The organism is Pseudomonas sp. UW4 (genome assembly GCF_000316175.1).
Classification (GTDB): Bacteria; Pseudomonadota; Gammaproteobacteria; order Pseudomonadales; family Pseudomonadaceae; genus Aquipseudomonas; species Aquipseudomonas laurylsulfatiphila.
The window spans coordinates 2,229,386-2,284,817 of the sequence record NC_019670.1 but is presented as its reverse complement, the minus strand read 5'-3'; the positions used below and the strand labels follow the sequence as shown (position 1 = coordinate 2,284,817).

The 55,432-nt window shown below is 62.0% G+C and carries 54 protein-coding genes and 3 pseudogenes (2 of these 57 cut by a window edge); 25 read left to right on the top strand and 32 right to left on the bottom strand.

The genetic code is table 11. The features are described from left to right. Positions 1-271, bottom strand: the 5' end (the start) of a protein-coding gene (locus PPUTUW4_RS09975; protein ID WP_015094516.1) for a DUF1302 domain-containing protein. The gene continues 1,556 nt to the left of window position 1, outside the view; only the first 271 of its 1,827 coding nucleotides appear in the window; the start codon lies at positions 269-271; the stop codon falls past the left edge of the window. A gap of 222 nt (positions 272-493) precedes the next feature. On the opposite strand from PPUTUW4_RS09975, the pseudogene PPUTUW4_RS30175 reads away from it, so the two are divergent. Then, positions 494-574: pseudogene (locus tag PPUTUW4_RS30175) on the top strand (outer membrane lipoprotein carrier protein LolA); the annotation flags it as partial. 54 nt (positions 575-628) lie between these two features. Here PPUTUW4_RS30175 and PPUTUW4_RS09970 read toward each other — a convergent pair. Together PPUTUW4_RS09970 and PPUTUW4_RS09965 are read right to left on the bottom strand one after the other, a co-directional pair. Next, a pseudogene (locus PPUTUW4_RS09970) lies at positions 629-2,031 on the bottom strand (FAD/NAD(P)-binding protein). 14 nt (positions 2,032-2,045) lie between these two features. Beyond that, entirely contained in the window at positions 2,046-2,609 is a 564-nt protein-coding gene (locus tag PPUTUW4_RS09965) for an XRE family transcriptional regulator (protein WP_015094515.1), read from the bottom strand. Between the two features lie 15 nt (positions 2,610-2,624). Between PPUTUW4_RS09965 and PPUTUW4_RS09960 the strand changes: the two genes are divergently transcribed. The 7 genes from PPUTUW4_RS09960 (at position 2,625) to PPUTUW4_RS09930 (ending at position 9,956) form a co-directional block, all read left to right on the top strand. Next, positions 2,625-3,626 (top strand): DMT family transporter, encoded by a 1,002-nt coding sequence (locus PPUTUW4_RS09960; protein WP_083884545.1) that lies wholly within the window; start codon positions 2,625-2,627, stop codon positions 3,624-3,626. Positions 3,627-3,892: 266 nt separating this feature from the next. Continuing rightward, positions 3,893-6,811 (top strand): monovalent cation/H+ antiporter subunit A, encoded by a 2,919-nt coding sequence (locus PPUTUW4_RS09955; RefSeq protein WP_015094513.1) that lies wholly within the window; start codon positions 3,893-3,895, stop codon positions 6,809-6,811. Beyond that, the gene (locus tag PPUTUW4_RS09950; RefSeq protein ID WP_007973781.1) at positions 6,811-7,155 is read left to right on the top strand and encodes a Na+/H+ antiporter subunit C; all 345 of its coding nucleotides are present in this window, start codon (positions 6,811-6,813) and stop codon (positions 7,153-7,155) included. Before PPUTUW4_RS09955 ends, PPUTUW4_RS09950 begins: the two co-directional genes overlap by 1 nt. Then, positions 7,152-8,837 (top strand): monovalent cation/H+ antiporter subunit D, encoded by a 1,686-nt coding sequence (locus tag PPUTUW4_RS09945; protein ID WP_015094512.1) that lies wholly within the window; start codon positions 7,152-7,154, stop codon positions 8,835-8,837. The genes PPUTUW4_RS09950 and PPUTUW4_RS09945 overlap by 4 nt, the downstream gene beginning before the upstream one ends. Continuing rightward, positions 8,834-9,322 carry a Na+/H+ antiporter subunit E gene (locus tag PPUTUW4_RS09940; protein WP_015094511.1) on the top strand — a complete coding sequence of 163 codons (489 nt, stop codon included), beginning with the start codon at positions 8,834-8,836 and terminating at the stop codon, positions 9,320-9,322. The genes PPUTUW4_RS09945 and PPUTUW4_RS09940 overlap by 4 nt, the downstream gene beginning before the upstream one ends. After that, positions 9,319-9,597 carry a K+/H+ antiporter subunit F gene (locus PPUTUW4_RS09935; RefSeq protein WP_015094510.1) on the top strand — a complete coding sequence of 93 codons (279 nt, stop codon included), beginning with the start codon at positions 9,319-9,321 and terminating at the stop codon, positions 9,595-9,597. Before PPUTUW4_RS09940 ends, PPUTUW4_RS09935 begins: the two co-directional genes overlap by 4 nt. Continuing rightward, on the top strand, positions 9,594-9,956 hold the full coding sequence (locus PPUTUW4_RS09930) for a Na+/H+ antiporter subunit G (protein ID WP_007995227.1): 363 nt from the start codon (positions 9,594-9,596) through the stop codon (positions 9,954-9,956). The genes PPUTUW4_RS09935 and PPUTUW4_RS09930 overlap by 4 nt, the downstream gene beginning before the upstream one ends. 157 nt (positions 9,957-10,113) lie before the next feature. On the opposite strand, the gene PPUTUW4_RS09925 is transcribed toward PPUTUW4_RS09930, so the two are convergent. From PPUTUW4_RS09925 to PPUTUW4_RS09910, 4 genes are all read right to left on the bottom strand, one after another. Continuing rightward, the gene (locus PPUTUW4_RS09925; protein WP_015094509.1) at positions 10,114-10,551 is read right to left on the bottom strand and encodes a DUF3995 domain-containing protein; all 438 of its coding nucleotides are present in this window, start codon (positions 10,549-10,551) and stop codon (positions 10,114-10,116) included. Between the two features lie 118 nt (positions 10,552-10,669). Then, positions 10,670-11,683, bottom strand: coding sequence for an ABC transporter substrate-binding protein (locus PPUTUW4_RS09920; protein WP_015094508.1), 1,014 nt, complete (start codon positions 11,681-11,683; stop codon positions 10,670-10,672). A 118-nt stretch (positions 11,684-11,801) separates the two neighbouring features. Continuing rightward, on the bottom strand, positions 11,802-12,005 hold the full coding sequence (locus PPUTUW4_RS09915; RefSeq protein ID WP_015094507.1) for a hypothetical protein: 204 nt from the start codon (positions 12,003-12,005) through the stop codon (positions 11,802-11,804). Next, positions 12,005-12,454, bottom strand: coding sequence for a hypothetical protein (locus PPUTUW4_RS09910; RefSeq protein WP_177325113.1), 450 nt, complete (start codon positions 12,452-12,454; stop codon positions 12,005-12,007). Before PPUTUW4_RS09910 ends, PPUTUW4_RS09915 begins: the two co-directional genes overlap by 1 nt. A 433-nt stretch (positions 12,455-12,887) precedes the next feature. Here PPUTUW4_RS09910 and PPUTUW4_RS30170 point away from each other — a divergent pair, with 433 nt between their 5' ends. The 3 genes from PPUTUW4_RS30170 to PPUTUW4_RS09900 all read left to right on the top strand — a co-directional run bounded on the left by PPUTUW4_RS30170 (position 12,888) and on the right by PPUTUW4_RS09900 (position 13,897). Next, on the top strand, positions 12,888-13,136 hold the full coding sequence (locus tag PPUTUW4_RS30170; RefSeq protein ID WP_015094505.1) for a hypothetical protein: 249 nt from the start codon (positions 12,888-12,890) through the stop codon (positions 13,134-13,136). 161 nt (positions 13,137-13,297) lie between these two features. Further along, entirely contained in the window at positions 13,298-13,528 is a 231-nt protein-coding gene (locus tag PPUTUW4_RS09905; RefSeq protein WP_007973761.1) for a hypothetical protein, read from the top strand. A 132-nt stretch (positions 13,529-13,660) separates the two neighbouring features. Further along, positions 13,661-13,897 carry a DUF2789 domain-containing protein gene (locus PPUTUW4_RS09900; RefSeq protein ID WP_015094504.1) on the top strand — a complete coding sequence of 79 codons (237 nt, stop codon included), beginning with the start codon at positions 13,661-13,663 and terminating at the stop codon, positions 13,895-13,897. A 5-nt stretch (positions 13,898-13,902) separates the two neighbouring features. Here PPUTUW4_RS09900 and PPUTUW4_RS09895 read toward each other — a convergent pair whose 3' ends face one another. The 3 genes from PPUTUW4_RS09895 to PPUTUW4_RS09885 form a co-directional block, all read right to left on the bottom strand. Then, positions 13,903-14,106 carry a hypothetical protein gene (locus tag PPUTUW4_RS09895; protein WP_015094503.1) on the bottom strand — a complete coding sequence of 68 codons (204 nt, stop codon included), beginning with the start codon at positions 14,104-14,106 and terminating at the stop codon, positions 13,903-13,905. 283 nt (positions 14,107-14,389) lie between these two features. Then, entirely contained in the window at positions 14,390-15,994 is a 1,605-nt protein-coding gene (locus PPUTUW4_RS09890; RefSeq protein ID WP_015094502.1) for a methyl-accepting chemotaxis protein, read from the bottom strand. Positions 15,995-16,232: 238 nt separating this feature from the next. Further along, complete coding sequence (locus tag PPUTUW4_RS09885; protein ID WP_007935965.1) at positions 16,233-16,637, bottom strand: TraR/DksA C4-type zinc finger protein; 405 nt, start codon at positions 16,635-16,637, stop codon at positions 16,233-16,235. 369 nt (positions 16,638-17,006) lie between these two features. Between PPUTUW4_RS09885 and PPUTUW4_RS09880 the strand changes: the two genes are divergently transcribed. Beyond that, complete coding sequence (locus PPUTUW4_RS09880) at positions 17,007-17,612, top strand: glutathione S-transferase (RefSeq protein ID WP_015094501.1); 606 nt, start codon at positions 17,007-17,009, stop codon at positions 17,610-17,612. A 204-nt stretch (positions 17,613-17,816) separates the two neighbouring features. On the opposite strand, the gene PPUTUW4_RS09875 is transcribed toward PPUTUW4_RS09880, so the two are convergent. Next, a complete protein-coding gene (locus tag PPUTUW4_RS09875; RefSeq protein ID WP_015094500.1) occupies positions 17,817-18,758 on the bottom strand; it encodes a hypothetical protein in 942 nt (313 codons plus the stop codon). Between the two features lie 495 nt (positions 18,759-19,253). Between PPUTUW4_RS09875 and PPUTUW4_RS09870 the strand changes: the two genes are divergently transcribed. Beyond that, positions 19,254-19,937: a response regulator transcription factor gene (locus PPUTUW4_RS09870; protein ID WP_015094499.1), complete on the top strand. Its 684-nt coding sequence runs from the start codon at positions 19,254-19,256 to the stop codon at positions 19,935-19,937. Then, positions 19,915-21,318 carry a HAMP domain-containing sensor histidine kinase gene (locus PPUTUW4_RS09865; protein ID WP_015094498.1) on the top strand — a complete coding sequence of 468 codons (1,404 nt, stop codon included), beginning with the start codon at positions 19,915-19,917 and terminating at the stop codon, positions 21,316-21,318. The genes PPUTUW4_RS09870 and PPUTUW4_RS09865 overlap by 23 nt, the downstream gene beginning before the upstream one ends. A 147-nt stretch (positions 21,319-21,465) precedes the next feature. Here the strand turns inward: PPUTUW4_RS09865 and PPUTUW4_RS09860 are convergent, their stop codons facing one another. The 3 genes from PPUTUW4_RS09860 to PPUTUW4_RS09850 are packed head-to-tail and all read right to left on the bottom strand — an operon-like array spanning position 21,466 to position 23,719. Then, a complete protein-coding gene (locus PPUTUW4_RS09860) occupies positions 21,466-21,876 on the bottom strand; it encodes an SRPBCC family protein (protein ID WP_015094497.1) in 411 nt (136 codons plus the stop codon). Positions 21,877-21,902: 26 nt separating this feature from the next. Then, a complete protein-coding gene (locus tag PPUTUW4_RS09855; RefSeq protein ID WP_015094496.1) occupies positions 21,903-22,700 on the bottom strand; it encodes an SDR family oxidoreductase in 798 nt (265 codons plus the stop codon). A gap of 2 nt (positions 22,701-22,702) precedes the next feature. Beyond that, a complete protein-coding gene (locus tag PPUTUW4_RS09850; RefSeq protein ID WP_015094495.1) occupies positions 22,703-23,719 on the bottom strand; it encodes an aldo/keto reductase in 1,017 nt (338 codons plus the stop codon). A gap of 116 nt (positions 23,720-23,835) precedes the next feature. On the opposite strand from PPUTUW4_RS09850, the gene PPUTUW4_RS09845 reads away from it, so the two are divergent. Then, entirely contained in the window at positions 23,836-24,732 is an 897-nt protein-coding gene (locus tag PPUTUW4_RS09845; protein WP_015094494.1) for a LysR substrate-binding domain-containing protein, read from the top strand. 265 nt (positions 24,733-24,997) lie between these two features. On the opposite strand, the gene PPUTUW4_RS09840 is transcribed toward PPUTUW4_RS09845, so the two are convergent. Further along, positions 24,998-27,778, bottom strand: a complete 2,781-nt coding sequence (locus tag PPUTUW4_RS09840) for a C2H2-type zinc finger protein (protein WP_015094493.1) — start codon at positions 27,776-27,778, stop codon at positions 24,998-25,000. Between the two features lie 238 nt (positions 27,779-28,016). Between PPUTUW4_RS09840 and PPUTUW4_RS09835 the strand changes: the two genes are divergently transcribed. Continuing rightward, positions 28,017-28,937 (top strand): LysR family transcriptional regulator, encoded by a 921-nt coding sequence (locus PPUTUW4_RS09835; protein ID WP_015094492.1) that lies wholly within the window; start codon positions 28,017-28,019, stop codon positions 28,935-28,937. On the opposite strand, the gene PPUTUW4_RS09830 is transcribed toward PPUTUW4_RS09835, so the two are convergent. Both PPUTUW4_RS09830 and PPUTUW4_RS09825 read right to left on the bottom strand, forming a co-directional pair. Then, positions 28,858-29,454, bottom strand: coding sequence for a DinB family protein (locus tag PPUTUW4_RS09830; protein ID WP_015094491.1), 597 nt, complete (start codon positions 29,452-29,454; stop codon positions 28,858-28,860). The genes PPUTUW4_RS09835 and PPUTUW4_RS09830 overlap by 80 nt on opposite strands. A gap of 72 nt (positions 29,455-29,526) precedes the next feature. Next, positions 29,527-30,636, bottom strand: coding sequence for an NAD(P)/FAD-dependent oxidoreductase (locus tag PPUTUW4_RS09825; RefSeq protein WP_015094490.1), 1,110 nt, complete (start codon positions 30,634-30,636; stop codon positions 29,527-29,529). 131 nt (positions 30,637-30,767) lie between these two features. Between PPUTUW4_RS09825 and PPUTUW4_RS09820 the strand changes: the two genes are divergently transcribed. Further along, the gene (locus tag PPUTUW4_RS09820; protein ID WP_015094489.1) at positions 30,768-31,088 is read left to right on the top strand and encodes a DUF2388 domain-containing protein; all 321 of its coding nucleotides are present in this window, start codon (positions 30,768-30,770) and stop codon (positions 31,086-31,088) included. Here PPUTUW4_RS09820 and PPUTUW4_RS09815 read toward each other — a convergent pair. Then, positions 31,082-32,074, bottom strand: coding sequence for a pyridoxal-phosphate dependent enzyme (locus PPUTUW4_RS09815; protein ID WP_015094488.1), 993 nt, complete (start codon positions 32,072-32,074; stop codon positions 31,082-31,084). The two genes, PPUTUW4_RS09820 and PPUTUW4_RS09815, sit on opposite strands and share 7 nt — an antisense overlap. Before the next feature lie 101 nt (positions 32,075-32,175). Next, complete coding sequence (locus PPUTUW4_RS09810) at positions 32,176-32,967, bottom strand: SDR family oxidoreductase (protein WP_015094487.1); 792 nt, start codon at positions 32,965-32,967, stop codon at positions 32,176-32,178. Between the two features lie 124 nt (positions 32,968-33,091). On the opposite strand from PPUTUW4_RS09810, the gene PPUTUW4_RS09805 reads away from it, so the two are divergent. Together PPUTUW4_RS09805 and PPUTUW4_RS09800 are read left to right on the top strand one after the other, a co-directional pair. Further along, positions 33,092-34,036 carry a GlxA family transcriptional regulator gene (locus PPUTUW4_RS09805; RefSeq protein ID WP_015094486.1) on the top strand — a complete coding sequence of 315 codons (945 nt, stop codon included), beginning with the start codon at positions 33,092-33,094 and terminating at the stop codon, positions 34,034-34,036. Positions 34,037-34,106: 70 nt separating this feature from the next. Then, positions 34,107-34,766 carry an isoprenylcysteine carboxylmethyltransferase family protein gene (locus PPUTUW4_RS09800; protein WP_015094485.1) on the top strand — a complete coding sequence of 220 codons (660 nt, stop codon included), beginning with the start codon at positions 34,107-34,109 and terminating at the stop codon, positions 34,764-34,766. A 106-nt stretch (positions 34,767-34,872) separates the two neighbouring features. Here PPUTUW4_RS09800 and PPUTUW4_RS09795 read toward each other — a convergent pair whose 3' ends face one another. The 5 genes and pseudogenes from PPUTUW4_RS09795 to PPUTUW4_RS09775 form a co-directional block, all read right to left on the bottom strand. Then, complete coding sequence (locus PPUTUW4_RS09795; RefSeq protein ID WP_015094484.1) at positions 34,873-35,535, bottom strand: HAD-IA family hydrolase; 663 nt, start codon at positions 35,533-35,535, stop codon at positions 34,873-34,875. 60 nt (positions 35,536-35,595) lie between these two features. Next, the gene (locus PPUTUW4_RS09790; protein WP_015094483.1) at positions 35,596-36,003 is read right to left on the bottom strand and encodes a response regulator; all 408 of its coding nucleotides are present in this window, start codon (positions 36,001-36,003) and stop codon (positions 35,596-35,598) included. A gap of 297 nt (positions 36,004-36,300) precedes the next feature. Beyond that, positions 36,301-36,543, bottom strand: a pseudogene (locus PPUTUW4_RS09785) (pentapeptide MXKDX repeat protein); the annotation flags it as partial. Positions 36,544-36,596: 53 nt separating this feature from the next. Further along, on the bottom strand, positions 36,597-37,382 hold the full coding sequence (locus PPUTUW4_RS09780; protein WP_015094481.1) for a molybdopterin-dependent oxidoreductase: 786 nt from the start codon (positions 37,380-37,382) through the stop codon (positions 36,597-36,599). After that, complete coding sequence (locus tag PPUTUW4_RS09775) at positions 37,379-37,996, bottom strand: cytochrome b/b6 domain-containing protein (RefSeq protein ID WP_015094480.1); 618 nt, start codon at positions 37,994-37,996, stop codon at positions 37,379-37,381. The genes PPUTUW4_RS09780 and PPUTUW4_RS09775 overlap by 4 nt, the downstream gene beginning before the upstream one ends. 284 nt (positions 37,997-38,280) lie before the next feature. Between PPUTUW4_RS09775 and PPUTUW4_RS09770 the strand changes: the two genes are divergently transcribed. Further along, complete coding sequence (locus tag PPUTUW4_RS09770) at positions 38,281-39,222, top strand: class I SAM-dependent methyltransferase (protein WP_041474822.1); 942 nt, start codon at positions 38,281-38,283, stop codon at positions 39,220-39,222. Positions 39,223-39,301: 79 nt separating this feature from the next. On the opposite strand, the gene PPUTUW4_RS09765 is transcribed toward PPUTUW4_RS09770, so the two are convergent. The 3 genes from PPUTUW4_RS09765 to PPUTUW4_RS09755 all read right to left on the bottom strand — a co-directional run bounded on the left by PPUTUW4_RS09765 (position 39,302) and on the right by PPUTUW4_RS09755 (position 43,636). Next, a complete protein-coding gene (locus tag PPUTUW4_RS09765; protein ID WP_015094478.1) occupies positions 39,302-40,645 on the bottom strand; it encodes an MFS transporter in 1,344 nt (447 codons plus the stop codon). 37 nt (positions 40,646-40,682) lie between these two features. Beyond that, positions 40,683-41,759: a C45 family peptidase gene (locus PPUTUW4_RS09760; RefSeq protein WP_015094477.1), complete on the bottom strand. Its 1,077-nt coding sequence runs from the start codon at positions 41,757-41,759 to the stop codon at positions 40,683-40,685. Between the two features lie 149 nt (positions 41,760-41,908). Continuing rightward, entirely contained in the window at positions 41,909-43,636 is a 1,728-nt protein-coding gene (locus tag PPUTUW4_RS09755; RefSeq protein WP_015094476.1) for an amidohydrolase, read from the bottom strand. Between the two features lie 105 nt (positions 43,637-43,741). On the opposite strand from PPUTUW4_RS09755, the gene PPUTUW4_RS09750 reads away from it, so the two are divergent. After that, positions 43,742-44,653: a LysR family transcriptional regulator gene (locus tag PPUTUW4_RS09750; RefSeq protein ID WP_015094475.1), complete on the top strand. Its 912-nt coding sequence runs from the start codon at positions 43,742-43,744 to the stop codon at positions 44,651-44,653. 112 nt (positions 44,654-44,765) lie between these two features. Here PPUTUW4_RS09750 and PPUTUW4_RS09745 read toward each other — a convergent pair whose 3' ends face one another. Then, positions 44,766-45,539, bottom strand: coding sequence for a helix-turn-helix transcriptional regulator (locus PPUTUW4_RS09745; RefSeq protein ID WP_015094474.1), 774 nt, complete (start codon positions 45,537-45,539; stop codon positions 44,766-44,768). 110 nt (positions 45,540-45,649) lie between these two features. Here PPUTUW4_RS09745 and PPUTUW4_RS09740 point away from each other — a divergent pair, with 110 nt between their 5' ends. Both PPUTUW4_RS09740 and PPUTUW4_RS09735 read left to right on the top strand, forming a co-directional pair. Continuing rightward, complete coding sequence (locus PPUTUW4_RS09740; RefSeq protein ID WP_015094473.1) at positions 45,650-46,753, top strand: extracellular solute-binding protein; 1,104 nt, start codon at positions 45,650-45,652, stop codon at positions 46,751-46,753. 164 nt (positions 46,754-46,917) lie between these two features. After that, on the top strand, positions 46,918-48,048 hold the full coding sequence (locus PPUTUW4_RS09735) for a P1 family peptidase (RefSeq protein ID WP_041474821.1): 1,131 nt from the start codon (positions 46,918-46,920) through the stop codon (positions 48,046-48,048). 221 nt (positions 48,049-48,269) lie between these two features. Here the strand turns inward: PPUTUW4_RS09735 and PPUTUW4_RS09730 are convergent, their stop codons facing one another. Beyond that, positions 48,270-48,890, bottom strand: coding sequence for a TetR/AcrR family transcriptional regulator (locus PPUTUW4_RS09730; RefSeq protein ID WP_015094471.1), 621 nt, complete (start codon positions 48,888-48,890; stop codon positions 48,270-48,272). Between the two features lie 165 nt (positions 48,891-49,055). On the opposite strand from PPUTUW4_RS09730, the gene PPUTUW4_RS09725 reads away from it, so the two are divergent. Further along, complete coding sequence (locus PPUTUW4_RS09725; RefSeq protein ID WP_015094470.1) at positions 49,056-49,496, top strand: hotdog fold domain-containing protein; 441 nt, start codon at positions 49,056-49,058, stop codon at positions 49,494-49,496. A gap of 152 nt (positions 49,497-49,648) precedes the next feature. Here the strand turns inward: PPUTUW4_RS09725 and PPUTUW4_RS09720 are convergent, their stop codons facing one another. Then, positions 49,649-50,371, bottom strand: coding sequence for a GNAT family N-acetyltransferase (locus tag PPUTUW4_RS09720; RefSeq protein WP_015094469.1), 723 nt, complete (start codon positions 50,369-50,371; stop codon positions 49,649-49,651). A 278-nt stretch (positions 50,372-50,649) separates the two neighbouring features. On the opposite strand from PPUTUW4_RS09720, the gene PPUTUW4_RS09715 reads away from it, so the two are divergent. After that, a complete protein-coding gene (locus PPUTUW4_RS09715) occupies positions 50,650-54,024 on the top strand; it encodes a multicopper oxidase domain-containing protein (RefSeq protein ID WP_015094468.1) in 3,375 nt (1,124 codons plus the stop codon). Between the two features lie 230 nt (positions 54,025-54,254). On the opposite strand, the gene PPUTUW4_RS09710 is transcribed toward PPUTUW4_RS09715, so the two are convergent. Then, entirely contained in the window at positions 54,255-54,839 is a 585-nt protein-coding gene (locus tag PPUTUW4_RS09710) for a YceI family protein (RefSeq protein ID WP_015094467.1), read from the bottom strand. A gap of 137 nt (positions 54,840-54,976) precedes the next feature. Continuing rightward, a protein-coding gene (locus PPUTUW4_RS09705; RefSeq protein ID WP_015094466.1) for a phosphoribosyltransferase crosses the window boundary here: on the bottom strand, positions 54,977-55,432 show its 3' portion. Its footprint extends 216 nt past the window's final position; 456 of the gene's 672 nt are visible here — the last part of the coding sequence; its start codon lies beyond the right edge, outside the window; the stop codon is at positions 54,977-54,979.

Genomic DNA, 55,432 nt, shown 5'->3' with positions numbered 1-55,432 from the left:
CGCTGCTGCCATTGGCATTCACGCCCTGGGCCTGCAAGGCATTGGCACGGGTCATCAGGCTTTTGTCGGGATTTTGCGTCGACCAACTGCTGCCCAGGCTCAGGCTGGTCCTGGTCGACAGGCTCCAGTCTTCGTTGAGGTCAAAGGTGGTGGCGCAGGCCGGCCCCGTGAGTATGGCAACAATCGCCAACGCAAGCGGTTGCGGGCGGGAATGGCCAAGCCGGTGAAGTCGTTGGCGGACTCCGGCTGTGGCCGAGCTTTTTTTTATCATTATTGGGCTCCGGTCAGGTTTGCTCAGCCCGGACACGTTGCCCAACTATCGAGCGCGACACGCAAGCGATGGCCGACAAAAAATATTCATCGGGGGGATCTGCAGTGCGGGTGGTATTTTTTGAAGGTGTACAGGTAACGGCGACTATTGGTCCCGCCCGTACGGCGGTTCACTTTGGAAAAACGGAACGCCGCCCGGCCTGTAGGAGCGAGCCTGCTCGCGATGGAGGTCAACGATGATGCGGGGAGCCTGACACCCCGCGGTGCTCTCGGTTTTTTCGCGAGCAAGCTCGCTCCTACAGTGGGTCGGCTTCACCACTCGTATCAGGCCGAGCGTTAGCTCGGCAAATGGACGGCCTTAGCGCACCAGTCGCTCGGCCAGCGCCTTGGCCTGGCTCGCCACATCAGTGACGGCCGTGCTTTCCCACCACATGCCGCGCAACGGCGGGCCCATGGCAAACAGACGGCTGGCGGGCAGCCCCTGCGCGTTCAGCACCGCGCCATCGACCTCTGCCGCGATGCCCAGGGCCAAGGCCCCCGGCCGCACCAGACCACGGGCGAGCAGTTGCCGGGGCAGCGGTCGCGCGACCCGGCGCCAGTCGTATTCGATACCGCTGGAGTTGATCAGGGCAGCACCGCTGACCACACAGGCCTGCGCCTCGCCGCGTCGTCGAAGGCGGATGCTCACCCCGCCATTGATCGAAGGCTCAAGGCCCTGGTATGACGCTGCGTGAATACGCAGCCGTCCTTCTTTATACAAACGCTCGACCAGTTCGGCACTCAAGGGTGGCGAGCGGTGGTGATGGCTTTCCCACCAGGGCCGCACATGCCGCACGAACTGCCGACGCTGCACATCCGTTGCCTGATGCCACAAGCGGCCAATGTGTGCCCGAACCGTGTCCAGTGGCGCCTGCCAGTCGATGCCCTGGGCGATGGCGTCCCGGCAGTGTCGACGCAATTCGCGCAACAACTGCCGAGGTGTGCGGATGTCCTGGTCCTCGGCGAGAAAGTCCACCCAGGCCGGAGGCTGGCGCCGCACATGGGGCAGCAGCCCATGGCGGGAAAACACTTCGATCGGCCCGCGATGTCCAGCCTGTTCGAGGGACACCACGGCGTCGACCATGGTCAGGCCCGAGCCGATGATCATGACCGTCGATTGCGGGTCGAGCTGCTGCATGGCTGCCACGTCCCACGGATCGAGGGCGGCCGCATTCAATCCGCTGGATTGGGTTTGTGGCGCGCAGCGGGAAACATCCCGGTCGCCAGTACCGCAAAAGCGCCCTGCAAGCATCGGCCGTCGCTCAAGGTCAATCGCACGACGTCTGCACCGGCTTGCAAATCGACCGCCTCGGCCTGCACATGCCCGACCGTCGAACCGACCAAGGCGCCCACCGCCTGCGCTTCTGCGAGGCGCTGCCGAGCGTACAGGCCGAAAATTCCCCGAGGGGGAAACAGCTCGCTGATTGGCACGTGCTGCTGATCCGATTCCGGCCAGCCGCCGCCGGCAATGTAGTCGGTGAGCCATTGGGTCAGGTCGTCGGGGTTGTCCGGGTCGACACTCATCCGCGCCGCGTTGCCGTTGAGCGTATGGCCCAACTCCACCGCGCTGTAGGCTTCGCCCCGCCCCAACTCGGCCCTGGGTTCGATCACCAGCACCCGACGCCGGCCCGGCAATCGCATCAACTGCGCCGCCAGCATCGCGCCACTGAGGCCGCCACCGACAATCAGGACATCGGCGTCATTGTTCAAGGTCTGGCCCATCCTGCTCTCCCTGTTCAGATCACCACATTACGCACAAACCGCGCCGCTACCGTCCCGTCATTGCGATAACAGTGCGGCTGATTGCTGGCGAACATGAAGAATTCACCCGCCGCAATATTCTGCGGCCGGTCGCCGAGCATAACGGTCAGGCAACCTTCGAAGACATAAATCTGCTCGCTCCAGCCATCGGCGTCCGGCTCCGAGGGATACACCTCGCCCGGTTGCAGGCACCACTCCCACTGCTCGACTTCGCGGCTGGCGCTGGCCTTGGAAAGCAACACCGCCTTACTGCCGGGAATCGTGCCGGTCCAGGCCAGCTCATTGATACGGCTGGGATCTCGGGCATCGGGAGCCTGGATCAAATCACTGAAGGCAACGTCGAGGGCCTCGGCCACGCGGTCGAGGGTGGTCAGGCTGACATTCTTTTCCCCCGCCTCGATCGCCACCAGCATTCGGCGGCTGACACCGGACTTTTCGGCCAGCGCGGTCTGGCTCAGGTCGGCGGCATGACGCAAACGACGAACATTTTGGCTGACGTGCTGGAGGACCGAAGCCCGTTGGGTAGAATCTTTGTGCACTATATTGCTCACTGAGTGGGGTTGGGCAGTATACTGCGCAACATTCGGCGCATTGTGCGTCCCCCTCCAGTAGCGTGCAAGGTCATGACGTCGGTGAATTCCCCAAAGGCTTCCTCCCGTTTCACAAGGTTCAGCAAGGCCGAATGTGTGCTGGTGCTGATCACGATGGTCTGGGGCGGAACCTTCCTGCTGGTCCAGCATGCGATGACCGTCAGCGGCCCGATGTTTTTCGTCGGCCTGCGCTTTGCCGCCGCCGCGAGTATCGTCGCCCTGTTCTCCTGGCGTCACCTGCGCGACCTGACCCTGTTCGAACTCAAGGCCGGCTCGTTCATCGGCGTGGCGATCATGCTCGGCTACGGCTTGCAGACGGTCGGCCTGCAGAGCATTCCCAGCAGCCAGTCGGCATTCATTACCGCGCTGTATGTTCCGTTCGTGCCATTGCTGCAATGGCTGGTGCTGGGGCGGCGTCCGGGGTTGATGCCGAGCATCGGCATCATGCTGGCCTTTACCGGGCTGATGCTGTTGTCCGGGCCGTCTGGTGCGTCGTTCAACTTCAGCCCCGGTGAAATCGCCACCTTGATCAGCGCCGTGGCCATTGCGGCCGAGATCATCCTGATCAGCACCTATGCCGGCCAGGTCGATGTGCGCCGGGTGACGGTGGTGCAACTGGCGGTCACTTCGGTGTTGTCGTTCCTGATGGTGGTGCCGACCAACGAGGCGATTCCAGACTTCTCCTGGCTGCTGCTGTGCAGCGCACTGGGCCTTGGGGCGGCGAGTGCGGCGATTCAGGTGGCGATGAACTGGGCACAGAAAAGCGTGTCACCGACCCGCGCCACGCTGATCTATGCCGGCGAGCCGGTATGGGCCGGGATTGTCGGGCGCATCGCCGGGGAACGCCTGCCGGCGATTGCCCTGGTCGGGGCCGGGTTGATTGTGGCGGCGGTGATTGTCAGCGAGTTGAAGACCAAGGGTAAGGCGGCGTCTGAGCGGGAACTGGAGCAGGAAACCCAGCGATAAACCGCAGGTTCCGCAGCGCCAGATAAATCGCCTTCGCGGGCAAGCCTGCTCCCACAGGTTCAGAGGTGTTCACATAACTTGTGTACGACGCGGACACTGTGGGAGCGGGCTTGCCCGCGAAGGGGCCGGTCCAGACACCCCCTCTCTGAAACAATGTTAAACAGGGTTTTTCCGTCTACCGTGTAGGATTCTGCGACAGCTTGGCGTTTGGCGATCCGGGAGCTGGCACGTATGATGCTTCACAAACTTCCGCAGATTAGAAGCCTATGTCCCTGATAGTTCTACTGCTTCTGCCTTTCATAGGCAGCTGTTTGGCGGCCGTGTTGCCGCACAATGCCCGTAACGCCGAATCCCTGCTGGCTGGCCTGATCGCCCTGATCGGCAGCGTTCAGGTCGCATTCCTGTACCCGCAGATCGCCCATGGCGGCGTCATTCGCGAAGAGTTTTCCTGGCTGCCCAGCCTGGGCCTGAATTTCGTCCTGCGCATGGACGGTTTCGCCTGGCTGTTCTCCCTGCTGGTGCTGGGCATCGGCACCCTGGTGTCGCTGTACGCCCGCTACTACATGTCGCCGAACGATCCGGTGCCGCGCTTCTTCGCGTTTTTCCTGGCCTTCATGGGCGCCATGCTGGGGCTGGTGATCTCCGGCAACCTGATCCAGATCGTGTTTTTCTGGGAGCTGACCAGCCTCTTCTCGTTCCTTCTGATCGGCTACTGGCACCATCGCGCCGATGCCCGGCGCGGTGCCTACATGGCGCTGATGGTCACCGGTGCGGGTGGTTTGTGCCTGCTTGCGGGGGTCATGCTGCTCGGCCATGTGGTCGGCAGCTATGACCTGGACAAGGTCCTGGCCGCCGGCGACCTGATTCGTGCCCATGCCCTCTACCCCATCCTGTTGCCCCTGATCCTGATCGGCGCCTTGAGCAAAAGCGCGCAATTCCCCTTCCATTTCTGGCTGCCCCACGCCATGGCCGCGCCGACGCCCGTGTCGGCGTACCTGCACTCGGCGACCATGGTCAAGGCCGGGGTGTTTCTGCTGGCGCGGCTATGGCCGTCGCTTTCGGGCAGTGAAGAATGGTTCTACATCGTCAGCGGCGCCGGTGCCTGCACCCTGTTGCTCGGGGCGTATTGCGCGATGTTCCAGAACGACCTCAAGGGACTGCTGGCCTACTCGACCATCAGCCACCTCGGCCTGATCACCCTGCTGCTCGGCCTGAACAGCCCGCTGGCCGCCGTCGCCGCGGTGTTCCACATCCTCAACCACGCGACGTTCAAGGCCTCGTTGTTCATGGCCGCCGGCATCATCGACCACGAAAGCGGCACCCGCGATATCCGCAAACTCAGCGGCCTGTACAAACTGATGCCGTTTACCGCGACCCTGGCCATGGTCGCCAGCGCCTCGATGGCCGGCGTGCCGTTGCTCAACGGCTTCCTCTCCAAAGAGATGTTCTTCGCCGAAACCGTGTTCATCAATGCCACGCGCTGGGTCGAGCTGAGCTTGCCGATCGTGGCAACGATCGCCGGTACCTTCAGCGTGGCTTACTCCCTGCGTTTCACCGTGGATGTGTTCTTCGGTCCGCCCGCGACCGACTTGCCTCACACCCCCCACGAGCCACCGCGCTGGATGCGCGCGCCGGTCGAGCTGCTGGTGTTCACTTGCCTGCTGGTGGGGATCTTCCCGGCGCAGGTGGTCGGCCCGCTGCTCGCCGCGGCGGCGCAACCGGTGGTCGGCGGCGCCCTGCCCGAATACAGCCTGGCGATCTGGCACGGCCTGAACGCGCCGATGATCATGAGCCTGATCGCCTTGTCCTGCGGCACCGTGCTTTACCTGCTGCTGCGCAATCAATTCAAGCGCGGACGCTTCAACCGCCCGCCCGTCTTGGGTCGCCTGGACGGCAAGCACCTGTTCGAATGGGCACTGGTCGCCAGCATGCGCCTGGCCCGCCGCCTGGAGCCGCGGATTGGCACCCGGCGCCTGCAGATGCAGTTGTTCCTGGTGGTGCTCGCCGCCGTGCTGGCTGGCTTGATTCCCATGCTGCACAGCAGCCTGCACTGGGGCGACCGGCCGAAGATCCCCGGGTCGATCGTCTTCGTCACCCTGTGGTTGCTGGCCATCGCCTGTGCCCTTGGCGCGGCGTATCAGGCCAAGTATCACCGTCTGGCGGCCCTGACCATGGTCAGCGTCTGCGGCCTGATGACCTGCGTCACCTTCGTCTGGTTCTCGGCGCCGGACCTGGCCCTGACCCAACTGGCGGTCGAAGTGGTGACCACGGTGCTGATCCTGCTGGGCCTGCGCTGGCTACCACGACGGATCGAAGAAGTCTCGCCGTTGCCGGGCAGCCTGCGCCGGGCGCGGGTGCGGCGGATCCGCGACTTGCTGCTGTCGACCGTGGTCGGTGTCGGCATGGCGCTGCTGTCCTACGCCATGCTGACGCGCCAGACCCCCAACGACATTTCCTCCTTCTACCTGAGTCGCGCCTTGCCCGAAGGCGGCGGCAGCAACGTGGTCAACGTGATGCTGGTGGACTTCCGCGGTTTCGACACCCTCGGTGAAATCACCGTACTGGTGGCCGTGGCCCTGACCGTGTACGCCCTGCTGCGCCGCTTCCGTCCGCCGAAAGAAAGCCTGCAGCTGCCGGCCCAGCAACGCTTGCTCGCACCGGATGTGGTCACCGACCTGGTCAACCCGCGTCACGCCAGCGACACCGCGCTCGGCTTCATGATGGTGCCGGCGGTGCTGGTGCGCCTGCTGTTGCCGGTGGCGCTGGTGGTGTCGTTCTACCTGTTCATGCGCGGGCACAATCAGCCGGGCGGCGGCTTTGTCGCCGGGCTGGTGATGTCGGTGGCGTTCATCCTGCAATACATGGTTGCCGGCACGCAGTGGGTCGAGGCGCAAATGAGCCTGCGACCGCTGCGCTGGATGGGCACGGGCCTGATGATTGCCACGGCCACCGGCCTGGGTGCGATGCTGGTCGGCTATCCGTTCCTGACCACCCATACCTGGCATTTTTCGTTGCCGCTGCTGGGTGACATTCACCTGGCCAGCGCGCTGTTCTTCGACGTCGGCGTGTACGGCGTTGTGGTCGGCTCGACCCTGTTGATCCTCATCGCCCTCGCCCACCAATCGGTGCGCGGTCACAAAACCGCTGCCCAGCCTAAATCCGTTGCCGCCACGGGAGCCGTCTGATGGAAGAAGTCATCGCAATCGCCATCGGCGTACTGGCCGCGTCCGGCGTGTGGCTGATCCTGCGCCCACGGACGTTCCAGGTGGTCATGGGCCTGTGCCTGCTGTCCTACGGCGTCAACCTGTTCATTTTCAGCATGGGCAGCCTGTTCATCGGCAAGGAACCGATCATCAAGGACGGCGTGCCGCAGGATCTGTTGCACTACACCGACCCGTTGCCGCAAGCGTTGGTGCTAACGGCGATCGTCATCAGCTTCGCCATGACCGCGCTGTTCCTGGTGGTGCTGCTGGCGTCCCGGGGCCTGACCGGCACTGACCATGTGGATGGCCGGGAGCCCAGGGAATGATGGCGATGACCCACCTGATCGTCGCGCCCATCCTGCTGCCGTTGCTGACGGCCGCGATCATGCTGATGCTCGGCGAGAAACACCGGCCGCTCAAGGCCAGGATCAATCTGTTCTCCAGCCTGCTCGGGCTGGGCATTGCCGTGGCGTTGTTGCAATGGACGCAAACCACCGGCGTGCCCGGCTCCATCGGCGTGTACCTGCCGAGCAACTGGCAAGTGCCGTTCGGCCTGGTGTTGGTGGTCGATCGTCTTTCGGCGCTGATGCTGGTGCTGACCGGCATCATCGGCGTCAGTGCCCTGCTGTTCGCCATGGCCCGCTGGGACAGCGCCGGTTCGAGTTTCCACGCGCTGTTCCAGATCCAGTTGATGGGGCTTTACGGCGCATTCCTCACCGCGGACCTGTTCAACCTGTTCGTGTTCTTCGAGGTGTTGCTGGCCGCGTCCTACGGGTTGATGCTCCACGGCTCGGGTCGGGCGCGGGTGTCGTCGGGGCTGCATTACATCTCGATCAACCTGCTGGCCTCGTCGCTGTTCCTGATTGGCGCGGCGCTGATCTATGGGGTGACCGGCACGCTGAACATGGCCGATCTGGCGGTGAAAATCCCGCTGGTGTCCGAAGCTGACCGGGGCTTGCTGCACGCTGGCGCAGGGATTCTGGCCGTCGCGTTTCTGGCCAAGGCCGGCATGTGGCCATTGAACTTCTGGCTGGTGCCGGCCTATTCCTCGGCCAGCGCGCCGGTGGCGGCGATGTTCGCGATCATGACCAAGGTCGGCGTCTACACCCTGCTGCGCCTGTGGACGCTGCTGTTCTCCGCCCAGGCCGGGGCATCGGCGTTCTTTGGCGGGGAGTGGCTGATCTACGGCGGCATGGCGACCATCGTCTGCGCCGCCCTTGCGATCCTCGCCGCGCAACGCCTGGAGCGCATGGCCAGCCTGAGCATTCTGGTGTCGGCGGGCATCCTGTTGTCGACCATCGGTTTCGCCCAGCCGAACCTGGTGGGCGCAGCGCTGTTCTATCTGTTCAGCTCGACCCTGGCCTTGAGCGCGCTGTTCCTGCTGGCCGAACTGATCGAGCGCTCGCGCTCGGCCAACGAGATACAGCTCGAAGATGAAGCCGAACTGCTGCCCCGCCCTCTGGAGTCCCTGCATCCCCCCAAAGGCACCAACCTCGACGACGATCAGAAAGCCGTGGTCGGCCAGGTGATCCCGTGGACCATGGCGTTTCTCGGCCTGAGCTTCATCGCCTGCGCCTTGCTGATCATCGGCATGCCGCCGCTCTCCGGGTTTATCGGCAAACTCGGGTTGATCGGCGCCCTGCTCAATCCACTGGGCCTGGGCAACAGCGGCGACACACCGATTTCCAACGCCGCGTGGGGCCTGCTGGTGTTGTTGATTGTGTCGGGGCTGGCGTCGCTGGTCGCCTTCTCGCGCCTGGGCATCCAGCGCTTCTGGACGCCGGCGGAACGACCATCGCCCCTGCTGCGACGCCTGGAGTGCATGCCGATCTTCGCGCTGCTGGGCTTGAGCATTGCGCTGACCTTCAAGGCCGATCCGCTGCTGCGCTACACCCAGGCCGCCGCCGATGCCTTGTACAACCCGCAGCAATACGTGATGGCGGTACTCGACACCCGCGTCGTACCGAACCCCACGGCCAAGGCGGTCCCGCAGGAGGTGCAACCATGAGGCGTCTGTTTCCCGCACCCTTGCTGTCGCTGGCCTTGTGCCTGCTGTGGCTGTTGCTGAACCTGTCGACCAGCCCCGGCAATCTGCTGCTGGGTGCGGCGCTGGGGTTCTGCGCGCCGCTGATGATGCGCAGGTTGCGTCCGCTACCGGTGCGCATCCGTCGTCCCGGGGTGATCCTGCGCCTGGTCCTGCTGGTCGGGCGTGACGTGCTGGTGTCCAACCTCGCCGTGGCCTGGGGTGTGCTCAATGCCGGTCGCCGTCCGCCACGCTCGCAATTCATCAAGGTGCCACTGGACTTGCGTGACGCCAACGGCCTGGCCGCGCTGTCGATGATCACCACGGTGGTGCCCGGCACGGTCTGGTCGGAGCTGGCGCTGGACCGCAGCATTCTGCTGTTGCACGTCTTCGACCTGGACGACGAGGCGCTGTTCATCCAGCACTTCAAGGCGACCTACGAGCGTCCGTTGATGGAGATCTTCGAATGAGCCCCTTGCTGGCGAACGCGATCCTGCTGAGCCTGTTCCTGTTTTCCCTGACGATGGTCCTGACCCTGATCCGCCTGTTCAAAGGGCCGTCGGCCCAGGACCGGGTCCTGGCGCTGGACTACCTGTACATCGTCGCGATGCTGATGATGCTGACGCTGGGTATTCGTTATGCCAGTGACACCTACTTCGAGGCGGCGCTGCTGATCGCCCTGTTCGGTTTCGTCGGTTCCTTCGCCCTGGCGAAATTCCTGCTGCGTGGTGAGGTGATCGAATGAATACGCCCTTGTCGTTGTGGGTGGAAATCCCGGTGGCGATCCTGCTGGTGCTCGGCAGCCTGTTTGCCTTGATCGGCGCCACGGGCCTGCTGCGCATGCAGGATTACTTCCAGCGCATGCACCCACCGGCCCTGGCCTCGACGCTCGGAGCCTGGTGCGTGGCGCTGGCTTCGATCATCTATTTTTCGGCGCTCAAGTCCGCGCCGGTCTTGCACGCCTGGCTGATTCCGATCCTGTTGGCGATTACCGTGCCCGTGACCACCTTGCTGCTGGCCCGGGCGGCGCTGTTCCGCAAACGCATGGCCGGGGATGATGTGCCGGCGGAGGTGAGTAGTCGGCGGAGTGAGAGCGGCAGTTAGACCAAGGATTTGCATCGACTGGACCGGCCTCATCGCGAGCAAGCTCGCTCCCACAGTGATGGGCGTCGTACACACCTTTTGAGTCCGACACCAAACCTTGTGGGAGCGAGCTTGCTCGCGATGAGGCCAGTACTATCACTACAGAAACGTCGCTGTATCAGACCCAGGCCACCGCCAACAACCCTGCACCCAACACCACACACAAGGGCGAATAAACCCAGGTGTCGAGCCGGGCAAACTTCGAGCCCTTGACCTCTTTGAAGAAGCCCACCAGCTCCGAATCGCCAATGGCCCGGGCAAACAGCAAGATCGCAATGGCGCTGATCGCCCACTGCAACGACCAGTGGTGCAAGGGTGGCAGCCACCAACCCACCCGCCAGCACACCAGCACGGCAATCAACAGCAATGCCCCGGCCACCACCAGCGTGACCCAGCCTCGCGGCTTGAACGCCGGCCTCAGTCTTGCGCTGCCCTCCTGAGGTACTTGCGGAACCGCCGCCACCGCCGCCCACTCGCCACCCAACGCCCAATACACATGCATCAGACTGATCACGGAGAAAATCGTCACCAGCGACTGAGCCAACAACAGGGTCATGGTTCAGAGATCCTTGAAAGGGATATGAACCGAACATTGTAGGAGCTACCGCAGGCTGCGATGTCTTGATTTTGCTTTTTCATGACAAAGATCAAAAGATCCCGACCTGCGGCAGCGCCTACAGGGCGGCGGAGACTTTATCCGCCACGTCCTTGGGCAGCCAGGCCCGCCAGACGTCCGGATGAGCCTTCATGAACGCCTCTGCCGCCTGGCGCGGCGGTGTATGTTTCTCGCTCATCTCGGCCAGCGCCTTGTTCAGCGGGCCGATCGGAAAGTCGACCTTGGCAAAGAACTCGGCAATCTGCGGATATTGCTTCTGGAAGGGAGTGGACACACCGATCGACAGCTTTGAAGCCAGGGAACGGGTCGGCCGTGGATTGGGGTTGTCGGCGTCGGTCAGGGTCTTCCAGGCTTCGGCGTCGAACGGTGGTTCTTCCAGTTGAATCAGCTTGAAGCGGCCGAGCAACGGCGTGGGCGACCAGTAGTAAAACAGCACCGGCTTGCCACGATGAATGGACGAACTGATCTCTGCATCCAGGGCCGCGCCCGAACCACTGCGGAAGTTCACGTAGCTGTCGTCCAGCCCGTACGCCTTGAGCTTCTGCTTGTTGACCACTTCCGAGGTCCAGCCGATAGGGCTGTTGAGGAAACGTCCCTTGGACGGGGCTTCCGGGTCCTTGAACACGTCCTTGTAGCGTGGCAGGTCGCTGACGCTGCGCAGGTCCGGCGCCAGCGGCTTGATGCCCTTGGCCGGGTCGCCCTTGATCACGTATTCCGGCACCCACCAGCCTTCGGTAGCGCCCTTGACCGTGTCGCCGAGGCTGACGACTTTGCCTTCGGCTTCGGCCTTGACCCAGACCGGGCTGCGACCGGCCCACTCTTCGCCAATGACCTGGATGTCATTGTTGGCCAGCGCGGTTTCCAGGGTGATGGTGGTGCCTGGCAAGGTATCGGTGGGCAGCCCGTAGCCCTTCTCGACAATGATGCGCAGGACATCGGTGATCAGGCTGCCGCTTTCCCAGTTCAGGTCGGCGAAGTGGATCGGCGCCTGGGCGGCAAACACCGGGGCGGGTGTCGCCAGCAAACCGAAAGTGGCCAGGACAGCAGCCAGCAACCGTCGAAATCCGTTCATGCTTTTGCACCTCGTGCTGTTCACAGCAATAGCAGGATGGCCTGGCAGTAGACCGCGAAGCCTCTGAATACTCAGTCCAATGACTGTAGTAGAGGTTCCTGCTTTCGAGGTGCGGGGATCAGTTTTCGGAAGTTTCCTGCAAACGCGTCAGCTCTCGTCTGACCATGCTGGCGTATGGCGCCGGTTGCAGTTGGTAAAGCTGTGACGCCACCCAGTTCAGCCAGGCTCCTTGCAGAATGGACTTCTGCCCGAACAGCCGCCGCGCTTCGTCTTGAGCGCTGGCCAGGTTCTGTTCGTGGAAGTCGGCGCGGGTCAGGGTCATCACTCGCTGGCCTTGAAGGTCACCAACTCGCCCTTGCGCCACTTGGCCACTTTGGTGGTCACGGCCTTGAGGGTCTTGGTCAGGCCTTCCTGCAACTGTTGATGGGCGGCAAACACCATCACCACGCTGTGACCTTCCTTGAACACGACTCCCTGACCGTCGGCCGTGGTCACGAAGGCGTAATCGCCAATTCCGTAAACCGTCAGCTTGATGTCACGGAACCTGATGTCCAGCTTGCCACCTTCGCGACTGGGCAGCACGGACGCGCTGAAATGATCGCCGACCTTGAGCTTGAGCCCGGGCTTGTCGTCCACCACCAGGGCTGATTCGGTGTCGATTTCGGCAATGTAAATGCCTTCAGCGTTCTGTTCGGTGATGTAAACGAAACGTGACTGAAACTGCTTGACCAGCTTTGCGCGCAAATCGCCCAGCACGAACAAGGCATGCATATCGAGATTACTTACTGCCAAGGAAACATCCCCACATCTGAAAAATGGCGCCGTACGCGAAAATAAACGCACAGCCAAAAAAGCGGCAATGCCGAAGGTGTAGCCAGAGAACCCGGATTGAAGTCCTGAATGAGCAGTGCACTCATTTATCACGAAGCTTGAGAAGACTACTGGAACGTCACTCGCGTCGTCCTGACTGGCGTTCGTCACAGGCTGAAGGAAAACGCCCTTCCTGCTGCCAGAAAATTATGGACTATCAACTTCGGGGAAAAATCTCACCAAGAGAACAAATTTTCCTACATATCATCAGCAAAAAATTGCTTTAGATAAACATCATTCACCCACCAATAAGAGTGATTCTAGAGCAGCGATGCTCCTGAAGACTAGCCAAAACGACGTACATACGTCGGCAAAACAATGAAAAGGACTTCATATGTGCACACTGACACACTTTGCCTATCCCTTGGTGCCTGACTCGAAAACAGCAGCGATCTCGCAGCCGTTACCGTTCGGCCGTTCTGAACCGCTTCCCGACGTCCCTCCCCGCCCGCGATTTCAGGTGGTGATGGCGGGCATTGCCTTCTTTCACATCAGGGATATTTCTACAGGCTGTGTAAGAGGTTTCCGAGCCAATCATAACGAAGCCTGCGCCCTCGCCCGGTTTCTTGAATCAAAGGGTTGACACGCCCGCCGCGCTCATTTTCAACGACGTTTGGTCTGCCCGTCGACTTATCTCAGCCGTCGACGGGCAACTACTGCCATACTGCCCGCCCAATAAAACGGATCCGCAACAAATCGGATGGCGTTGACAACAACAATGTATTTCCAGGGGAAGTCTGCAACGTGACGGAATTTGATATCGGCGAGTTTTTTATCCGCGGTGAAGCCAGAGAAGTCGAGGGTGAATTCCAGGCCGTGATTGTCATGCGCGCCAAACCTCCGCTCAAGACCGTGACCTATCACCAGGTCGAAAAAGATCGCTGGTTCAAAACCCCGGATGTCGCTGCCATTGCGGCCCAGGAATCGGCCAGGGAACTGAAGGCGGCGGTCGATGCCGGGGCACTGAAAGCCTGACACCCGGATTGGCGGTCTATGCTCTGTGTTGCGTTTGAACATCGTGATCGAACTCCACCCGTGCGGCGCCCTCCAAATCAGGAGACCGCACATCGCCCCTCGACCCGACTGATGACCTGCAAGGAGATGAAGATGGAATCACCGACACACGACCTGAAAGGCCTGTTCGACCAGCTCGGCCTGGACTCCAGCCAGAAAGCGATCGACGACTTCATTGCCGGCCATTTCCTGCCCGACGACAAGAAGCTCATCGACGCCGAGTTCTGGTCACCGCAGCAGGCCGGCTTCCTCAAGGAACAACTGCGCGAAGACGCAGACTGGGCGCGGGTGGTCGACGACCTGAACCTGCGCATGCATCAGACTCACTGACCATTTCAATGCTGGCTGTCAGGTCTTTCGGCGTTCAATTGCGCCAACCAGGCAGCCTTGCACTCCTGCGCTTCGTCGCGACTGGAGAACGCCGTGCCCCGGCGCTCGCCATTGAGCAACACCACCCAGCAAACCTTGCGTCCCATGGAGCGCAGATTGGCAGGTACGCCGCTGCCGATCATGACCGCGACATCAACTTTGCCTTGCATGCTGCCCCCCGAATTTCATTAGCAACCTAATTAATAGATATGCTAGTTAAATTTTCGACGAGGAAACAGCAAAACGCTGCACAGGTTAGTTGCAGGATTTGTAACAATTGCCCGGTAACCCGATCCACTGTAGGAGCGAGCTTGCTCGCGATGGTCGTTAACGATGCCGCGTGTTTACTGACTAAACGCGGCGCTCTTGAGTCCATCGTCGGAACGCCGCCCGGAGCAAGCTCGCTCCTACAGAATCCTTAACTGAACAGCATTACCCGGCAACCCGGGGTTTCTAGCGCGGTTTTTCCGGCTTGTAGCCCAGGCGCAAACCGCCCCAATGCCGACCCTTGAGCATGATCGGCACCGAAAGATCGTGCATCAACTCGCCGGTGTCGCGGGTATAGGTTTGCAGCAGCACCGCCTTCTGATGGCTGCCGCAGCGGATCCCGGTGCGGTCGGCGAACTTGCGTTTGGTCCGGTTCTGCAAGGCATCGACCTGCGCGTCCCCCGTCAGCGGCTGGCTGAACGCATGGTTGTGGGTCGGCACATAACCCTGCTGGGTGCAGGCGATGGCGAACACCAATCCTTCGTGACGCGGCAACAAGGGTTCCTGGATCGCTGGCAAAACCTGATCGGTGTAGCGGTCGAAACGCGTCTGGTACTTGGCCGGGCTGGTATGGGGGATGACCTGGTAGTTGCGGTCGAACAGATCGTCCAGGCTGATTCGACCGGCATCGATATCCGCCTCGAAACGCTCTGCAATCCGGCTCGCGCCTTCCCGGGCCAGGTCATAGATCCGCTGGTGATAATCATCCAGCCCCACCTCGGCCAGGCGCTCACTGATGGTTTCGGCCTGCCCTTCCATTTGCACCGCCGCCTGGGCCAGGCGCTGAGTCTGCTGGTCGCTGACCGCCAGGTCGCTGCGCATCTGTTCAATGGCATGAAACAGGCTGTCGAGCTGTTCACGGTTGGTGTCTGCGCCCCGGGCGATTTCCCCGACCTGGGACTCGACACTGGCCGCCAGACGGGCAATGTTCTCCAGATGCTGCCCCGTGCGCTCGACCTGCTCGACGCCGGTGTCGAGGTCGCTGGACAGTTGGCGGATCTGCTCCACCACCTGTGTCGTACGTTGCTGGATATCGGCAACCATCTCACCGACTTCGCCCGTCGCGGTCGCCGTGCGCGCGGCAAGCCCGCGAACCTCGTCGGCCACCACTGCAAACCCGCGACCGTGCTCCCCCGCCCGCGCCGCTTCAATGGCGGCGTTCAACGCCAACAGGTTGGTCTGGCTGGCGATGGACTGAATCACCAGAGTCACGCGCTGGATATCATCGCTGCGCAGGCTCAAGGCTTCGATCAGTTCACGGCTGTTGCTGGCGCGCTGGCTGAGCTGGTGCATGCGGGCAATGGACTCGATCAGTTCCGTACGCCCCATCACGCCGCTTTGATGAGCCTCGCTGGCAGCGCTCAGCGCCTGGCGACTGAGCAGCGAGGTGGCGTGTTCGGTGGTAATCATGACCTCGGCGTTGCTGACGATCTGTGCCGCCGCCGACAGCTGCGATTGCAGTTTTTGCGCCAATTGCCGAACCGAGAACGCCACCCCGGCGGCCGAGAGCGCGTTATGGCTGGTGGTGTAGGAAAGATCGCGAGTCAAATCGCCGATGGCATCAGCGTTGTCGGGGGAAGCCGCCTGTGGGGTCGCGCGCGAACGCAAGCGAGGCAGCCAGATGATTAGTACGGCCAGGGGCAGGCCAAGGTAGAGCGACCAACCGCCCAACGTCATGCCACATAACAACAGCATCAGGGCGATGCTTTGCAGCGTCGGTGTCAGCCAGCGGTTTTTCGGCAACAGCATTGGTGCAGACACTGCCGCAGCCAGAGACCCGTCTCTTGTCATCATCGTCACCCCGGAAAACTTCTAATTGTTGTCTTCGCATTAAACGCCGGCATAAGGCCATTATCCATGAGCCTTTAGTCGCGAACGTTGCAGCAGATCAATAGAAGAATCGGGAAATCGCAGACGGCAGAAAACAAAGATCGCAGCCTGCAGCAACGCCCTACTTCAATTGCGTAGGAGCTGCCGCAGGCTGCGATCTTTTCAAGGCAGCCCGGTTCAACAGGGCTGCCTCACAGAATCAGGCCTGACGCTGGTGCTTGTCGATTTGCTCGTGACGCTCTTGAGCTTCGATGCAGTACTTGGTGGTCGGGCTGATCAGCAGGCGCTTGAGGCCGATCGGCTCGCCGCTGTCGTCGCACCAGCCAAAGCTGTCTTCCTTGATGCGCTCAAGGGCTTGTTCCAACTGAGGCAGCATGCGCTGGTCGCGATCGATCGCGTTCACCAGCCAGGTGCGCTCTTCTTCGACCGAAGCCGCGTCTGCCGGATCGGCCGGGGTGTCCAGGCTTTCGATGGCGATGCGGTTCTGTTCGATGCGCTCATGGGTTTCGACTTTCATGTTCTGCAACAGCTCGGAGAAAAAAGCATGTTGCTCGGCATTCATGTAGTCATCCGCCGGCATGGCCAGCAACTTGTCCTTTGTCATTGATATCTCTATAAAAAAACGTGCATTAAGGCGAATTAGGGAGCGTTCCGGCAGACCTGGGCAGGCCATCGGAAAGGCGCCGTTTGTTCCAAGCGCCACCCGGCACTCAATTTACGAGGGGCGGCAGTCTAAGGCCGACTTGAGGCCTCAGCAACTGAAAAGACAGCGAATTTGTCCGACAAAGCCCTGAAAATGCTCTACGGCAGGCTTTGAGGCGGTAATCGGAGTGCGTTTATAGCAAGAAATTCAATCGAGCGGCTGTATATAGAAGACAAACGGCCTGCGCGAGGCCATTTTCCCTGCCATTTGCACGGCGGCGAACCTCAGCTAAGGTTGTCCTCCCGAAATGGCCATATAAAGGAAAGGACCATGAAGCTGATCGGTATGCTGGACTCGCCCTATGTCAGGCGCGCCGCCATTTCTGCCAAATGCCTGGGAATCACGCTGGAACATCAATCGGTCTCGGTGTTCCGCCACTTCGAACAATTCCGGCAGATCAACCCGGTGGTCAAGGCGCCCACCCTGGTGCTGGATGACGGTGAGGTGTTGATGGACTCGACGCTGATCATCGACTACCTGGAAACCCTGGCCGATAACAGCCTGATGCCCGTCGAACCGGCTCAGCGTCTGCGCGCGTTGCGCCTGATCGGCCTGGCGCTGGCCGCCAGCGAAAAGTCCGTGCAGCTTTACTACGAGCGCAACCTGCGGCCGGCGGAAATTCAATTCGAGCCTTGGGTGCAGCGGGTCGAAGGACAACTGGTGGCGGCCTGGTCTGCGCTGGAGCGGGAGCTGGAAAAGCAGCCGCTGAAGACTGACGGTGCGATCGAGCAGGACGGCATCACCCTCGCCGTAGCCTGGAGCTTCACCAACCTGGTGGTACCGGACCAGGTGAGTGCGGCGCAGTTTGCGCGGGTCGCCGCGTTCACGGCGTATGCCGAAGGGCTTGAGGTGTTTGTCAGTACGCCGATTGACTGACGGATTCATTTCGCCTCATCGACCGCCATCGCGAGCAAGCTCGCTCCCACAGAAAAACGCGATTCCCTGTGGGAGCGAGCTTGCTCGCGAAGCTTTATAGCTTCTGCAGTCGAATCAATGCACAAACAACGCAATCAAGATAATGATCGGGATCGGCACGCCGAGAAAGAACAGCAGTAATGAACGCATGGTAGTTCTCCTGGATTAACGAATCGGTGCAGCGGTGACGTAGGTATCGGTTTCCAGATACACCACCGCATCCCGACGACGACCGCCGAAGGTGGCGGCAAGGCTGGCGAAAAACGCACCCGCCAACAGCGCAACGAACATCCACAGCGTGGTCCACGCCGCCACTTTCGCAGCGGTGTCAGCGGCTTGTTGAGCGGCCAGCTTGGCGTCGGCCACGGCTTTCTGGGTGCGGGCATAGACTTCATCGACACGACGTTCGGCGTCGGCCTGGGTGAGGTTGGTCCGCTGCGCGACCAGTTGCGCCAGGTAAGTCCGGTCTTCGGCGGCCAGCTCACCCCTGCTCAGGGAACGCACAAAGATCCGGGTGACGGTGCCCCGGGCCGCATCATCGCTGACGGCAACCGGGCGATCATCACGGAACAGGCTGTCGACGAAGTAACCATACTCATCGCCTTGGGTATTGCCCGCCGCAGTGCCCACGGCTTGCGTCGCGGCACTGGCGGCACCGCCGACCATGTGTGCCCCGGCCTGCACACCGCCGCCGACCAGGCTGCTGACCGACCCGGCGACCAGCGTGGCCGTCACCAGCGTCGCCACGCACCAGGCCAGAAAACCATGGGCCGTGTCGCGAAAGTAGACTTCATCGCCGTGCATGTACGCCCACTTCACCCGCAGTCGCCCGGCGATGTAACCGCCAAGTCCCGAAGCGACAATCTGGGTGAAGGCCAGCCAGACAATGGTCGAGATCCCCAGGCTTTTGGCGCTCACGCCTTCATTGGCCCAAGGCGATACCGCCGAAAAACCCAGGCCGAAGCCGAGCAACACCAGGATCAGCGACAACGCCGCCGCGGCAGCGGCACCCGCGAAAATCGCGCCCCAGGACACGCCGGACAGCGTGGTGGACTCATTCATGGCGGGGTCCATGGCGGGATAGAAACCGTCAGAGGATCTATTCATAGTTGTATCGCTCCAGGCAGAAAGATGGTGTTACAACTCTTCGAGGAAGGAATTGCAGTCACCGTGCCAGTCACGCACTTTGAATAAATCGTTGCGCTTCAATCCTTTAGAAAGTTTGAACTTCCCGGCCCCATGCAAACTGCAAGGAACAGGTTGAGCCAACGGGTTTTATGCATGGGTTATTTGCGTTGCCACTGGCGGTCAGACAACCTTTTTTTCTTGGGGGGGGCGTTCACTGTTTTTTCGATTCGGACGCGGTCTTTTGTGGGAGCTGGCTTGTCGGGTCGCCGCATCGCAGCGATGGTCGTTAACGATTACGCGTGTGAACTGGATAAACGTGGCGCACTTGAGTCCATCGCCAGCAGGCTGGCTCCTACAATTCCCCGGGAATGCGTGAAGCGACCCCGCCCAGATGAAAGTTAATTTATTAAGTCGCAGTTTTTTCTTGGCAAAATGCTCGCAACTTCGTATTGAACTGCAAATCAGGCCAGCCTTATGACCCGCATCTTGACCATCGAAGACGACGCCGTGACCGCCCGGGAAATTGTCGCCGAACTGAGTAGCCACGGCCTCGACGTCGATTGGGTCGACAATGGCCGTGAAGGGCTGGAGCGGGCAGTCAGCGGCAACTATGACCTGATCACCCTCGACCGCATGTTGCCCGAACTCGATGGCCTGGCGATCGTCACCACGCTGCGGACCATGGGCGTGGCGACACCGATCCTGATGATCAGCGCACTGTCCGACGTCGATGAACGCGTGCGCGGCTTGCGCGCCGGCGGCGACGACTACCTGACCAAACCCTTCGCCACCGATGAAATGGCCGCCCGGGTCGAAGTCCTGCTGCGCCGGCAGAACACCGTGACCGCCCAGGCGACCACGTTGCGGGTGGCGGATCTGGAGCTGAACCTGATCAGCCACGAAGCGAGCCGCGACGGTAAACTGCTGACGCTGTTGCCCACCGAGTACAAACTGCTGGAATTCCTGATGCGCAATACCGGGCAGATCCTCTCGCGGATGATGATTTTCGAAGAAGTCTGGGGTTACCACTTCGACCCCGGCACCAACCTGATCGACGTACACATCGGCCGACTGCGCAAGAAAATCGACCCGCCTGGCAATGTCCCACTGATTCGGACCGTGAGAGGCTCGGGTTATGTCATTGCCGAACCCGTCTAAAGGCTGGCGCTCTTCCAGCAGCCGTTTGCTGGCGCTCTACAGTTCGCTGTTCGTAATCTGGAGCGGGATTCTCATGGGGGTCATGTACTACGAGGTTTCCGCTTATCTGGACAATCTGGCCAAACATTCACTGATGCAACGTCAGCACCTGTTTTCGCGCTTCTCGGGCGAGCAACTGGTGGACGCCCTCGCCGTCAGCATGACCTTCGACATCCGCGGCATCGACGCCTACGGCCTGTTCGATGCCCGGCACCGTTACCTCAGCGGCGCCCTGCGCTACATTCCGGACGGCTTGCCGCTCGATGGCAAGATCCACATGCTGCGCGACTGCGATGCCTACGGCGACAATGATGACCAGACGCTGCCCGCCGACAGTTGCGACGCCGTGGCGACCCGCACCCTCGACGGCCGCTGGCTGGTGCTGGTGCGCGACAACGGTTCGCTGTTCGCCGTGACCCGGATCATTCTGCACGCGCTGTTCTGGGGGGTGACCCTGACCATCCTGCCGGGCATCGTCGGCTGGTATCTGCTGCGGCGCCGGCCGTTGCGCCGCATCCGCGGGATCCAGGCCAGTGCCGAAGCCATAGTCGCGGGCGACCTGAGCCGGCGCCTGCCACTGTCCAGTCGGCGTGACGAACTGGACATGCTCGCCGCCATCGTCAACGCCATGCTCGAACGCATCGAGCGCCTGATGCATGAGGTCAAGGGCGTGTGCGACAACATCGCCCATGACCTGCGCACGCCCCTGACCCGTCTGCGCGCACAGCTTTACCGCATGCAGCAGCAAGCCGGCGAAGGCTCGCCGCAGGCCATGCAACTGGACCTGGTGCTGGCCGAAGCCGATACGCTGATGGCGCGCTTCCGTGGCCTGCTGCGGATCTCCGAACTGGAAGATCGCCGGCGCCGCTCCGGTTTCGTGCAACTGGACCCCGTCGCGTTGCTGCAGGAACTGCATGAGTTCTACCTGCCCCTGGCGGAAGACGACGGCCTGGTTTTCCAACTGCACCTGCCCGCGTCATTGCCACCCCTCAATGGCGACCGGGCGCTGCTGTTCGAAGCCGTGGCGAACCTGCTCAGCAACTCGATCAAATTCACCCCGCCCGGTGGTGCGGTGATCCTGCGCGGGGTCAATGCTGGCGGGCATACACGGATCGAAGTGCTCGACTCAGGCCCCGGCATTCCCGAGGCGGAGCGTGAAGCGGTATTCCAGCGTTTCTATCGCGCCGAGGCTGGCAATCAAAAGACCGGCTTCGGGCTGGGCCTGTCCATCGTCGCGGCGATTGTCAGCCTGCACGGATTTACGCTGGAGGTGGGCAGCAGCGAACTGGGCGGCGCGCGGCTGGTGCTTGATTGCCGGGAGAGTTTGATTGCACCGGCCTGACAAACGCTTACAAACAATGATCCTCCCCTGTGGGAGCGAGCTTGCTCGCGATAGCGGAGTGTCAGGCGATATATTTTTACCTGATACACCGTCATCGCGAGCAAGCTCGCTCCCACAGGGGATTGGTGGTGTTTTCCGCTGGGTGAATCAGGCCGGGTAGTTGGCCCGCAATGCTTGCAGTCCGCCGGAATAAATCCCGGTAAACAACGCCTCCACCTCCTCATTGCTCACGCCCACCGGTTCAAACCGCCCGGACCAGGTCACCCGCGCGCCATCGCCTTGCGCCTCGACCTTGATCGTCGCCAGATATTCAGTCGCCGGAAAGGGAGCCTGCTCAATCGAGTAGCTGTAGGTTCGGCCCATGTTGTCGAAGGTTTGCAGGCGTTCGATCACCACCGCGCCATCCGCCGTTTGCAGGCTGCGCACGCGACCGCCGTCACTGAGCTCGCTCCTGGGAATGAACGGCAGCCAGTCCGGCAGCGAGTTGAACCCGCCAATCAATTGCCAGACCTGTTCGGCCGAAACCGGGATGTCGATGAAGGCTGTTGCAGTTGCCATGAAATGCTTTCTCCAATCAATAAGGTTCAGATGGCCAGGCTGTCGACGACACCGCCGTCGACCCGCAAGGCAGCACCGGTGGTGGCCGAGGATAACGGCGAAGCGATGTAGGCCACCAGATTGGCAACCTCCTCGACGTCCGCCACGCGCTGGATGATCGACGTCGGCCGGGCCTTGCGCACGAACGCATCGGCTTCGTCCCGGGCGCTGCGCCCGGATTCGGCCGTGGCGTCCTTGAGCATGTCTTCCAGGCCATCGGTAAAGGTCGGGCCGGGCAGGATCGCGTTGACCGTCACCCCGGTGCCGGCCAGGCGTTTGGCCAGGCCATGGGACACGGCGAGGTTGGCGCTTTTGGTCACGCCATAGTTGATCATGTCCGCCGGGGTCGCCACGCCGGATTCCGAAGACAGGAAGATCACCCGTCCCCAACCCTGCTTGACCATGCCCGGTGTGTAGTGCCGTGACAGGCGCACACCGGAGATCACGTTGACCTCGTAGAAGCGCGTCCACTCACTGTCCGGGGTGTCGTAGAAATCCACCGTGTTGAAGATCCCGAGGTTGTTCACCAGGATGTCTGCCCGTGGCTCGGCGGCGAACAGTTTTTCGGCGCCTTCGGCGGTGCCCAGGTCTGCGGTCACGCCACGTAATTGCGCAGCAGGAACACGCTGACGGATGCTCGCCAGTGCCTGCTCAACCTTGGCCGTATCGCGGCCGATCACCACCACCGTGGCGCCCGCCTCGGCCAGTGCCTGGCTGATGCCCAGGCCAATGCCGGCGGTACTGCCGCTGACGATTGCCAGTTTTGCGCTCAAATCAATCTTCATGTTCAAGCTCCAATGAGGGGCAAGGGGGCGCGCTCGCAAATCAGCTTCGCCTCACGCAACGCCTGCCAGAAAGCAGCGGGAATCACCGCCGACAACGCGGCCACGTCTTCGGCAATCCGCTGCGGACGGCTGGAACCCGGAATCACCGCGGCGACTGCCGGGTTAGCCAGCGAGAATTGCAATGCTGCGGCCTTGACGTCGACGCCATGGGCCGCCGCGATACGCTTGATCTGTTCGACCTTGTCGATGATCGCCGGGCTGGCCTTCTGGTACTCGAAGTGCGCGCCACCGGCCAGAATGCCCGAGCTGTAAGGACCGCCGACCACGATTTCGACCTGCTGCGCCAGGGCGGCGTCCATCAAACGCTGCAAGGCGCGATCATGGTCCAGAAGAGTGTAGCGACCCGCCAGCAGAAAACCGTCCGGCTGCGCTTCGCTCAGATCAAGGGTCAGCTCGCAGGGTTCGACCTTGTTCACGCCCAGGCCCCAGCCCTTGATCACGCCTTCTTCGCGCAAGCGTGTCAGCACTTTGAAGGCGCCGGTGCGGGCCTGGTTGAAGTACTCCAGCCATTGATCGCCGTAGAAATCCTGGGCGATATCGTGGACCCAGACGATGTCCAGGCGATCGGTTTGCAGGCGCTTGAGGCTGTCTTCGATGGAGCGCAGGGTCGCGTCGGCGCTGTAGTCGTTGACGATTTTGTTCGGCAGGCCGTGCTCGAACACCCCGCTCTTCTCGCCCAGGTCACGGGCGGCGGTGTCTTCGACTTCATCGAGGATCACCCGGCCGACCTTGCTGCTCAGTACATAGTCGTCGCGGTTGTAGCGGGTCAATGCGGCGCCGAGGCGAATTTCCGACAGGCCGGAACCGTAGAACGGCGCGGTATCGAAGTAACGCACGCCGGCGTCCCAGGCGGCATGGACGGTGGCCATTGCCTCGTCTTCGGGAATGGCGCGGAACATGTTGCCCAGTGGTGCGGTGCCCAAGCCCAGCGCGCCGGGCAGTTTGTCTTTCAAGCTCATGGTGAATCCTCCTGAGTATAAGAGGTCAGGTTGCTGACCGTTGAGCCGATCCTAGATTGCGAGCATCGGACCGTCCAAGACATAATGTGCAGTACTTGAGTCCCTAAAGGTCTGACATGATCGACATCCGCCAATTGCGCTACTTCGTCGCCGTCGCCGAGGAAGAACACGTCGGACGCGCCGCCGAACGCCTGCACATTTCCCAGTCGCCCCTGAGCCGGCAGATCGCCCAGCTCGAAGAGCGCCTGGGCCTGACCCTGTTCGAGCGCAGCCAGCAACGCATCCGCCTGACCCGCGACGGCCAGACCTTCCTCGCCGAAACCCGCGCCCTGCTGACCCACGCCAATCGCCTGGAATCCCTCGGCAAACGCCTGGGGCGCGGCGAGGAAGGCGGCCTGTGCATCGGCTACATCGAAAATGCCATGCACGCCGGCGTGCTGCCCAATGCCTTGCGTGTGCTGCGGGTCAACCGGCCGAACGTACACGTGGCGCTGTACAACCTGCGCTCGGCCGAACAACTCGAAGGCTTGCGCCAGCGAAGCCTGGACATCGCCCTGGTCAGCGAACCACCGACCGAAGACGACCCGGACCTGCTGGGTTTTCAGGTGCTGGACGACCCGATGCTGCTGGCCCTGCCCGAGCACCACCCGCTGGCACAACAGGCCGTGCTGACCCCGGCGGACCTCGCCGGTCAGGAGTGGATTGGCGTGCAACACCAGAATGTCGCCAGCCGCGAAAACTTCGTCAGCGCCTGCATCCGCGCCGGCTTCACCCCGGATATCCGCATGGAAGCCACCGGCCCGTTCACCGCAATGGCACTGGTGGCCTCGGGACTGGGCATCGCCATGATCCAGAAAGGCTTGAGCCGCAACGCACCGCCGGGCGTGGTGCTGCGGGAAGTGCCGTGGATTTCCCTCACCCGACCGCTGTGGGCGGCGTGGCACCGGATCAATTTGCGGCCGTTGGTGGAGACGTTCAGGAAAGTGCTGACGGAGCCAGAGTCGGTTGATTGAAACCTTGTGGCGAGGGAGCTTGCTCCCGCCGGGTCGCGCAGCGGCCCCAAAACCTGCCACCGCGCATAGTCAGGTTGACCGTATTGTGTGGGAGCCGGCAGGTCTCTGGATCAACTCGACCGGTCAACCCCCGGGCGTTGCTGTGCCCTTTTTGTCGCGGACGGTGACGTCCTTGAACCTGCGTGGCAGGCGCAAGGGGGCGTTTAATTGGATGGGGCGGTACTGATCAGAACTTTCGTGTTCGGATTTCTTGGGACTAGTACGGCTATCTCCCGGAGTGGTGCAGCCGCTCATGCTCTCTCAAACTGCTGCTGTGGCGATAATATTTATTACAAAGCAGACAGTTGAAAGGTTTTTCTCTGGTGTGGGTTCGTATGTGGGTCTTCAAATTTCCGGACGTAGTAAAATCTTTGCCGCAAGCCGCACAGCGGTACTTTTTTGGGGTGTGGGTTCGCTCGTGTATCTCCAAATCTCCGGCCTGTGTAAAAACCATGTCGCAGGGTGCACAGCGGTAAGCGGCATGGATTCGTTCGTGTCTCGTCAAATCTGTGGACTGTATAAACCCTTCGCCGCAAGTCTTACAGCGGTGAGGCTTTTCTTCGGTGTGGTTTCGCTCGTGTCTCTTCAAATGTCCGGGCTGTGTAAACGCTTTGCCGCAAATCGAACAGCGGTGGGGCTTTTCTTTGGTGTGGGTTCGCTCGTGTCTCTTCAAATGTCCGGGCTGTGTAAACGCTTTGCCGCAAATCGAACAGCGGTGGGGCTTTTCTTTGGTGTGAATTCGTGTGTGGTGGTCCAATTTTGTGTTCGTTTTAAACCCTTTACCGCAGTACGAACAGCTCACCACATGATCCAGGACGCGCATCGACCCCGCCCAGGTCCCATAAGCTTCAGCAGAGGTTGAGGGTTGAGGTTCCACAATAGCGTTAGTTGCAGTCGTCGGGTCAGGTCCCAATATGTTGAGTAGATCGTCAATCTCACTCCTTACATAGATCCCAGATGATCCCTGCTCGGGTGTCGACGAACTATTGATCAGACGGTGAAATTCCTCAGCGCCAGCATTTGGGATTTGTCCTTCTTCGGAGTTGCTCCCTGAAGCAGCCCTGATTTCCTCTATTGTCCATCGCCCATCCCCGTCCGCATACCGCAGCGGCGAATTCCCGACAAAACAGTACAGGTTCAACCCATCCACCTCCCCCGCCGGGTCCGGATTGATCCAGCAGTGCTGCCACTCGGCGTAATACCGATAGCCGTAGTAATACAGCCCGGTCGCATCGCGTTCCTTGCCCGAATACCCTCGCGTCTTGTACGACGCCTTGGCCCCGTCATGCACGACCCACCAGGCCCGGCCACCAAACGGCAGATAGCCTTCATCACTCAACACCGCGCCCCGCTCATCCAGTTCCAGCAGGCTCGAACCCAAATGATCGTTGAGGCTGTAACTGAAGTGATCATTGTCGACACCGGACGGCGGCGGCCCCCCCCAATGCAGCAAGCGCACACTGTTGCGCCCGGCCTCGACGGCTATCACGTGGTGCTCCCGGCCGTTGGCGCCTCGGTGGATCTCCACACCGGGCAGGTAGCGCACTTCGCTGATCACCGTACGGCCTGAGGTCAGTGCGCAGCGCACCTTGCGCAGGCGTTTGCCGCCACCGCCGTAGCGGTACAGCTCGGTGTCGTGCGGCGCGTCTTCGCGGGTGACCGGGGTCACCTGGCTCAGCTGGTTGCGTGCATCCCAGTGCATCGACTGACCGCGCAACAACTCGGCCTGGTTGCCGTTGCCATCGAATGCCCGGGCAAAGTCTGGCGGACCGTCGCCGTCGTGACGGATCAGGCTGCGGTTGCTCTGCGCCGCCACGGCCCAACGCCGGGTGAAGGCTTGCACGCCCAGGTGCCGAAGTTCCAACGGATTGTCGCCCGCGTCGTAATCGTATTCTTCGCGATAGTTGACCAGCGCAGCGGGATCATTGGCCGCGCGCAGGACCTCCCGCCCGGTGGCGCTGACCAGGCGATAGCGGCTGTCGTAGCCATAAGTGCTGACCGGGTCGACACGCTGATTCTTGAAATGGCGCGTGGCTTTGGACAGGTCAGCGATGCGCACGACATTGCCAACCGGGTCGTAGTCATACTGCAGATCCTGGTGCCACGGCTGTCCGGGCAGGCCGGCGCTCAAGCGTTGCAGACGTGCGTCCTCCGCTCGAAACACGGCGCAGGTGATCACCCCGTTACCCGCCGTTTCCTGTTCCACCTGACCACCGGCGCTGTAGCCAATGTCACCCACCAGTTGCACCTCATCGCCCCCCGCCCGCTGCAAGTACACCGCCTGCAACTGGCCGGCACAGGTGCGACGCAAACGCCGGCGGTTAAGCAGGGCATCGGTTTGCGTCACGACCTCGCCCAACGCGTCATGGCTCCAGCGACTGTCCAGACCCGGCGCGGTTTCGAGCAGGGCGTCACGGGCCTCGACGTCCGCGGGCCAGTTCACCGGCTCCAGGGACTGCAGAAAGTGGCTGGTTTCCAGCAAAGGGTTACCGTGCAGGTCGTAATCGGGCATGTGCCGGGTGGTGCTCGGGTCATCGTGGCGGATCAATTGCCCGCACTGATTGCGGGCACTGCCGCCGGGGTCGCCGTAGAGAAAACGCTCGACCACCCGCGGCGCCTCATCGCCGAGTCGCTCGGTGATGGCGACAGGGCGCAGTTGTTCATCGTAGTCGCGTTGCTGATGGCTGCGGCTGTCCCAACGCTCCAACGTTTGGACCGCCTGGCCCGGCAGCGCCAGCGCCCATCCGGCATCGACGCTGGTGCGCAGCAACTCGACCCCGGACAGGCTGTGAATGGACACGCGGTTTGGCCCAAGGCCCTGATCCCACAGCCTGGGATCGCAACGCTCGACTTCACGGCCCGCGGGATCGAATACCGTCCGGCTGATATGCGGCTGAGCCGGTTGGCCCACCTCGGAACGGCAGTAAGCCACAGCGCGCACCGCCAGCCCTCGCGGATCGACGACCGCGAGACTGGGTGTATGGCTGTGCAGGCCGAGGTTGTTCATGCCGCTTAAGTAACACGCAGAAGTAGTGCTGACTACTGACAGAAATAACAGGTGTCGCTTGCCGATGAGGGATCAAAATACCCAATAACCTTGTGGGAGCGGCGGTGCGCCGATCCGATTTGCCCGCGATGACAGCCAACATATATGGCGCCTGACACTCCGCCATCGCGAGCAGGCTCGCTCCCACAGGGTTTGGTGCTTTACTGAAAAGACCCCGGACCTCAGCGAGAACCCCGGCATGAACCGCAACGACCTGCGCCGCGTGGACATGAACCTGCTGGTGATTTTCGAAACCCTGATGTTCGAGAAGAACCTGACCCGGGCCGGGGAAAAACTGTTCCTCGGCCAACCCGCTGTCAGTGCGTCGCTGGCCAAGTTGCGCGATCTGTTCGACGACCCGTTGCTGGTGCGCAACGGTCGAACCCTGGAGCCGACCCCGCGGGCGTTGCAGATTCTCAAGGAGTTGCAGCCGGCGATGGACACCATTTCCGGGGCGGTCAGCCGGGCCAAGGATTTCGAGCCCTCCACCAGTCGCGAGGTGTTTCGTATCGGCCTGTCCGACGACGCCGAATTCGGGCTCTTTCCGCCGCTGCTCAAGCAGATTCGCGAAGAGGCGCAGAACGTTGTGGTGGTGGTGCGCCGGGTGAATTTCCTGCTGATGTCGTCGATGCTGGCCAGCGGCGAGATTTCCGTCGGTATCAGCTACACCACGGAATTGCCAGCCAACGCCAAGCGCAAGAAACTGCGCGACCTGAGTGTGAAGATCCTGCGCGGCGATGACCGTCCCGGCCCGCTGACCCTCGACGAGTTCTGCGAACGTCCTCACGCACTGGTGTCGTTTTCCGGGGATCTGAGCGGTGCCATCGACAATGACCTGGCCCGCATCGGCCGTTCGCGGCGGGTGGTGCTGGCGGTGCCACAGTTCGCGGGCTTGCGGGCCTTGCTGGCGGGTACTGACATGCTCGCCACCGTACCGGATTACGCGGCCAGCGCGCTGATCGAAGGCAGCAGCCAGTTACGGGCGGACGATGCGCCCTTTGAGATCAACCTGTCCGAACTGTCGATGGTCTGGAACGGGGTCAGCGATAACGATCCGGCAGAACGCTGGTTGCGTTCGAAAATTGCACAGCACATGGCGGCGCCACCGTCGGGGCATTGATCGACTGCAGGAGCACCGGCTCGGATTCGCGCAGGTACACCGGCATGTCGGTCACCGGTGGCATGGCCGGAATCTCGAAGTACATCTGCACCACCCAGCCGCGGTGGTAGCTGGCGTGGTTGACCACATGCATCAGCATCGCGCCGGCGCTCATGGTGCCGCTTTCGCCCGAGACAAAGGTGAACTCCACCGGTTTGTCCAGGGAGGCATCGGTTTGCCGGGCGCTCCAGTCGCAATACCAGCGGTCGATGTCTTTTTGCGCCTGGCGCAGTTCCGACAGGTCGGCATGCAGCAGATCGTGCGAGGTCTTGAAGCCATGTCCCCGGCCTTCAAGGTGCGCCCGCCAGATGCAATCCACCACGTAGACATGATTGAGGGTGCCGATCATGTTGTTGAACACCGACACCCGTTGTTTTTTGACTTCGCCCGGAGGAAGCGCCGCAAGGCTGTCAAACAGACGCTGATTGGCCCAGCGTTTGTAATCGGCCAGCAGGCAGGCAGTGCGTACGGTGATCATCAGAGTTCTCCGATGGCAGTAAGCGCACTCCCTAGCATAGACCCGATGCCCGCAAGGCAGGGCCAGCACCGATCATCGGTCGTCGAGGCGTTTCACCACGTGCCCGGCAAGCGCCAGGCAACTGGTCAGCCCTGGTGATTCGATGCCGAACAGATTCACCAGCCCCGGCACGCCATGTTCGGCGCAACCGCTGACGAGAAAATCGGCGGCCGGCTCGATCGGCCCGCTGATTTTCGGGCGAATGCCGCTGTAGGCCGGTTGCAGGCTGTTGTCCGGCAACCCCGGCCAATAACGGCGGATCGCCTGATAGAAGCCTTCGGCCCGGCGGGGTTCGACGCGGTAATCAATGTGCTCGACCCATTCAACGTCCGGCCCGAAGCGCGCCTGCCCGCCCAGGTCCAGCGTCATGTGCACGCCCAGTCCCGCGCTCTCCGGGGCCGGATACACCAGGTGCCGAAAGGGTGCCCGGCCGCTGAGACTGAAATAACTGCCCTTGCACAGATGCGCCTGGGGAACGCACTGTTCAGGCAGACCGACGATAGCGCGCGCCACCTCGGGAGCGGACAACCCCGCGCAGTTGATCACTTCGCGGCAGCGCAGGGTCATGGGTTCGCTGCCGCCCATGTGCAGCTCGAAGCCCTGATCGATGCACAGGGCCGACAGCAGCGGCGTGTGCAAGGCCAGCGTCGCACCGAACCGCTCGGCGTCGCCCTGAAGTGCCAGCATCAGCCCATGGGAATCGACGATGCCGGTAGAGGGCGACCACAGTGCCGCGACGCAGGACAACGCCGGTTCAAGCTCCCGGGCCTGCGGGCCATCCAGCCATTGCAGGTCATCGACACCATTGACACGCCCCTGCTGCAACAGACGCTGCAACGCCGAGCGCTGTTGCGCATCGGTGGCCACGATCAGCTTGCCGACGCGCCGGTATTCAACGGCGTGCTCATCGCAAAAAGCGTATAGACGCTGCTTGCCCTCCACGCACAGTTGCGCCTTGAGGCTACCTTCCGGGTAATAGATACCGGCATGAATCACCTCCGAGTTGCGCGAGCTGATGCCCGTGCCGATGCCCGTCCCGGCCTCGACCACCAGCACTTCCCGCCCGCTCATGGCCAGGCACCTGGCCACCGCCAACCCGACGACGCCGGCCCCGATCACCACGCTTTGAATATCCACGCTCAACGACCCTGCCTCCTGCACCTGCTCTCACCGGCGACGCCTCAGAGCCCTCCTCACGGAACTCTCGTCGACTGCCACGTATCCTAAACTATGTGGTACATCCCTTATGCTTCATGCTGTCGGAGGACACCGTCATGCGCCGCATATTTATCATCTCTGCACTGGTACTTTGTTTACCCGCAGGCTCGGCTCTGGCCAAAGTAGATGCCGGTGACGTCGCCACTTCCGCCGGGGTTTCCGCCTCGCTGTACTCAACGTTCAAAGACCACAAACTCATGATTCCCGCCCGGGATGACGCCTCCAGCTTCATCGCCAGCGGCGGTGCGATTCGTGGTGCCTATCTGGAGTCGGTGTTGAAAAAGATCCGTCAGGACAATCCCGCCCTCAACAACGCAAGCGACGAAGACCTGGCCCGCGCCATCCTCGTCCAGGAAGGTGTTGGCGCCGATCACTGAAGACCGTCATCGCCAGCGGTGGGGCTTGTGACACCGGGATAGCGTTTCCAGCCCTGCCTCGCGTGCGTGCCAGTGGACATGCGTGCCCACCCGGCCACGAGCTGCGCGTTGATACTCACCCCGCCACACACCACGATCACCACGTCATGGGCGTCGGCAATCGCCGGGTGATCCAGGTAGGCGATCGCCAATGAAACGCCGCACGCCGGCTCGACCAGCTGACGCAAATCATTGGCGTAACGCACCACGCCCAAGATCGCCTCATCATCACTGAGTACCACGCACTCATGGGGGAAATCACCGATGTGCCTGACCGGCCAGGCGGCCACTTGCGCGGCCCCCAGGGACGTGGCAACCGTGTCGATTTTCGGCAGTCTGACCGGGTGCCCGGCCGCCACCGCCGCGGCGAATGACGCCGCGCCTTCGGTTTCGCAGGCGACGATGCGGCAATCGGTGTGCCGATGACGAATCAGGCCGGTGAGCAACCCGGCCAGCAAGCCCCCGCCGCCCACCGATGCCACCAGCACATCCACTGGCGGGCAGTCGGCAAGGATTTCATCGACCATGGTGCTGTGCCCTTCCCACAACACCGGGTGGTCGAAGGCCGGCACGAATTCACTGCGCGGGTCCTGGGCGAGTTCCCGGGCCCATTGATTGGCTTCGTCCCAGACCTTGCCGTGCTCGATCACCTCGGCGCCGGTCTTGCTGATCCGCGCCCGGGTACTGTGCGGGGTGGTGTGCGGCACCACGATGCAGGCCTTGAGCCCCAGGCAGGCCGCGGCCATGGCCGTGGCCAGTCCTGCGTTACCGCCGGAGGGACAGACCACCTTGCGCTTGCCCTGCTGCGCCGCCCGACTGCACAGCAAGCCGATGCCGCGTATTTTGAACGAGCCGCCAGGTTGCAGGTTTTCCAGTTTCAGCCAGATACGGCGGGTCGGGGTCGAGAGGCCAGGGTGCAGAATCAAAGGCGTGCGGATGTGAAGCATGTCGATTCCTGTTACACGCCGCCGGCCCGCCGAACAGGTCGACGAGCCAGCGGTGAACGGTCCTCTCATGCAAGTTTAGTTCACTTGGTCCGGCGACTGTCTCAGCGATAACGCGGTGCCGCCACGCAATTGCCAAACAACCCGGACAGCGTCTTGCGCTGGGCTTCGTAACGATCCCACTGGCTGCCATCGTGCAGGCCCGGGATGGTCACTGTCTCACCGGCCGCCAGGCCAGCGAGCGCGGCATCGACCATGTCTTCGGCGGACATCACGATCTCCTGCGGCAGATTTTCCACCGGGTTGCCGGCCTCGCTCCAGAAATCGGTGGCGGTCGCCCCCGGCAACACCGCCTGGACGCGTACGCCTTTGTCCGCCAGTTCATGCTGCATCGACTGGCTCAGGGCCAGGACGAACGCCTTGGTCCCGCCGTACACGCCGTTGAGAATTTCCGGGGCAATGGCGACGATGGAGGCGATATTGACCACGGTGCCGGTGCCCCGGGCAACGAAACCGGGTACAGCGGCGTAGGCCAGGCGCATCAAAGCCGTCACGTTGAGGCTGACCATCGCTTCCATGTCGTCCACGGGACTGCCCAGCAGCGGCATGACGCCACCGACCCCGGCGTTGTTGACCAACAAGGTAATGCTGGCGTCGTTGCGCAGGATCTGTTCGACCCGCAGCGAATCCGCCTTGTTCGTCAGGTCGGCGGCCACCACCTCCACGGTGCGCCCGGTCTGGTCGCTCAAATGCTTGGCCAGGGCATTGAGTCTGCCCCGGCTGCGGGCCACCAGGATCAGGTCGTAACCCTGGCGGGCCAGGCGGTCGGCATACACCGCGCCGATGCCCGAAGAAGCACCGGTGATCAGTGCAGTGCCTTTGGATGAAAGAGCCATGGTGCAATTCCTCTAGGGTGAGGCGAGAGATTCGCCGGGTGCAGACCGTTATAAAGGGACTTACACCCGTCTCAAATGACGTTTAAAGTACGTTTTTCGGACACAACCGTTTGAGGACAGGTCGATGATCAGCGTGGCGTTCGTGGTTTTCGAGGGTTTCCAGTCCATGGCGCTGGCCGCCATGCCGGTGTTCGAGTACGCCAATTTCAGTGCCGCACAGCCCCTGTATGACGTGCGCGTGCTCTCGGAAAACGGTCACAACCTGCGCGCCTCGGGTGGCTTGAGCGTTTGCACCGAGGCCTTCGACGGGCGCGTGTTCGACACCGTCATCGTGGTCGGCGGCGACTCGATCGTCGAACAGGCGCCCGAGGCCGTGCTGGAGTACCTGAAGGCCAGCATCCACAGCGCGCGTCGCACCGCGTCGATCTGCTCCGGGGCGTTCGTCATGGCCCAGGCCGGCTTGCTCGACGGACGGCGGGCCACCACCCACTGGGCCTACGCCCGGGAACTGCAGGCGCGGTTTCCGGCGATCAAGGTCGAGGCTGATCGCATCTACGTGATCGACGGTTCAATCTGGACTTCGGCCGGCATGACCGCGGGTATCGACCTCGCACTGGCCATGGTGGAAAAGGACCACGGCGCCGAGCTGGCCCGGGCCGTGGCGCAGAAACTGGTGATGTACCACCGCCGCGCCGGCGGCCAGTCGCAGCATTCGGCGCTGCTGGAACTGGCGCCGAAATCCGACCGCATCCAGACCGTGCTCGGCTACGCCCGGGAACACCTCGCCCAGCCCCTTTCGGTGGAGCAACTGGCACAAGTGGCCAACCTCAGCCCCCGGCAATTCAGCCGGGCGTTTCGCGCCGAAACCGGACAATCGCCGGCCAAGGCCATCGAGAACCTGCGTCTGGAAGCCGCGCGACAGTTGCTCGAGCGCGGACGCCTGACCCTCGACCAGATCGCCCTGGAAACCGGGTTCACCGACCGCCGACGCATGCGCGAAACCTTCCTGCGGGTCTTCGGACAACCACCCCAGGTGATCCGGCGCAATGCGCGAGCAGAGGTGATTTGATTGCTACCTCGCTGAGGTGGGAACCCTCGGTATCTACACTGAACATAGCGGAGGTCTTTTTGGAGGCGCCATGAAAATCTCGGCCAAACTGGCGTTTTTCGCCGTCGTCAGCACCCTCGCCTACCTCGCCCTGGCGATCTGGGGGCTGGGCGGTTTCGCGGCTTTCTTCAGCCACGGCTCACTGGTCGTCGTTGCCCTGGCCACCCTGATCATGGCCGTCGCATCGCTGTTCACCGAGGCCAACCTGAGTTCGGGAGAACGCGAAGACCGGGGCAATCGCTGGGTCCTCCCGGTCTTCGGTGTGATCGGCGTGCTCAGCGGCTTTGTGCCGGCCTATACCGATCGCATCGACTTCTGGACGTTTGGAGGTGAAGGCGTGCGCTGGCTCGGGGCACTGCTGTTCATCGCGGGCGGCGCGCTGCGGTTGTGGCCGGTGTTTGTGCTGGGCAAGCGCTTCAGCGGGCTGGTGGCGATCCAGCCGGGGCATCGACTGGTCACCGAGGGCATTTACCGGCGCCTGCGCAACCCCAGTTACCTGGGGATGATGGTCATCGCCGTGGGCTGGGCGCTGGCGTTTCGCTCAAGTGTCGGCCTGCTGCTGGCGGCGTTGACCCTGATCCCGCTGATCGCCCGGATTCACTCGGAAGAAGCCTTGCTCAGGGCACAGTTCGGCAGCGAATACGAAGCCTATTGCGCCCGCACCTGGCGGCTGGTTCCCGGGCTTTACTGAATGCAACCCTATCCCCTGTGAGAGCGAGCCTGCTCGCGAAAGCGGTGTGTCAGCCAATATCAATAGCCACTGACACGACGTCTTCGCGAGCAGGCTCGCTCCCACATTAGACGGCGTGCAGGCGCAGACCTGCAGCATCCACCTGAACCCGGACCATGTCATAGTCAACCAACGTCCCATGCAACGTCTCGATCGGCTGCTCATGGGTCGCCGTGACAATAACCAAATCCGCCCCCGCCGCTTCAGCCGCCAGAATCCCCACCGTGGCATCTTCAAAAACCAGGCACTGCCCAGGCTCCACGCCCAGGCGCCGGGCCGCGAGTCGATAACCCGCGGGGTCAGGCTTGCCGGCCGTGACGTCCTCGGCAGTCACCATCACCCCAGGCTCGGGAATCCCCGCCGCCGCCATCCGCCGCAGCGCCAGTTCCCGTGGGGCGGAGGTGACGATGGCCCACTGTCTGGCCGGCAAGGACCGCAGGAATTTCGCCGCGCCCGCCACTTCGAATACCCCGTCGACGTCGTCGATTTCCGCTTCGGTGATCCACGCGGCTTCGGCCTCGGCATCCACACCGGGCAAGCCCAGGCGCCTGATGGTGTCGATGGCGCGGGCGCCGTGAATGGTCGGCAGGAAGGACTCGACATCGACATCATGGCGCACGGCCCAGGTGGTCCAGACCCGCTCGGCAGCGGCAATGGACGTCAGGACGGTGCCGTCCATGTCGAACAGAAAGGCACGGTAAGTCGAATTGAAAACGGGGTGATCGGACAAGGAAAGGAACCTCGCAGCTGCCGGACGGATTTGCCCGGCAATGTAGCATCTGCGAACGACTCAGTTGAGTCGTTTGGACTTGAAGGTCTGGTCCACACAATCGAGCAGCCCACCGATCATCCAGGGCTTCTTGATAAACGAGACCGCGTGTCGCACGCCTGAGCTTTCAGGGGTTTCGAAACCGGACATGATCATGATCGGCTTGTCCGGCCAGCGATCGCCGAACTGGTTGGCCAGGTCCGCGCCATTGAGCGTGCCGGGCATGGTGATGTCTGTCAGCAGCATGTGCACCTGCGGCGCATGCTGCTCCAGATAGATGACTGCCGCGTCCGCACTGATTTGCGGCTCGACGACAAAACCTTCCTCCTGGAGAATCTCGCAGAGAAACTCCAGGATCAGCGGGTCGTCCTCAACCACCAGGATCAACCCGTCAGGACGATGTCCGCCCGCCGTCGGTACTCGACTCATGACCGTGCCGCTCCCTGATTGCCTCAATGATTTCGCGGAATTGGATCCGCTGCCTAAAGGTATGAGCAGCGCAGACCGCGGAAATTCATTTTTGATACAGCCAGGTGACCGGCATCACGCGTCCGGATCAATCATCGATGTCTTTTTTCTGGGCTCAGGTCGTTCGGGGCGACAAAAAACCTGTGGGAGCGAGCTTGCTCGCGAAGGCGTAGTGTCAGTCGCAATCAATGTTGACTGATACGCCGCTTTCGCGAGCAGGCCCCCACAGGGCCTGCGGTGATTGGACTTACTGAGACATTTCGCTTTTTTCATTGCATCCTTGGACATTGCATCTTTTTTCATCGAGTCCTTGGACATGCTGCCTTTGGACATGGCGTCCTTGGACATCGAATCGGTTTTCTTCATCGCATCTTTCTTCATCGCATCCTTGGACATCGAGTCCTTGCTCATGCTGTCGTTGCTCATGGTGTCAGCTGCAAACACGGAGGCAGCGCCAACGGCCAGGCACATGGACAGTACAACGGTGGTCAACTTTTTCATGATGAAACTCCCTGGAGCGTGGGTTGTGGTGGTGTGAAAGGGCCAGGCATTCGTCAGCTGCCACCGAACCAGTTGTAGCCCTGGTCTTCCCAGTAGCCGCCGCTGTAGGTGTTACTGACGAAAATCGCCTGAATGTGTTTGGGGTTCTTGTAGCCAAGTTTGGTGGGCATGCGCAGCTTCATCGGGAAGCCGTACTCGCGCGGCAGCACCGCGCCGTCCCAGGTCAGCGCGAGCAGGGTTTGCGCGTGCAGCGCAGTGGCCATGTCGATGCTGGTGTAGTAGTCGTCGGCGCATTTGAAGCCTACGTATTTGGCGTCGGTGTCGGCGCCGATGCGCTTGAGGAAATCGCTGAAGCGCACGCCGCCCCAGCGTCCGATCGCGCTCCAGCCTTCGACGCAAATATGCCGGGTGATCTGCTCGGTCTGGGCCATGGCGCGCAGTTCGTCGAGGCGCCAGCTGCGCTTGTCGGCGACCAGGCCGCTGACCTCCAGGCGATAGCTCTCCTCCTCCACTGTCGGTGCCTCGTCGATGCCGTAAAAGGCATTGAAGGGAAACGGCCGGGTGATCATCGATGCGGGATAGGTCGGCGCCATGGCGTTGGGGTTGAACAGCCAGCCCTGTACCCGGTCGTTGAAGCGCGACATGGAGGACAGCGCGGTGTCGACGCTTTCGTTGTCGGTGATGTTGCAACCGGACAACATGGCCACGCCACCGAGGGTCAGGCCACGCAGCAGGAACGAACGCCGCGAGCGGTCTTCGATTTGCGGGGCGAGGATCTTGCGGGCGTCGGTGAGGATCGAAGACTCGTCCAGTCCGGGGATCTGAATGCGCTTTTTCATGCTTGCTCCTTGCGGCCGACGATCATGGCCAACAGTGTTTTCGGAACCAGCGCGACCATCAGCAGATGCACCGCCACGAAGGCCACCAACAGCGCCATGGCGAAGAAATGCACCCGGCGTGCGCCTTCGTAACCGAACATCAATTCACGCAGCAGCGGGAACTGCACCGACTTCCACAACACCAGCCCGGAGAGCACCAGCAGCGTGATGTCGACCATCACGAACAGGTAGGCGACGCGTTGCACCTGGTTGTAATGGTTGAGGTCGGCGTGTCCGAGTTTTCCGCGCAAGGCGGCCCACAGGTCATGCAGCACGCCGCTGGGCGTCACCGGGAAGAAACGCCGCTTCAGGCGCCCGCTGAACAGGTTGAAGGCCAGGTAGATCAGACCGTTGATCGCCAGGAACCACATCGCCGCGAAATGCCATTGCAGCGCGCCAGCGAGCCAGCCGCCGAGGGTGATCGACGCGGGAAAGCTGAACTCGTAGATCGGCGAGGCGTTGTAGATGCGCCAACCGCTGGTGACCATCACCAGCACCGCCAGGGCGTTGAGCCAGTGGGTCATGCGTAGCCAGCGTGGATGACTGGCCTTGGGTGAAGCAGTTGACTGCGACATGTCCGGCTCCCGTGTGTTGTTGTTCGTTGGGGCCGAGTATGGGAGCCGGAAGATCGCCAAATCCTCACATAAAGTTAAATTAAACGTGATAACTCGCGCATAGCGAGCACCGAAAACCCTGTGGGAGCGGGCTTGCTCGCGAAGGCGTAGTGTCAGCCGCTATTAATGTTGGCTGACACTACGCCTTCGCGAGCAAGCCCGCTCCCACAGGGGGACTTGTGTAGTCCGTCGAGTGCGCAATTATGGTTAAATGCCGCCCCTTTCCACGCCACCGACCCGACCCGATGAACCCTGAAGCCCTCGCCACCCTCGACCAGCACCTGCTGACCGCCCTCGCGGCCGCCCCCGCCGAAACCCGTCGCCTGTTCCACGGCCGTGGCCGCTGCTGGCCGGGGCTGGAGCAAGTGACCGTGGACTGGTTGCAGGGCGTGGTGCTGGTGGCGTTGTTCAAGGAGCCGGAGGCGTCGCAACTGGAAGACCTGAAGCAGCGGCTGATGGCGATCACCCAGTCTGATCAGTGGGCACAATCCGGCGCCCATACGCTGTTGCTGCAACATCGCTACCTGCTGCAAAGCACCACCGAATGGCTGCTGGGCGAAGTCATCGAAGAAATGACCATCACCGAGGGTGGCCTGAAATACCGGGTCGACCTGGGCCGCAAGCAGAACACCGGGCTGTTCCTCGACATGCGCTACGGCCGCGACTGGGTCCGTGCCAACGCACAGGGCAAGCGGGTGCTGAACCTGTTCGCCTACACCTGCGGCTTCTCGGTGGCGGCCATCGAAGGCGGCGCGAGCCACGTGGTCAATCTCGACATGTCCAGCCCGGCCCTGAGCCGTGGCCGCGACAACCACCGGCTCAACGGCCACGACCTGGGCAAGGTCACGTTTCTCGGCCATGACCTGTTCAAGTCCTGGGGCAAAGTCATCGGCAAAGGCCCGTACGACCTGGTGATCATCGACCCGCCGTCGTTCCAGAAAGGCAGCTTTTTGCTGACCAAGGATTACCAGCGGGTGCTGCGTCGGTTGCCGGAATTGCTCAGCCCTGAAGGCACGGTGCTGGCCTGCATGAACGACCCGGCGTTTGGGGCGGACTTCCTGATCGATGGCGTGACTCGTGAGGCGCCGGGCTTGCGGTTTGAGCAGCGGCTGGAGAATCCGCCGGAGTTTCCGGATGCGGATGTCGAGTGTGGGTTGAAGGCGTTGGTGTTCAGGCTGGACAACTAGAAAAGATCGCAGACTGCGGCAGCTCCTACAGGGTTTTGTATTTCCCGTAGGAGCTGGCAAGGCCTGCGATCTTTTGATCTCAAGAGCGTGTAGCTAAACCAGCTACCGACGGATGCCTTCCCTCTCCCGCCACCTCATCAATCTGCGCCATGCTCAAGTGCGCGGTCTCCCTCAAGAAGAACGAGCAGACCGCCACAATCGCCAGCGCCACCGAGCCGTACACGGCTACACCCACCGCATTGTGGTGGGTGGCAATCAGGATCGCCGTGGCCACGCTCGACGCCGTACCGCCGCCAAGTGCAGCGCCGATCTGGTAGGCGGCGGACATCCCCGAATAGCGCATCTCCCGGGGGAACTGCTCTGCGAGAAAGGCCGGAATCGGCCCCTGTGTCGCTCCCATGAACGCGCCAACCGCGATGTAGGCCAGGGTCGATACCAGCAGGCTTTTCATGCCGACCAACGGGAAGAAAGCAAAGAACCCGACGGCCATGATGACCGCACCGAGGATCATGACCTTGCGACGGCCGATCCGGTCGGACAGCAGGGCAAACAATGGCGCGGTCACCACGATGGCCACCGACAGCGAAAAATCGAAGATCAGTGCATCGGTGCTGCCGTAACCGATCTGCGTGGCGTACGACAAAAAGAACGTGCTGCCGATGTAGGCGATGGTCACGTAGCCAAACGCGATCCCCGTGCACAGCAGCATTTCTTTCGGCCGCGCCCGCAGTGCCGCGATCAGTGGCATACGCACCGGCGCCTTTTGTTCGACGCGCTGTTCGACGGGTTTTTGCAGCCGCGCATAGAGCCCGATCAACACCAGCACACCGCCCAGCCAGAAGGGAATGCGCCAGGCGAAATCGGCGAGATTATCGTTGGAGGCGACACTGACAATGCCGAACACTGCCGCGCCGAGGATGCCGCCGATGCCGATGCCCATGCTGGTGAAACTGCCCCACAACCCTCGTCGACCGGGCGGCGCCGACTCGATGCCGAACAGCGCCGCCCCGCCCCACTCACCACCGGCGGCGAAGCCTTGTATCAAGCGCAGCAACACCAGCAGAGCCGGTGCTGCCAAGCCAATCGACGAATAGCCCGGCAGGCAGCCGATCAACAAGGTACTCAAGCCCATCAGCAACAGGGTGATCACCAGCATTTTCTGCCGGCCGATCCTGTCACCGTAGTGCCCGAACACCATGCCGCCCAACGGTCGGGCAAAAAAGCCCGCGCCAAAGGCGCCGAAGGCAAACAGCGTGGCGGTCAGCGGGTCCATCTGCGGGAAGAACACCTTGGGAAACACCAGCGCCGCCGCCGTGCCGTAGATGACGAAGTCATAGAACTCCAGCGCGGTGCCCATGCCGGAGACGAAGAAGGTTCTGAGGGCGGACTGCGAACCCGCCGGGGAATGACCGTAACTAGCCATATCGAGTGCTCTTTTTGTTGTTATGGAGGACGTCGTTTCAGAAGCGCTGGAAGCCGTCGCGGGCCAGCAGCATCGGGTTGCCGGCGACGTATTCGAGGACCGCGTTTTCGCTGTCGATGCCGATGGTCAGCAGGGTTTCCCAGCGCTCGGTGGCCGGCAGGCTCAGGTCCGGATGGAAACAGATCGGCGCCTCGTCCCCGGCGTCACCGCACATGGCCCCTGCCCGGCGATTCAAGTCGCCATGGATCATGTCGACCCGCGCCGCGTTGACATGGGCCAGGCGTGCGTAGGTGGTCGATGCATCCGGCGTTCGCTCGCCAAGGCTCAGCACCGGGTCAAGGAAGTGATTGGTGTGGGTGATCCAGCCGTCTTCGCCGGGCAGGACCACGGCGATGCCGGCAGCGGACATTTCAATGCTCGCCGCCCGTGGCGCCGTATCACGGGTCGAGAACACGGTCAGGACGGTCGACGCACTGACCCGCGCCGACCGCGCCAGGGCAATGGCCTCTTCAACGCTGGTCGCCTCCTCCAGGATCCGTCGGGCAATGGCGTGCACCGGCACCCCGGCTACCGCGTTATCACTGGCGTGGTGGAGGATGTTGAAGTGCAGCCCGAGGCCGGCGCTGTTCACGCCGATCTTGCCCAGCATGCCGAACTCGGTGAACAGCTTGACGGTCATGCCGGAAGGGTTTGTCAGTTGCAGCAGCATGCCGTGGGGCACCAGCGAATCGTGCCAGTCCCAGGTCTGGATGGTCCTGGGCGCATCGGCCCCCGCCGGCGCGAAGACCGCTGTCGAGCATTCGCCCTCGAGAGAGGCAGGCATCACCGCGAGGATTTCCGTGCGGGCGTTCAGGCTCGCCAGTTGCCACAGGGGAATCCCGGCGCCTTCGGCCGTGGCTTGCAGTTCCTGGGCCAGGTTCGGGCTCCAGTCGGTGAGTGCTTGCAGGCTGGCTTCGCCCAGGGCGCGCACCTGTTCGGGCGCCACGCCCACCTGATTGAAAAAGTCGAGATAGAGCGCCACCGTCTTGCCGATTTGCGCCGCCCAGGTTTCGCCGATTTGCTGGCCTCGAATCTGTGGGTTGTGGGTGTCGGTGACGAAGCAATGCAGTTTCACGAGCGGTGTTCCTTTTTTGCGTGGGTATTCAACCTGTGGGAGCGGGCTTGCTCGCGAAGGCGGGGTGTCAGTCAACATCTGTATTGCCCGATACACCGCTTTCGCGAGCAAGCCCGCTCCCACAGGTACTGTGTCCGGCCTGAATGGAATCAGGGTTTAAGGGAAAAGATCTCGCGGCCGGCGAAGAAGGTCTGCAGCACCCGGGTATCGCGCAAGGCCTCGGACTTGACGGTGAAGACATCACGGTCGAGGACGATCATGTCGGCCTGTTTGCCCGGCTTGAGCGAACCGATCTGTTCTTCAAGGCGCAGGGTGCGGGCGGCGTTGAGGGTGTAGGCCTGGAACATGGTCTGGCGGTCGATGTCTTCGGCGGCGTTGAGCACGCCTTTGGGGCCGGTGCGGCTGACTGCCTGATAGATCGCCTTCCACGGATCCGGCGTGGTGATCGGCCAGTCGCTGGCGCCGGCAATGGTCGCGCCGTTCTTGAGCAGCGAACGGGCCGGGTACGAATACATGAAGGCCATGGCGCTGACATAGGGCTTGACCAAGTCCATGCTCGACTCATCGGCCATGGCCCAATACAGCTGCATCGAGGCAATCACGTTGAGGGTTTTGAAGCGGGCGAATTCCTTAGGGTTGACCATTTGCAGGTGCGTGATGGAGTGGGGAATCCCGCTTTGCCGATCCTTGCGCGCCTGTTCGATGCCGTTGAGCGATTCACGCACCGCGCGATCGCCAATCGCGTGGATGTGCACCAGCCAGCCACGGGCGTCGGCAGCGCTGACCAGCTCGCCGAAGTGCGCCGGGTCGATCAGCAATTCGCCGGATTTTTTCGAGTCCTTGTAGGGCTCCAGCATGGCGGCGCTTTGCGCCGGAACTTCCGCCACGCCGTCGGCAAAAATCTTGATGCCCGGCAGGGTCAGGTTGGGCACGCCGATAAACTGCTGGCGAACCTTGTCCAGTTCATCCAGATCGGCCGGTGTGGCTTTCGAATCGGCCATCAGCAATGCGGCCACATGCGCGGTCAGCTCGTCGCGCTCGGCCAGCGCCTTGTAGATCGGCAACACCCCCAGCGACTGATTGTTCACATCGCCACCGGGAATTTCATTGGCGATGGGGTCCATCCAACCGGTGATGCCCAGGCTTTTGTAATAGTCGAGGGCTGCACGCGCGCCCGCCATCAATTCCTCGGTGGTCGGAGGTGGCAGCAGGGCCTGCACCGGATACAGTCCGGCGTCGACCAGGAAGCCATTGGGCCGTCCATCGTCGTGATGCCCGATCGTGGCCTGCTCTTCGTCCTTCAACGCCTTGACCCGCGCGACATCCACTCCGGCACGCTGGAGCATCGCCCGGTTGGCCCACCCCGTGTGCAGGTCCCAGCCCAGAAAGAGAATCGGCGTGTCTGCCCATTCGCCCTGATTGAAGCGCTGCTCAAGCGCCTCGACCTGGCTCCAGTAAGTCGATGGCAAGCCGCCGACGCTAAGGATGTCACCGCGTTTGGCCTTGCCGTCTTCGCGCCACTGACGCAGGCGCTTTTCCAGCTCGTCGAGCGCCAGCAACTCGCCGTCCAGATTGGCCTGACGCAATTGCAGGCCGCCCTTCACCGTGTGTGAGTGCGAGTCGATAAACCCCGGCATCAGCACCTTGCCGCCCAGGTCGACGATGCGCGTGCCCGGCTGTTTGAGCCGCAGCACCTGGGCATCGGAACCCACCGCCGAAACCTTGCCGTTCTCGACCGCAATGGCCTGCTGCAAGGGCTGGCCAGGTTCGGCGGTGTACACCCTGGCGTTGTGCAGGATGAGATCAACAGCGGCCATACTTTCCATCGAGGAACAGGCCAGAGCAAGCGACGTGGCCAGAGTCAGAATCTGTTTCATGGGTGGCTCTTTATTTTTGTTGGGCTGCAGCCAATACTATCCAAGCCGAATCGACAACTGAATGCCTGCTCCCGCACAACTTCTGTGCCTATCAGGAATAGATAAATGGATAAAATGGGTGCCCTGACCATGTTCGTCGCCACCGCCGAACAGGGTAATTTCAGCCGCGCCGCCGACCTGCTCGGCAAGACCCCGTCCGCCCTGACCAAGGCCGTGGCTCAACTGGAGGAAGAACTCGGCACGCGCCTGTTCGACCGCACCACCCGGCGCATGGCGTTGACCGAGGCCGGTCGCATCTACCTGGAAGGTGCACGCCAGGCGCTGATGCAACTGCAACTGGCCACCGAGGATGTGGAGCAGTTGCAGCATGAACTGCGCGGCGACCTGCGGATCACCGCCCCGCCCTCGTTCGCGCCGGCTTTTCTGAACCAGGTGTGCTGTCGCTTTTTGACCGCGTACCCGCAGGTCAAACTGGAAGTGGACCTGAGCGATAACTTCGAAGACCCGGTGGACGGTGGCTATGACCTGGCCCTGCGCGACGGCCCCATCGACCTGCCTGGCGTGATCGCGCAGCCGCTGGTGGAAAACCAGGTGTTGCTCTGCGCCAGCCCGGCTTACCTGGCGCGCAAGGGCGAGGATGTTTCACTGGAGAACTATCAGCAGCACGACTGGCTGATCTTCCGCCACCCGCTGCTCAACCGGCATTTCTGGTGGGTCAAGCAAGGCGAGCAACGAATTCGGCTGACACAACCGACGCCGCGGGTGGCCAGCGACAACTTTGATTTTCTGCTGGCCTGTCTGCTCGATGGGCAGGGTCTGCAGTTCATCCCGCAATGGAGTGCCGCGCCCTATCTGGCGCGGGGTGAATTGGTCGAGTTGATGCCGCAGTACTGGCGTGAACCCAGTGCGTTCGGGCCGTGGATCTACGTGCTGTACCTGGCCCACCGGCGCAACACACGCAAGGTCAAAGTGTTCATCGAATACCTCAAGGCGCATTGGCAGGAACAGCAGGCCTGAAGACCGCATAGCGCCCTTCGCGAGCAGGCTCGCTCCCACAATGAAATGCAGTTCAACTGTGGGAGCGAGCCTGCTCGCAAAGGCGACGGCTTGGGCAACCAGACAATCCGGATTAGCGCGGCTGCAACACCAGCGCAAACAACTCGCCATGCCCGTTCACGTTGAGCTTGTGATAGAGGTTGCGCCGGTGCACTTTCACCGTTTCCGGGGAGATGCCCATTTGCTGGGCGATGGCCTTGCTGGAGAAGCCCTGGAGAATCAGGCGCGCGGTTTCGATTTCCCGCACGGTCAGGCGGGCGTCGAAGCGATCGAGCAAGGTCGCCAGATCGCCGGCCGGCGGTTCGGCGACCGGCCCTTCCGGAGGCAGCAAATCCAGGTGTCGGCGCATCGCGGACAGCACCCAGTCACGCACGCATAGCAGGCGCCCCTGATCCTCAAGGCCAAAGCGCGTCGAACGCCCGAGGGACAGGCCGAGCACGGCGCCGTCGAGGTTGACCATGAACTGCAACTCGTCGCCACCGACCACTGTGCTGAAGTAACTCAGGTAGTACTCGCTGTGCTGGAACTGGTCGGGGGCCACCGATTCGAGGCTGTGCAAGCCGTCGGCGATGCCGGCGCACACGGCTTGATAGAATGGATCGAGCAAGTACATGCCGGCGCGGTAGTCCGCCAGTTCTTCCTGCTCGGCACTGTTGCCCTTGGCATCGAAATCAATCAGCAGGCGCGGCACGTGGCCCGGGCGCATCAGCGCCACCAGGGCGTTGTCCAGCGGCACCAGCAGCCGCAGGGTATCGACCAGCGCCCGCCAGAAACCGTCTCGCCCCACCGTCGTAAAGACCCGCGCCAGCCCCTGGTGCACCGGCAACTCTTTCAACAACGCGTCCACGCACTACCCCTTTTGAGTAACCCATGATGGGAATGGGTGAAGGCCACCCCGGTCGATACGCTGCAAACTCCTGATTACCACCGGCCGCAACAGGCCAGGAGTGCCGCATCATGAGTCGTCACCGCTTGTATTTCAATCTGGGGTTTGGCGCCTGTCTGGCGGTGTCGCTGTCAGCGCTTGCCGTCGAAGCCCCGACCGTGCACGTGTACAACTGGTACGACTACATCGGCCCCACGACCCTGCAGGACTTCAAGCGAGACACCGGGATCGCGCCGGTCTACGACACCTTCGACAGCGCCGAAGTACTCGAAGGCAAGTTGCTCACCAGCCGCAGCGGCTACGACGTGGTGGTGGCCAGCAACTTCAGTCTGCCGACCCTGATCAAGGCCGGTGCCCTCGCCCCACTGCCCCGCTCGCAGATGCCGGACTTCAAGAACATGGACACCGAACTGCTGGCGAAACTGGCCAGCAACGATCCGGGCAACCAGTACGCCGTGCCGTACCTGTGGGGCACCAACGGCATCGGCTACAACATCGACAAAGTGCGCGCGGTACTGGGCGACAAGGCGCCGGTGGACTCCTGGGACCTGGTGTTCAAGGAGGAGAACCTGGCCAAACTCGGCGAGTGCGGCGTGGCCATGCTCGACTCGCCGTCGGAGATGCTGCCGGTTGCCCTGCATTACCTCGGCCTGCCGCCCAACAGCACCAACCCCGAAGACTACAAGAAAGCCGAAGCGCTGCTGCTCAGGCTGCGTCCGCACATTGCCTACTTCAACTCGTCGAAGTTCATCAGCGACCTGTCCAACGGCAACATCTGCGTGGCGGTCGGCTGGTCCGGCGCGATGCTCGAAGCCAAGACCACCGCCGAGCAGGCCGGCAACGGCGTGAAGATCGCCTACAGCCTGCCCAAGGAAGGCGCGCCGGTGTGGTTCGACACCCTGGTGCTGCTCAAGGACGCCCCGCACCCGGTACAAGGGATGGCCTTCATCGAGTACATGATGCGCCCTGAAGTCATCGCCCCGGTCAGCGACCACCTCAATTACCCCAACGGCAACCGCAGCGCGACCACGCTGGTGGCCGAAGCGACCCGCAACAACCCGGCCGTCTACCCGTCAGCCGAAGCCATGGCCACCCTGTTCACCCTCCAGCCCCTGCCACCGGCGACCGAGCGCGTACGCACGCGAATCTGGAGCAAGGTCAAAAACGGCCAATAACCCACCGCATACCCTTGTGGGAGCGGGCTTGCTCGCGAAGGCGTTGGGTCAGCCAACGTTGATAGCGACTGACACTACGCCTTCGCGAGCAAGCCCGCTCCCACAGGGGATCTACGATGCCCGAAATACCCCTTTTTTCTGCCACGAATCGAATGAGAAAACCCATGAAACCACGCGCCCGCGACCTGAACATCCTGTTCGGCCAACTGCAACCCGGCCCGCTCAATGCCATCACCGACGTCCCCGGCGTGCGGATCGGCCACTGTGATGTACGAGGACGCACGGCCAACGGCCGCGACATCCTCACCGGAGTGACCGTCATCGAACCGCGTGCCGGTTCCACCAGCCAGCAACCGTGCTTTGCCGGCGTGCATGTTCTCAACGGCAATGGCGATGCCACGGGCCTGGAATGGATTCGCGAAGCGGGCTTGCTGACCAGCCCCATCGCCTTCACCAACACCCACAGCCTGGGCGTGGTGCGCGATGCGCTGATCGTGGTCGACCGCGAACAGCAAGCCGATGACGGACGGCTCTACTGGAACATGCCGGTGGTGCTGGAAACCTTCGACGGACTGCTCAACGACATCAACGGTTTTCACGTGAAGCCCGAACACGTAGCCCAAGCCGTGCACTCGGCGGCGGGTGGCCCGGTGGCCGAAGGCAATGTCGGAGGCGGCAGCGGCATGATCTGCCACGAATTCAAGGGCGGCATCGGTACCGCGTCGCGACGCTTGAACAGCGCCCAGGGTGGCTGGACAGTGGGGGCGATTGTCCAGGCCAACCATGGCATCCGCCATGAACTGCGCGTCGACGGGTATCCGGTCGGGCGCTACATGGAACAGGTCGATTCGCCGTTCCTCAAGGCCTCGCTGCCCCATCCGGGCATGGGTTCGATCGTGGTCTGCCTGGCCACCGATGCGCCGCTGCTGCCACACCAGTGCACGCGCCTGGCCCAACGCGCCAGCCTTGGCCTGGCCCGCACCGGCGGCGGCAATGAAGACCACAGCGGCGACATCTTCATCGCCTTCGCCACCGGTAACGATCACGTGCCACCGGCTGCATACGAGAGCAAGAAAGCGCCGACCACAAACAACCTGAGCATGGTCAACAACGACCACATCAGCGAGCTGTTCCTGGCCGCCACCGAAGCCGTTGAAGAAGCCATCATCAATGCCCTGCTCGCCGCCGACACCGCCGAAGGCAACGGGCATGGGGTGCCGGGGCTGGATGCCGAAACCCTGCTCAAGGCGTTGCGCCGCGCCGGCTGGCCGGGGGATGCGACTAGCGGTACTTGAGTGAAACACTCGGTCTTTCTAGGATGAACTTACGCAGTCGCTTGCTTGTGCAAGCCGCTGCGTAGGTGGTGAGTGAACTGAACCCCTACCAAGCTCACCGCCTGCTTCATGCGCATCTTGAGCCTCGAGGGCTCTACTTCCTCCCCATCAAAGAGCTTTGAGGCTCTTTTTTTGTCTCTGAAAAACCATCTCTCAATCAACACATTCCCCCTGTGGGATTTTCATTGAGGCTCGGTGGTGCACAGCGACCGCCACGCTGCCTGCGCCAGCATGTCCCGGTACGCCCTCGGGCTGCCCTTGACCCGGCCCGACAACCACGCGCGGCAGTAACTGTCTGCCTGGCCGATGATCAACGACAGTATCAACTCCGCCGGAAAACCACCCAATTCATCGCCGTGAGCACCCAGCCACTCCAGCAACTGCTTGTTGCGCGCCTTGTTGCGGGTGGCGAGTTCGTCCTTGAACGGCCCCTTGGTGACGGCAAATCGCGCGTGGTACTGGAACCGCGCCCACTCCGGCTGGCTATCGACCCAATCCACATAGCTGTGCACCAGCGCGTGCACCCCCGCCTGCGTGGTTTGTGCATCCGCCAGGTAGCTGTCGCGCAAACGGGCCTGATCATCGAGGGCGGTAAAAAACAACGCCGCCACCAGGCCTTCCTTGTTGCCGAAATGGTGATAGATCGCGCCGACACTGGTATTGCATTCGGCGCGGATCATTTCGATGGTGGTGGCCTCGATCCCCTGTTCGTTGAACAGGCACAGGGCCTTTCTGAAGATGTCGCGCTTGAGTTCGGCGCGTCGTCCGGGGTAGCAGCGTTCGAGCAGATCGGCGGTATCCATGCTGAAAAACAGTCCGCAAAAGTCATGAGTGGAGGCTGGCGGTTGCCAGCGAACAAGTGGTGCTAGGTTGACAGATTTCCTTTCAACAGAATACTGTTCCGTAACAGAACATTATTCTGTTACGGAAACTTGCTCTGTAAACCATCATCCTCAAGAGGCAAAAAAATGAGTCAGTTCCTCAGCATGTTCAACAGCGCAGGGCCAGAAGCGTTCAGCAAATTGGCCTGCCAGGTGGCGCCCTACTTCTCCACCATCAACCCGCTGGTCCAGGATTTGCGCAAAGGCTCGGCCACCGTGCACGTGCCGTTTGCCCGGGAAATCACCAATCATTTGGGTTCGGTGCATGCGATAGCGATGTGCAACGCCGCCGAGCTGGCCGCCGGGATGATGACCGACGTTTCCATTCCCGCCGGCGCCCGCTGGATTCCCAAGGGCATGAGCGTCGAATACCTGGCCAAGGCAAAGAGTGATGTGACGGCGGTAGCCGAAGGAGATGCAGTGGACTGGACCTGCGAAGGCGACAAGATCGTGCCGGTGGACATTCACGATGCCGAGGGCAAGAAGGTGTTCACGGCGCGGATTACCATGAATGTGAAGCTGGCCTAAACGCTGACCGCCTCTCGCGGAAAACTCGGTCCCTGTGGGAGCGGGCTTGCTCGCGAAGGCGTCGTGTCAGTCGCCATAAATGTTGGCTGACACACCGCTTTCGCGAGCAAGCCCGCTCCCACAGGGAAATTGTGGTGTTTAGTTGAATGCGGTCAGACCAGGCGCAACCGGGGGCCAGACGCCGGCACTGCATCATCACCCATACGCTCGCGCACAAACTCATTGGCCTTGCGCGTCAACTGGTCCAGATGCCGGTCGCGCTGTTTTTCCGCGTCGGTCATGGCCCGCTTGCCGTGTTTTTGCAGCAGATAGGTATGAATCTGCCGCACTTCCAGCGAGCTGTAGATCGACGCCACGTCCAGCAGCGCCATCAAGCCACCGGTACTGTGGTCGCGGGTATTCATCAACACCTGGGTCGCACGCACGCCCACCACCTGAAAACCCATCGCCTCGAAATACGGCACCTTGGCCACCGCGCAGGTCAGCTCGGCATGGGGATAGCGGCCGACCATTTCCCGCAGCATCCGTCGTGCCACACCCTGGCGCCGATACTCGGCCTGTACAGCCATGTACGCCACGCCACAGGCTTCGGGGTCGTCCTGCACCGGCAGGTACAGCAAAAAGCCGAGCACCTTTTGCGGATCGTCTTCGTCCGTGGCAACGATCAACTCCACGGCAATGCCTTTTTCACCGTTGAGCGCCTCCAGGTACAGGTGCACCTCATAGCCGATCGCGTATTGATAGAGGTTGTACAGCAGGTTGCTGGGCGGGATCGCGACCATACTGATGTCGGTCAGGTTGTCGACCACCATCTGCAGGATCTGGCTATTGATGTGCTCGGGGCACGAGGTCTTGAAGTGGCTGATCAGGGGCATTGCGGTGACAGGCTCCGGGAGGTGGGCCGCCTATCATAACGCGCCTGACACCTGCGGTCCGAAGGGTGATGGTGGTGTGGCAGGGGATTGGGGAAATGGGTGGGTCAAGCCCCCCGAACTTGAGGATTGCCACCCACTTCGGCGCTACAGAAAAGTCTTCAATGTTTTGATACAAATCAATCTTCCATATCTCCCGAGACCCTCTGGTGATTGGCGTAGCTCTTGCATCGACCGCATTGCGTACGTCAGCCACATCGGCGCGCCTCGAGGGAAACAATATGAAAAGCCTGCCTGACCTCAAACCGCTCGGTTTCAGCAAAACGGGCATCGCCGCTGTGATGCTGATCAGTATCGGCACCCTCAACGCCGCACCGCTGGACGATGTCAGCCAACCACCACCGACGGACCCCTCGGCGTATACCAACCCGCCGGCCGACCCCCAGGCCGCGGTGGATGCCATAGAGGCCATGCCACCCACCAACACGGGTGCCTTCGCCCTGCCCAATGGCGTGTATGGTACCCGCACCACGCCGACGACCGACAACGTGCTGCCGCCAGCGCTGCAGACATCGTTCAAGATCCCCACCAACGGCAAGCCCAGCCCGTTGTTCGGGGCGCAGCCGTACACCCAGCAATTGCTGTTGTTCGAAGAATTCGGCACGGAAAAACTTGACCCGACACTGCCGCCGCCCACCCTGACCTTCCCGCCTCCGATTGTCGGCCCGGCGCCCACGCAGGACCCGAACAACATCGCCCGCAGCGGCCCTTCGGCCGCGGCGCTCGAAGCCTTCATGCGCCAGCCCGGGCTGTACCCGTTTCCGTCGCAGTTTTCCAACGTGCTGGACCGCAACCCGTGGAAAGCGCAGATCGAAGCCTTCCTCAACCGCCATCCGGTCGGCTCGCCGGCCGAAGGGCGTCCGCCAGGAAAAGGCTGGTCGCACCAGCGCTGGAACGAGTTCTACCCACAGGTCGCCTTCAAGACCGCTCAAGCAGGCGCCAAGCTCAACGGCGGCATGCGCGACCGTCGCCAGTTGCACAACTACGCCGTCGGTGAGTTCGGACCGGGTGGCCTCTACTACCAGACCTCGGACATCCCGACCACGACGGGCACCACCAAAGGCATCGACACGCGTTTCCACCCCAACATGCCGATTCAGAACCACAAGGCGCTCTGGACCTTCGACGGCACCTTCCCGGCAAAACTGCTGATGGTGCGCTACGGCCAGGGCGTGCTGATGCGGCACTACAACGCCCTGCCCATCGACCCGTCGGCCAACATGGGTTTTGGCCTGCATACCCTCAGCACCCACGAACACAACGGCCACTCCCCGGCCGAAAGCGACGGCTATGCCAATGCGTTTTTCTTTCCCGGCCAGTACTACGACTATCGCTGGCCGGTGCAACTGGCCGGTTACGACACCATCAACACCAATGCGCAGGATCCGCGCGCGGCCTTCCCCTGCGCCCCGGGTGAAACCCTGTACGTCAACGATGCCACGCCGGGCCTGAAGACCTGCAACAACGGCACCATCAAGATCCGTGGCGACTGGCGCGAAACCATGAGCACCCACTGGTTCCACGACCACATGCTCGATTTCACCGCGCAGAACGTCTACAAGGGCAACGCGGTGATGATGAACTATTACAGTGCCATGGACCGCGGTAACGAAGCCTTGGAAGACGGTGTCAACCTGCGCCTGCCCAGCGGTTCGGCGTTGCCCTGGGGCAACCGTGACTACGACGTCAACCTGATGCTGGCCGACAAGGCCTGGGATGCCAATGGCCAGTTGTGGTTCAACCCCTTCAACACCGATGGTTTTCTCGGCGATCAACTCTTGGTCAACTGGCAGTACCAGCCGCGTCTGAAAGTGCGGGCGCGCAGCTATCGTTTCCGCATTCTCAATGGCTCGGTGTCGCGCTTCTTCAGGATCGCGCTGGTGCGTGAAATCGTCGGTACCGGTGGTGAATTCCCTGGCCCGACAGGCTCCGGCCTGTCCTATACCCGCGTGCCCTTCCACATGATCGCCAATGACGGCAACCTCATGGAGCACGCCGTACCGTTCGACGGCAGCATGGATCTGGACGGTGACGGCGATGTGCAGGACCACAACGCGATCCTGCCTGCTCAGGGCATCGCCGAACGTTACGACATCATCGTCAACTTCGCGAAAAACGGGATTAGCGTTGGCGACAAGCTGTACTTCGTCAACCTGATGGAGCACCAGAACGGCAAGGGGCCGGAACCTGTGCCGCTGAGCCTGGCCGATGTCCTTTCCGGCAAGTACAAGGCGGTGCTCAAGCTGGGCAGCAAAGGGCTGGAATGGGACGGCGGCGACCCGGTGGTGGGCAAGTTCCTGCAGATGGTGGTGCAGCCTTACGCTGGCCAGGACGTGAGCATGAACCCTGCCGACTACGAACCTGCCAAACCGGGCAAACCGGTTGGTAAGGTCATGATCCCGTTGACGATCAATCGTGACGATCCGACGATGCAGGCCAAGCTCAAGGCGGCGCGGCATCGCGAGTTCATCTTCGGTCGCTCCGACGGTACCGACGAAGAGCCCTGGACCATCAAGACCGACGGCGGTTTCGGCTACCAAATGGATCCTCGGATCATCAGCGCCGCTCCGCAATTGGCCACCGGTCCGACCCCTGCCGGGTTCTCCGGCGATGGCACCCTGGAAGTGTGGAAAATCAGGAACGGCGGCAACGGCTGGAGCCACCCGGTGCATGTGCATTTCGAAGAAGGCGTCGTCCTCAACCGCGACGGCAAGGCACCGCCGGAATGGGAAAAATGGGCACGCAAGGACGTCTATCGCATCGGCGAGGGCATCGACAGCTCGGTGGACGTGGACATTGCTATCCGCTTCCGTGAATTCGCCGGGACCTACATGGAGCACTGCCACAACACCCAGCACGAGGACACGTCCATGCTGATGCGTTGGGATGTCGAGCACCCCGGCCAGTTCCAGTTGATGCCAACGCCCCTGCCTGGCTGGGACGGCGTCACCTACGTCAATTCCGCCGCGCTGCCGACTTTCCGCACTGGCGATGAACGTGTCGAAGACCTCGCCAACCAGAAACCTGTCGCCAACCCCGACAGCGCCATCAGTAACACCGGCCAACCGGTGACCATCAACGTGCTGGCCAACGACAGCGACCCTGACGGCAACGTGCCGCTTAAAGTGGTGGGTCTGGAGCAACCGGACTCCGGCAAGGGCTCGGTCAGCACCGACGGTCTGCGCGTGATCTACACACCACCGGCCACGATCCCCGCGCCGTTCACCGCGACCTTTACCTATAGGGCCAGCGATGCGAAGAATGCGGAGTCGGCACCGGCGACGGTGTCCGTGGCGGTCTCGGCAGGGGTCGTCGAGAACCTGATCGTCACCAGCGCCACCGTCACCGCCCGCAGCAGCAGCCGCTGGTATTGGGTGCTGTCCGGCACCACCTCGCGTGGCACGGGCAATAGCATCACGGCGACGGCCACAACCACAACCGGCACGGTGAACCTTGGCACCGCCACCCTGACGCTTACGCCGACAGGCGCGCGCTGGAATATAGCGGTGACAACCGTCGGCAGCGGCCCGTCGCCCAACCCGACAGCGACCATCAAGTCGGCCTTCGGCAAAACCGTGACGGTGCCAGTACACTAGAGTGGATTGATCGGCGCCCGGTCCATGCAATGTGTACCGGGCGCTTTTTTTGCGGATCGTACGGTGGGCCGAGTGAGGTTCTATTCGCAAAGTGCCTCGCATTTGCGCTGACTGTCAGGCCGCCTTCGCGAGCAGGCTCGCTCCCACCATTGGATCGGCGTCGTACACAGATATTGTGTTCACCAAAGATCAAATGTGGGAGCGAGCCTGCTCGCGAAGGCGGCCCCCAGTCACCGCTGCGGCGCCACCATCCGAAAACGGATATTGATCTCGTTGGACACCATACTGTCCGCCCACTCGCCCTCGCCTATCTTGAAGTCGTCACGCTTGAGCACCAGTTGGCCATCGAAGATGCCGATGGAACTCTCCGACTTCAGCATCACCGGCACACTCACTTCCCGAGTGAGCCCGCGCAGGGACAATTTGCCGGTGAACCTGTAGCGGTTATTGCCCAAGGCCTTGATGGACGTCGACTCGAACGTCGCCACCGGATAAGTCGCGGTATCGAACCATGCCGGTTTTTGCAGCTCAGTGTTGGCGTCGCTGCTGCCGGCGTCGATGCTGCTCAGGTCGATGGTCAGTGCGGCATGGGCGGCGCCCGGGTTATCGGTGTCGAAGTCGAGGTTGGCCTTGAACTTACCGAAGGTGCCGTAGGTTCTAGAACCCATCTGCTGATAGGTGAAACTCAAGGTACTGGCCTTGGCGTTGACTTCCTTGTATTCCACGGCTTCAGCGAACGGCGTCAGGCTGAACTGCACCGGGCCGAACACCAACGTGCCGGCCAGAGCGATGCAACGCGCGGATCGAAGGTTCATGGCACTCTCCGGGAGGGCTCCCGTATTGAGTTGGCGTGCCGTACACAAAGGCCGGCATCAGATGGACTAAAGCAAACAACCGGCGTTTATTCCACCTCACCCGTTGAATTGCGACCACCTGCCACTGGCCGCCGGTGCTACCCGCACGCCTCGCGTTGCCACGCCCGCCGCAACAGTTCGATCACCTCGGCATCCGAAGTCTGGGAAAAGTCCATGTACCAATGGCCAATCGAAGTGAACCACTCGGGCATCAGCGGGCAGACCAGTTCATCCACCTCGCGGCGCAGCGCCTCCACCGTCTCGATCGGTGCCACCGGCACCGCCACCACGATGCGCGCAGGTTCCTGCACCCGCAGCGCCTGGATCGCCGCCCGCATCGAAGCGCCGGTGGCCAGGCCGTCGTCGATCAGGATCGCCACCTGATCCTTGAGCTGCACCGGCGGGCGCGTGCCACGGTAGACCTGCTCGCGGCGCAACAACTCGCGGCTTTCCCGTTCGACCACGGCGTCGAATTCAGCCTTGGCAATCGGATGCACCCGCAGCGCCTCTTCATTACGAATCCGGATGCCGCCGCTGGCAATCGCACCCATGGT

Coding starts and splice junctions, on each gene's coding strand:
- PPUTUW4_RS09955 (WP_015094513.1), top strand. CDS start 3,893: ATGTCCCTGATAGTTCTACTGCTTCTGCCTTTCATAGGCAGCTGTTTG.
- PPUTUW4_RS09950 (WP_007973781.1), top strand. CDS start 6,811: ATGGAAGAAGTCATCGCAATCGCCATCGGCGTACTGGCCGCGTCCGGC.
- PPUTUW4_RS09945 (WP_015094512.1), top strand. CDS start 7,152: ATGATGGCGATGACCCACCTGATCGTCGCGCCCATCCTGCTGCCGTTG.
- PPUTUW4_RS09940 (WP_015094511.1), top strand. CDS start 8,834: ATGAGGCGTCTGTTTCCCGCACCCTTGCTGTCGCTGGCCTTGTGCCTG.
- PPUTUW4_RS09935 (WP_015094510.1), top strand. CDS start 9,319: ATGAGCCCCTTGCTGGCGAACGCGATCCTGCTGAGCCTGTTCCTGTTT.
- PPUTUW4_RS09930 (WP_007995227.1), top strand. CDS start 9,594: ATGAATACGCCCTTGTCGTTGTGGGTGGAAATCCCGGTGGCGATCCTG.
- PPUTUW4_RS09925 (WP_015094509.1), bottom strand. CDS start 10,551: ATGACCCTGTTGTTGGCTCAGTCGCTGGTGACGATTTTCTCCGTGATC.
- PPUTUW4_RS09920 (WP_015094508.1), bottom strand. CDS start 11,683: ATGAACGGATTTCGACGGTTGCTGGCTGCTGTCCTGGCCACTTTCGGT.
- PPUTUW4_RS09915 (WP_015094507.1), bottom strand. CDS start 12,005: ATGACCCTGACCCGCGCCGACTTCCACGAACAGAACCTGGCCAGCGCT.
- PPUTUW4_RS09910 (WP_177325113.1), bottom strand. CDS start 12,454: ATGCATGCCTTGTTCGTGCTGGGCGATTTGCGCGCAAAGCTGGTCAAG.
- PPUTUW4_RS30170 (WP_015094505.1), top strand. CDS start 12,888: ATGTGCACACTGACACACTTTGCCTATCCCTTGGTGCCTGACTCGAAA.
- PPUTUW4_RS09900 (WP_015094504.1), top strand. CDS start 13,661: ATGGAATCACCGACACACGACCTGAAAGGCCTGTTCGACCAGCTCGGC.
- PPUTUW4_RS09895 (WP_015094503.1), bottom strand. CDS start 14,106: ATGCAAGGCAAAGTTGATGTCGCGGTCATGATCGGCAGCGGCGTACCT.
- PPUTUW4_RS09890 (WP_015094502.1), bottom strand. CDS start 15,994: ATGACAAGAGACGGGTCTCTGGCTGCGGCAGTGTCTGCACCAATGCTG.
- PPUTUW4_RS09885 (WP_007935965.1), bottom strand. CDS start 16,637: ATGACAAAGGACAAGTTGCTGGCCATGCCGGCGGATGACTACATGAAT.
- PPUTUW4_RS09880 (WP_015094501.1), top strand. CDS start 17,007: ATGAAGCTGATCGGTATGCTGGACTCGCCCTATGTCAGGCGCGCCGCC.
- PPUTUW4_RS09875 (WP_015094500.1), bottom strand. CDS start 18,758: ATGAATAGATCCTCTGACGGTTTCTATCCCGCCATGGACCCCGCCATG.
- PPUTUW4_RS09870 (WP_015094499.1), top strand. CDS start 19,254: ATGACCCGCATCTTGACCATCGAAGACGACGCCGTGACCGCCCGGGAA.
- PPUTUW4_RS09865 (WP_015094498.1), top strand. CDS start 19,915: ATGTCATTGCCGAACCCGTCTAAAGGCTGGCGCTCTTCCAGCAGCCGT.
- PPUTUW4_RS09860 (WP_015094497.1), bottom strand. CDS start 21,876: ATGGCAACTGCAACAGCCTTCATCGACATCCCGGTTTCGGCCGAACAG.
- PPUTUW4_RS09855 (WP_015094496.1), bottom strand. CDS start 22,700: ATGAAGATTGATTTGAGCGCAAAACTGGCAATCGTCAGCGGCAGTACC.
- PPUTUW4_RS09850 (WP_015094495.1), bottom strand. CDS start 23,719: ATGAGCTTGAAAGACAAACTGCCCGGCGCGCTGGGCTTGGGCACCGCA.
- PPUTUW4_RS09845 (WP_015094494.1), top strand. CDS start 23,836: ATGATCGACATCCGCCAATTGCGCTACTTCGTCGCCGTCGCCGAGGAA.
- PPUTUW4_RS09840 (WP_015094493.1), bottom strand. CDS start 27,778: ATGAACAACCTCGGCCTGCACAGCCATACACCCAGTCTCGCGGTCGTC.
- PPUTUW4_RS09835 (WP_015094492.1), top strand. CDS start 28,017: ATGAACCGCAACGACCTGCGCCGCGTGGACATGAACCTGCTGGTGATT.
- PPUTUW4_RS09830 (WP_015094491.1), bottom strand. CDS start 29,454: ATGATCACCGTACGCACTGCCTGCCTGCTGGCCGATTACAAACGCTGG.
- PPUTUW4_RS09820 (WP_015094489.1), top strand. CDS start 30,768: ATGCGCCGCATATTTATCATCTCTGCACTGGTACTTTGTTTACCCGCA.
- PPUTUW4_RS09815 (WP_015094488.1), bottom strand. CDS start 32,074: ATGCTTCACATCCGCACGCCTTTGATTCTGCACCCTGGCCTCTCGACC.
- PPUTUW4_RS09810 (WP_015094487.1), bottom strand. CDS start 32,967: ATGGCTCTTTCATCCAAAGGCACTGCACTGATCACCGGTGCTTCTTCG.
- PPUTUW4_RS09805 (WP_015094486.1), top strand. CDS start 33,092: ATGATCAGCGTGGCGTTCGTGGTTTTCGAGGGTTTCCAGTCCATGGCG.
- PPUTUW4_RS09800 (WP_015094485.1), top strand. CDS start 34,107: ATGAAAATCTCGGCCAAACTGGCGTTTTTCGCCGTCGTCAGCACCCTC.
- PPUTUW4_RS09790 (WP_015094483.1), bottom strand. CDS start 36,003: ATGAGTCGAGTACCGACGGCGGGCGGACATCGTCCTGACGGGTTGATC.
- PPUTUW4_RS09780 (WP_015094481.1), bottom strand. CDS start 37,382: ATGAAAAAGCGCATTCAGATCCCCGGACTGGACGAGTCTTCGATCCTC.
- PPUTUW4_RS09775 (WP_015094480.1), bottom strand. CDS start 37,996: ATGTCGCAGTCAACTGCTTCACCCAAGGCCAGTCATCCACGCTGGCTA.
- PPUTUW4_RS09770 (WP_041474822.1), top strand. CDS start 38,281: ATGAACCCTGAAGCCCTCGCCACCCTCGACCAGCACCTGCTGACCGCC.
- PPUTUW4_RS09765 (WP_015094478.1), bottom strand. CDS start 40,645: ATGGCTAGTTACGGTCATTCCCCGGCGGGTTCGCAGTCCGCCCTCAGA.
- PPUTUW4_RS09755 (WP_015094476.1), bottom strand. CDS start 43,636: ATGAAACAGATTCTGACTCTGGCCACGTCGCTTGCTCTGGCCTGTTCC.
- PPUTUW4_RS09750 (WP_015094475.1), top strand. CDS start 43,742: ATGGATAAAATGGGTGCCCTGACCATGTTCGTCGCCACCGCCGAACAG.
- PPUTUW4_RS09740 (WP_015094473.1), top strand. CDS start 45,650: ATGAGTCGTCACCGCTTGTATTTCAATCTGGGGTTTGGCGCCTGTCTG.
- PPUTUW4_RS09735 (WP_041474821.1), top strand. CDS start 46,918: ATGAAACCACGCGCCCGCGACCTGAACATCCTGTTCGGCCAACTGCAA.
- PPUTUW4_RS09730 (WP_015094471.1), bottom strand. CDS start 48,890: ATGGATACCGCCGATCTGCTCGAACGCTGCTACCCCGGACGACGCGCC.
- PPUTUW4_RS09725 (WP_015094470.1), top strand. CDS start 49,056: ATGAGTCAGTTCCTCAGCATGTTCAACAGCGCAGGGCCAGAAGCGTTC.
- PPUTUW4_RS09720 (WP_015094469.1), bottom strand. CDS start 50,371: ATGCCCCTGATCAGCCACTTCAAGACCTCGTGCCCCGAGCACATCAAT.
- PPUTUW4_RS09715 (WP_015094468.1), top strand. CDS start 50,650: ATGAAAAGCCTGCCTGACCTCAAACCGCTCGGTTTCAGCAAAACGGGC.
- PPUTUW4_RS09710 (WP_015094467.1), bottom strand. CDS start 54,839: ATGAACCTTCGATCCGCGCGTTGCATCGCTCTGGCCGGCACGTTGGTG.